Raw genomic sequence first — 55965 nt, forward strand, 5'->3', positions numbered from 1 at the left:
GCGGTCACCCGGACGCACCCGGCGCTGCTCGTGACGGAGCAGGTGACCCGCGCCCGCGCCGAACTGTCGACGGACTGCCGCACCGCGCACCCGCGAGATCGCCGAGCGGCTCTTCCTCAGCCCCCGCACGGTGGAGACCCACCTGTCCCGCGTCTACCGCAAACTCGACGTCCCGTCCCGGCTCGCGCTGTCCGACCTCCTGCGCCGGACCGGGTGACCGGTCGGCCGGTCGTTCGGCGGTCGTTCGGCGGTCGTTCGGTCGGCTAGCGCCTCGCGCGGCGGCGGGCCAGCAGTCCGCCGAGTGCGGCGCCGACCAGCAGGGTGACCAGGAGGACCAGCCACAGCGGGAGGGTGACGGTGGGAATCCACAGCCGGATGCGCACCGAGGCGGTGTTCACCGCGATGAACCAGATCGCCAGCACGCCGAGCACCAGGAAGGCGATCGTCCTGATGCGCACGTCGCGGCCGCCGACCGTCATCGAGGACGGCCGGCCCGCGCTGTTCCTGTTGTCAGCCATGCGGCCCATTATGTGAGCGATGTCGCGATTCGGCCCGTCGGCGGCAGGTGCCCGAGGCTCCGGCGCGCACCCGCCCCCGCCCGCGCCCGTCCGCCCCCGGCGCGCCGGTTCCGGCCGGTCCGGTGCGCTGCCTACGGTGGGGTGGTGACAGATCGTCGACGCAACGGGTACCTGGGGGCGGCGGGCACGTTCGCCGTCTGCATGGCCGGCACCACGCTGCCCACCCCGCTGTACGGGCTGTACCAGGAGCGGATCGGGTTCTCCGAGCTGATGGTGACGGTGGTGTTCGCCGTCTACGCGCTCGGGGTGATCGGCGTGCTGCTGCTGTTCGGCAACGTCTCGGACGCGGTGGGCCGCCGCCCGGTGCTGCTGTGCGGGCTGGCCTGCGCGGGTGCCAGCGCGGTGGCCTTCCTGGCCGAACAGGGCCTGGCCTGGCTGTTCGCGGGCCGCCTGCTGTCGGGCTTCGCGGCGGGCCTGTTCACCGGCACCGCCACCGCGTACGTCCTGGAGCTGGCCCCGCCCGAACGCCGGGCCAGGGCCGGTTTCGTGGCGACCGCCGCCAACATGGGCGGCCTGGGCTGCGGGCCGTTGCTGGCCGGGCTGCTCGCCCAGTACGCGCCGGGGCCGCTGGTCCTGCCGTTCGCCGTCCACCTGGCCCTGCTGGTGCTCTCCTGGGCGGTCGCCTGGGCGCTGCCGGAGACCGTCGACGGGGCCCGCCCGCTGCGCACCGCCCGGCCCCGCCGGCCCGCGCTGCCGGCCGAGGTGCGCGGGGTGTTCGTGCCCGCCGCGATCGCGGCGTTCGCCGGGTTCTCGCTGCTGGGCGTGTTCACCTCGGTCAGCCCGGCCTTCCTCGCCGAGGACCTGGGGGTGCGCAACCACGCCGCGGTCGGCCTGATCGTCGCCGCCGCGTTCTTCGCCTCCACCGTCGGCCAGCTGCTGGTGCCCCGGCTCGGTGCCCGGCGGGCGATCCCGCTGGGCTGCCTGGTGCTGATCGGCGGCCTCGGCCTGCTCGCCCTCTCGCTCGCCACCGCCACCCTCGCCCCGCTGGTGCTGGCCGCCCTGGTCGGCGGCGCCGGGCAGGGCATGGCGCTGCGCGGCGCGGTCGGCGAGGTCGCGGACGCCGCCCCCGCCCGGCACCGGGGCGGCGTGCTCTCCGCCCTGTTCGTGGTCGCCTACCTGGGCATCTCCATCCCGGTGATCGGCGTCGGCCTGCTGTCCGGCCCGCTCGGCCTGGCCGACGCCGGACTGGTCTTCACCGCCTGCATGGCCGCCCTCGCCGCCGCCTCCGGCGCCTTCCTGCTGCGCCGCGCCCGCTCCTCCCCCGCCGCCTGATCTGACGTCATGTCCCGCTGGCACCAACCCACTTGGCTCCCGGATGCGACGCTCCCGACCCGTTCGCACCCGTACGGCGACCCCGGCCGGAACGGACCGGCCCGGCCGGATCGGGGCGGCCGGACCGGGGGGCGGCGCTGCTTGCGACGGCGGCACCGGCACCGGCGGGCGCGCTGCCCGTCAGGCCGCCGTGACCGACTGCGGGAAGGCGAAGACCCCGTCGGGGTCGTAGCGGCGGGCGGCCCGCTGGAGCCGCGGCAGGTTCGGGCCGTAGTAGGCGCGGCCCCAGTCGGGCAGGGTGGCGTCGATGTAGTTGACGTACGCGCCGGGGGCACCGAGCCGGGCGAGGCCGTCGCGGATCTCGTCGACGGTGGCGCGGACCCGGTCCTCGGTGGCGGGGGTGGCGCCCGCGTAGACCTGGGCGCTGGCGAGCGAGCCGCGGTGCGGGAAGGCCGTCGCGTCGGGGGCGAGTTCGGCGACCGCGCCGCCGAGCGAGTCGAGCAGCAGGTCGACGCCGGTGCGGCCGGTCATCAGCTCGGTGAGCCGGGCCGGGTCCACCGGCCCGGGGCCGAGCATCCGGGAGACCGCGACGAAGCCGGTGCGGGTCAACCGTCCGCCCTCCCAGGTGGGGTGGCACTGGGCGACGGTGTCGTTGGCGCAGCCCGCCATGAACTTCATCGCGCCCAGGTAGTCCTTGGCGGCGACGGTGCGGCCGGTCGGCTGGGTGCCCGCCGCGCGCACCAGGCGGTCGATCTGCCGGTTCGCGCCGTCCGGGTCGCCGACCCAGCAGCCGACGACCTTGCAAGTGGGCGGGTTGCCGCCGGAGATCTGGCAGCTGGCCCAGAGTTCGGGCGGCGCATCGGCGACCCACTGCTGCCAGGCGCCGAGCACCTGCGGGACGGAGCCGGCCGGGAAGGGCAGGACGAAGACGGTCAGACCGGGCGCGGGCGGGGTGTCGAAGGTGAACCGGGTGACCACGCCGAAGTTCCCGCCCCCGCCGCCGCGCAGCGCCCAGTGCAGGTCGGGTTCGTGCTCGGCGTCGGCGGTCAGCACGCAGGAGTCGGCGGTGACGACCTCGGCGGCGGTGAGCCGGTCGCAGGTCAGGCCGTACTTGCGGGCCAGCACCCCGATGCCGCCGCCCAGGGTGAGGCCGCCGATGCCCACGGTGGGGCAGGACCCGCCGGGCAGCAGCCGGCCGGCGGCGGCCAGGCCCGCGTAGACCTCGATCAGCCGGGCGCCCGCGCCGACCTCGGCCCTGCCGTCGGGGTCGACCCGGACGGTGTTCAGCGCGCGCAGGTCGATCACCAGGCCCCGGTCCGGGATGCTGTAGCCGAGGTAGCCGTGGCCGCCGCTGCGGGCGGCGATCGGGAGGCCGTGGCCGCGCGCCACGTCCAGGCAGGCCCGGACGTCGTCGGCGGAGGCGCACTTGGCGACCGCGCCGGGGAGTTGGCCGTCGTTCAGTTCGTTGAAGCCGAGCCGCGCCGTCCCGTACCCGGGGTCGGCGGGCAGCACCAGCCGGTCGCCGAGCCGTTGCCGCAGCGCCTGCCAGTCCGGCGGCGCGGCCCGCCACCCGCGTTGGCGGGGCGGGAACGCCCGCACCGAGCCCGCGTCCGCGCCGGAGGCCGGACCCGAACCCGGGCCCGCACCCGCACCCCGGTCCTGCGCGCGGGCCGGGGAGACGCCCGCCGCGAGCCCCGCCCCCAGTGCTCCGCCCACGGTCAGAAAACGACGACGGTCCATTGTCACGACGCACCTTCCTCCCCCGCGCCGGGCGCACGGAGGCTCTGCGCCGATCGTCACGCCCCGCCCCGCCGCCGCCCGGCCGCGGCCCGCCGGAGTGCGTCCGATGGCCCAGCGCGCGTCCGCGCGCGCACGACGCCCCGCCGGGCTCCGCGCGCCGGGGGCTGCCGGCCGGAGCGCCGACCCGAGCCGGTGGACGCGCCGGGCAGCAGGCACAATCGCCGGTATGCGTACTCTTCTCGTCATCGGCATCGGCGCGGGCGACCCCGACCACCTCACCCTGGAGGCGGTCAAGGCGATCGGCCGCACCGACGTGTTCCTGCTGCTCGACAAGCCGGAGGAACGGCAGGACCTGATGCGGCTGCGGCGGGAGATGATCGCCGAGCACGGCCGGGCCGGGCACCGGGTGGTCGAGCTGGTGGACCCGGCGCGGGACCGGTCGGCGGCCGGGTACGCGGAGGCGGTCGAGGAGTGGCGGGAGCGGCGGGCCGACCTGGTGGAGCGGGCCGTGGCCGAGGAGCTCCCGGACGGCGGGACGGGCGCGCTGCTGGTGTGGGGCGACCCGTCGCTGTACGACAGCGTGACCGCCGTGCTGGACCGGGTCCTGGCGCGCGGGCGGACCGGGTTCGGGTACACGGTGGTGCCCGGCGTCAGCAGCGTCTCGGTGCTGGCGGCCCGCCACCGCACCACGCTGACCCGCACCGCGCGGCCGGTGCGGATCACCACCGGGCGGCGGCTGGCCGCCGAGGGCTTCGGGCCGGGCGCCGAGGACGCGGTGGTGATGCTGGACGGGCAGGCCGCGTTCACCGCCATCGACCCGGCGGGCGTGCACATCCACTACGGGGCGTACCTGGGCACCGAGGACGAGATCCTGGTCTCCGGCCCGCTGGCCGAACAGGCCGACCGGATCGCCGAGTTGCGGGCCGAGGCCCGGGCCCGCAAGGGCTGGATCATGGACAGCTACCTGCTGCGCCGCACCGACGGCTGAACACCGCCCGGGCACCGGCTGACCACCGTCCGCCCGTCCGCCGTCCGCCCGCGCGTCCCACGGACCGGACAGCTGCCGCACTTCGCACCGGAGAACGCCCGGTCCGTTCTACACTGGCCGCGCAACTGGTTCGCCCTGTCCGCCAGGCAGGGCGTCGCAAGAGGGAACCCGGTGGGAATCCGGGACTGCCCCGCAGCGGTGAGTGGGAACGACCGCCGTCATACGCACTGGGTCCGGACGGGCCTGGGAAGCGACGGCCAGTAGGTGCCCGGGAGCGTCGAGCCTCCCCGGGCGGGCCCGCGAGTCCGAAGACCTGCCCGTTGCCCGGGTGCGACCGTTCGCACCCGGTGACCGGTGACCTCGAGGGCGGGTCGGTACGGACACCAGGCGGGCAGGCGCGGTCGAGCGCGGCACCGCCCGGTCTCGGCACCCTTCCGCGCCTCCTGTGCACCGGACCCAGGATCAAGGCTCGCGAGGAGAGTCCCCTTGACTGCGAAGTCCGTAGCCGCGGCAACCGTCCACGGATACCCCCGCCAGGGCGGGAACCGGGAACTGAAGAAGGCCGTCGAGGGCTACTGGCGGGGCACCGTCACCGCCGACGCGCTGCACTCCACCGCCGCCGAACTGCGCTGCGCCAACTGGCGGCAGCTGGCCGGCGCCGGCATCACCGAAGTCCCCACCGGCGACTTCTCGCTGTACGACCACGTGCTGGACACCACGGTCGCCGTCGGCGCGGTCCCGCCCCGGCACCGGGCCGCGTACCAGGCCGACCCGCTGGACGGCTACTTCGCGATGGCGCGCGGCACCCAGCAGGTGGCGCCGCTGGAGATGACCAAGTGGTTCGACACCAACTACCACTACCTGGTGCCGGAGTTGGGCCCGGACACCGTCTTCGCCGCGCACTCCGCCAAGCAGGTCGGCGAACTGCGCGAGGCGCTCGGCCAGGGCTACCGGGCCCGCCCGGTGCTGCTCGGCCCGGTCACCTACCTGCTGCTCGCCAAGCCCGCGCCCGGCGTGGCCGCCGACTTCGAGCCGCTCACCCTGCTGGACCGGCTGCTGCCGGTGTACGCGGAGCTGCTGGCCGACCTGCGGGCGGCCGGCGCCGGGTGGGTGCAGCTCGACGAGCCCGCGCTGGTGCAGGACCGCACCCCGGCCGAGCTGAACGCCGCCGCCCGCGCCTACCGGGAGCTGGGCGCGCTCACCGACCGCCCCAGGCTGCTGGTCGCCTCGTACTTCGACCGGCTCGGCGAGGCGCTGATCACCCTGGCCAAGGCCCCCGTCGACGGCCTGGCGCTGGACTTCACCGGCCCGGCGGCGGGCAACCTGACCGACCTGGCGGCCGTCGGCGGCCTGCCCGGCAAGCGGCTGGTCGCGGGGGTGGTCGACGGCCGCAACGTGTGGATCAACGACCTGGAGAAGTCCCTCGCCACCCTGGCGACCCTGCTCGGCCTGGCCGACACGGTGGACGTCGCCCCCTCCTGCTCACTGCTGCACGTCCCGCTGGACACCGCCGCCGAGCGCGACCTCGACCCGCAGATCGGCCGCTGGCTGGCCTTCGCCCGGCAGAAGGCCGCCGAGACCGCCCTGCTGGCCCGCGCCCTGCGCGAGGGCACCGCCGCCGTCACCGCCCAACTCGCCGCCAACCGGGCCGACCTGGCCTCCCGCGCGGCCTCCCCGATCACCCGCGACCCGGCGGTCCGGGCCAGGGCCGCCGCCGTCACCGAGGCCGACATCCGCCGCGACGCCCCGTACGCCGTCCGCGCCGCGGCGCAGAAGGCCCGGCTCGGCCTGCCGCTGCTGCCCGCCACCACCATCGGCTCCTTCCCGCAGACCGCCGAACTGCGCTCCGCCCGCGCCGAGTTGAACGCCGGACGGATCGACGCGGCGGACTACCGCAAGCGGATGGAGGCCGAGGTCCGCGAGGTGGTCGCCTACCAGGAGCGGGCGGGCCTGGACGTGCTGGTGCACGGCGAGCCCGAACGCAACGACATGGTGCAGTACTTCGCCGAGCAGCTCACCGGCTACCTGGCCACCCGGCACGGCTGGGTGCAGTCCTACGGCACCCGGTACGTGCGTCCGCCGGTGCTGGCGGGCGACATCTCCCGCCCGCACCCGATGACAGTCGACTGGTATCGCTTCGCGCAGGGCCTCACCGACCGCCCGGTCAAGGGCATGCTGACCGGCCCGGTCACCATGCTGGCCTGGTCGTTCGTCCGCGACGACCAGCCGCTGGCCGACACCGCCCGGCAGGTCGCCCTCGCCCTGCGCGACGAGGTGGCGGACCTGGAGGCGGCGGGCGCCGCCGTGATCCAGGTCGACGAGCCCGCGCTGCGCGAGACGCTGCCGCTGCGGCGCTCCGGCTGGCCCGCGTACCTGGACTGGGCCACCGACGCGTTCCGGCTCACCACCTCCGGGGTCCGCGCCGACACCCAGGTCCACACCCACATGTGCTACGCCGAGTTCGGCGACATCCTGCGCGCCATCGAGGAGTTGGACGCGGACGTGATCTCGCTGGAGGCCGCCCGCTCGCACATGCAGGTGGCGCGCGAACTCGCCGAGGCGGGCTACCTCGCCGAGGTCGGCCCGGGCGTGTGGGACATCCACTCCCCGCGCGTCCCCTCCCCCGAGGAGGCGCTGGAACTGCTGCGGGCCGGGCTGGCCGCGATCCCCGCCGAGCGCCTCTGGGTCAACCCGGACTGCGGCCTGAAGACCCGCGGTTGGACCGAGACCCGGGCCTCGATCGACAGCCTGGTCGCCGCCGCCCGCACCCTGCGGGCAGAACTGACCGGCTGACGTCCCGCCCGCGACGGACGGGACCGGAACGCCGACGGGCCGGCACGCACCGCATGCGGTGCGTGCCGGCCCGTCGGGCGCGCCGCTAGCGGGCGGCGGGGGCCGCCGTGGCGGTCGGCCCGGCGGTGCGGGCCGGCTTGGGCAGCAGGAGCCGCTCGGCCAGGTGACCGAAGAGCAGGCCGAAGGACAGCCAGAGGGTGAGCTGGATGGCCAGGGCCGCGACCCGGAACTGCCAGAGCAGGGTGGCGGAGAAGTCCTCGGGGACTTCGTTGATCGCGGGCAGCAGGACGTACCCGAGACCGATCAGCACGGCGTAGCCGAGCCCGGCCACGACCGTGGCGTTCCAGTTGCCCAGCCGCGGGGCGAGCTGCTTGCCGGCCACCACGGCGGCGACGGCGAGCAGCACGCTCAGCAGCATCATCAGGAAGTACAGGGTGGTGCGCTTGCCGATGGTGTCCGGGTCGCCCACCGACGGCGGGTTGGCCGGGTACTTGAGGAACGGGACGAGGTAGACGGAGGCCAGCGCCGCGCCGGAGAGCAGCAGGGCGGCGGCCCGGGGGCCGAAGCGGCCGGTGCGGCCGAGGGCGAAGCAGTACGCGAGGGCGGCGATGCCGCCGAGCGCGATGCCGTAGACCAGGATGCCGGTGGCCAGGCCCGCGGTGGACTGGAGGGTGCGGCTGACCAGTTCCTCGCCGTGCTCGTGGCTGTGGGAGTCCTCGAAGGCGATCGCGGCGTCCACCCGGGGTTCGCCGAGCAGGTAGGCCACGATCAGGGCGAGGACGCCCGCGCCGAGCCCGGCGAGCATGCCGCGGACCAGCAGGTTTCTGACGATGTGGGAATTCATGTGCGCGGGTGCTCGCTTCTTCTGCCGGAGCGGATCAGTGGCAGGGGAAGCCGAGCAGGTGCCGGCCGTCGTGCACCCACTCGTGCACGCTCTCGCCGGAGAGCAGCGAGGTGGCGCCCTGTTCGGCGCCGACGAAGTAGAGCAGGGTGAGCAGCAGGATGCCGAAGAAGACCGCCCAGGGCGCGATCGCCTTGACGGAGAGGGGGGTGATGGCCGGCGTGGCGGCGGGCGCTATGGGGTGAGCCATGGCCGTGTGACCTCCTTGCGGGAACTCGCGTCCCGGTCGTGTGGAGCAGGGTCGACGGAGGCGGGTCTGACTTCCCGTCGGCCGCCTGGGCGGCTCCGGGTTCACAGTGGCGCGACCGTGCCGGGCTCTCACCGGACTTCCACGCACCGTCGTTGATGTGGACTTGTTCGCCGAGAAGGTACCGTTCCCGGGCGGGCCCCGCCAGGGGCGCGGCACGCCATGCTACCAATGCGTGCACGAATGGTCCCCGGGAGGGAGGCGCTGTGGAGCTCCGGGTGATGTTGGTCGCACCGGCACCCGCCGGGTCGACGGCGGGCCGCCCCCCGACGCCCGGACGGTGTGCGCACGGTCGGTGCACGTCCGACCGGTGCGCGTCCGACCGGTGCGCGTCCGACCGGCGCGCGTCCGGCCGGTGGGCGTCCGGCCGGTGGGCGGCATGACCCCGGGAGTCCGAACGGTCCGGGTGGCCCTGATCGCCCCGGCGCTCGGCGCGGAGCTGCGCGGGGCGCGGTTCGGGGACGACCACCCGCTGACGGAGGCCGAACTGGCCCCGGCCCGCGCCCTCGCCGCGCCCCGGGCCGACCGCGTCCTGTCTGCGCCCTCTCCGCGCTGTCGGCAGACCGCCGGGGCGCTGGGCCTGGTTCCGGACGCCGTCGAGCCCGCGCTGGCGGACCTGGACGCGGGCGCCTGGCGCGGCCGTCCGCTCGCCGAACTCGCCGCCGCCGAACCGCGGTCGCTCGCCGCCTGGCTGTCCGACCCGGACTTCGCCCCGCCCGGCGGCGAGTCCGTCACCGCCCTGCTGGCCCGGGTCGGCCGCTGGCTGGACGCCCTGCCCGCCGACACCGGCCACCTGCTGACCGTCGCCGAACCGGCCGCCGTCCGGGCCGCCGTGGTGCACGCCCTGGCCCTGCCGCCCGCCGCGTTCTGGCGCCTGGACGTCGCCCCCCTCACCGCCACCCACCTCAGCGGACGCGCCGCCCGCTGGAACCTGCGCTGCGGCGCCCCCCTGACCGCAGCCACCTGACGGGCCATCAACTCCCTTGTCCCCCAAGGGGAGTGACGACCTTCGTCCACCGCGCCGGGCATTCGGCCGGCCGCCCTCCCCGCCGACCCGCACGGTCCGACCGCCCACCCGGCGCGCCGCCACCCCCCGCGCCACCCGGCGCGGCAGGTCAGGCGGTGCGCCCGGCGGTCGACCCCGCGGGTGCACCGGATCGGCCGGATCGGGCCGGTGCGTCGCCTAACACCCCCGAACCGTGACCTGACCGCGCGTCAATTCCCGCTCCGGTGCCGTATTGTCGCCGTCCTCAGCCGTCCTCAGCCGGACGCGGCCGTATCCGCCGTTCCGGGCGGGGGGACGTCCGGCCGTACGGGTCGGCGGGAACGACGGGAGGGACACGGGTGCGGACGCGGACACGGTCGACGGCGGTGCTTCCGACGGGGTGCGGCTGGTGACGGCCGTGGACGGCCTCCCGCCGGCGGCTGCCGAACCGGGCGCGGAGCAGCGGGAGTTCGCCGAGGAGCTGCGGGCGCTCTGCCGCGGCCTGGACGCCCCGGAGGTGGACGGTGTGGCCGCCCGCTGCGGACTGGGCCCGGACGCGCTCGCCGACTTCCTCGCGGCCGTGCGGATTCCGCCGTGGGAGTTCGTCGAGGCGTTGCTCGACACCCGGGTCGCCGCCCGCGCCGACGTCCCCGCGCCGGAGTGCGCCCGGGCGCGGCTGCGCCGGTCGCGGATGGCCGCGCTGCGGGTCGCCCGGCCGATCGGCCGGGCCGTCTGCCAGCTCGAAGGTCAACTGCACGCCGCCGAACGGGAGATGCAGGAGGCGGACGAGGAGGCCGAGCAGGCCGAACGAGCGCTGTCCCGCGACCGTCGGGCCCTCGCCGGGTCACCGCCCGCGCACCCCGGACACTCGGACGACCCTGAACACTCCGAAGACCCCGAACAGCCCGAGGACCCCGGACGCGCCGCCCTCGCCGAACGCGTCGCGCTGCTCGCCGAGCGGTCCGATCGGGCCCGCGAACAGTCCGCCCGGGCCGCGGCCCGCCACGCCCTGCTGCGCCGCCAACTCGCCCTGGTGGAACGCCAGCAGGGCACCACGGCCGCCCCGCCCGGACCCACCGGCGGCTCCCCGACGGACGGCGACGGCCACAGCGACGGGGACGGGGACGGACCGCCGCCGAAGATCCTGCTGGTGGACGACCGCCGCGAGAACCTGGTCGTCCTGGAGGCCCTGCTCGGCCCGCACGGCCACCAGCTGGTCTCCGCGACCTCCGGCCCCGACGCGCTGCGCGCGCTGATGGAGCCGGACGGCTACGCCGCGATCCTGCTGGACGTGCAGATGCCCGGCATGGACGGCTACGAGACCGCCGCGCACATCCGGAGCCGGGCCCGCACCCGCGACATCCCGATCGTCTTCGTCACCGCCATCGGCAGTGGCCCCGACCACGCGATGCGCGCCTACGCCGCGGGCGGCGCCGACTTCATCCCCAAGCCGGTCGACCCCTGGGCGGTACGGGCGAAGGTCGCCTCCTTCGTCGAACTGCACCGCGCCCGCCCCACCGACAGCTGACCCCACCGGCCCCCTCCGGAAGGTTTCACCCGGTGCCGTTCCCCGCCCCGCGCCCCGCCCCGGGTTAGCGTGGCGCGGTGAACGACACCCAGACCGACCGCGGCGGCGCCCGGCCCGACGGCGACGGCGACGGCGACGGCCAGTACGACGGCCACTACGACGACGACGGCATGGTGCGGGTGCGCGGTGCCCGGGTGCACAACCTGCGGGACGTGTCGGTGGCCGTCCCGCGCGGCGCGGTGGTCGCGTTCACCGGCGTGTCCGGCTCGGGCAAGTCCTCGCTGGCCTTCGGCACGCTGTTCGCCCAGGCCCAGCACCGCTACCTGGAGTCCGTCTCGCCCTACGCCCGCCGCCTGCTGCGCCAGGTCGAGGCCCCGCAGGTGGACGCGGTGACGGGCATGCCCCCGGCCGTCGCCCTGGAGCAGCGCCGCTCCGTGCCGTCCTCCCGGTCCTCGGTCGGCACCATCAGCACCATGTCCAACCTGCTGCGGATGCTGCTCTCCCGCTGCGGCGACTACCCGCCGGGCGCGTCCCGGCTGGACTCCGACGCGTTCTCGGCGAACACCCCGGCGGGCGCCTGCCCGGAGTGCCACGGGCAGGGCGTGCTGCACCGGGTGACGGCGCGTTCGCTGGTGCCCGACGACTCGCTGTCGATCCGGCAGGGCGCCGTCGCGTCCTGGCCCGGCGCCTGGCAGGGCAAGAACCTGCGCGACATCCTGGGCGCGCTCGGCCACGACCTGGACCGGCCCTGGCGCGAACTGCCGGCCGCCGAACGGGAGTGGATCCTGTTCACCGACGAGCAGCCGGTGGTCACCGTCCACCCCGAGCGCGAGCCCGGCCGCGTCCAGCGCCCCTACCGGGGCAAGTACAGCAGCGCCCGCCGCCTGGTCCTGAAGTCCTTCGCCGAGTCCCGCAGCGAGGCCGCCCGCACCCGGGCCGCCGCCTTCCTGGAGCAGTCCACCTGCCCGAACTGCCACGGCCACCGGCTGCGCCCCGAGGCGCTGGCCGTCACCTTCGCGGGCCTGCCGATCACCGGCCTGGCCGCTCTCCCGGCCGCCCGCCTCGCCGACCTGCTGCGCCCGTACACCTCCGGGGACGGCCCCGCCGGGCTGATCACCGCCGACCTCACCGACCGCCTCACCGCCCTGTCCCGGCTCGGCCTCGGCTACCTCTCGCTCGACCGCGCCGCCCCCACCCTGTCCACCGGCGAGCTCCAACGCCTGCGCCTGGCCACCCAGTTGCGCTCCGGCCTGTTCGGCGTGGTGTACGTCCTGGACGAGCCCTCGGCGGGCCTGCACCCGGCCGACACCGAGGCGCTGCGGCGCGTCCTGGCCGAGCTGCGGGCCGCGGGCAACTCGGTGTTCGTGGTCGAGCACGACATGGCGGTGGTGCGCGGCGCGGACTGGCTGGTGGACGTCGGCCCGGCCGCGGGCTCCGGCGGCGGACGCGTCCTGTACAGCGGCCCGGTGGACGGCCTGCGCGCGGTGGACGACTCCGCCACCCGCCGCTTCCTGTTCGACCCGCCGCCCCCGCCGCCCTCCCGCAACCGCGCCCCCTCCGGGGTGCTGCGCCTGCGCGGCGTCACCCGGCACAACCTGCGCGGCGTCGACGTGGACGTGCCGCTGGGCGTGCTGACCGCCGTCACCGGCGTCTCGGGCGCGGGCAAGTCGACGCTGCTCGCCGCGGCGGCGGCCGAAGCCGCCGGCTCCTACCGCGTGGTGACCTTCGACCAGACCCCGCTGGGCCGCACCCCGCGCTCCAACCTGGCCACGTACACCGGCCTGCTGGACACCGTCCGCAAGCTGTTCGCCGCCACCGAGGAGGCGAGGGCGCGCGGCTACGGCGCGGGCCGGTTCTCCTTCAACGTGGCCGCCGGACGCTGCCCGACCTGCGAGGGCGCGGGCGCGATCGAGGTCGAGCTGCTGTTCCTGCCCACCGCGTGGAGCCCCTGCCCGGACTGCCACGGCAGCCGCTACAACCCGCGGACCCTGGAGATCAGCTACCGCGGCGCCACCATCGCCGACGTCCTCGCCCGCACCGTCGACGAGGCCGCCGCCTTCCTCGCCGACGTCCCGCCCGCGCACCGCGTCCTGACCACCCTCCAGCAGGTCGGCCTCGGCTACCTGCGGCTGGGCCAGCCCGCCCCCGAACTCTCCGGCGGCGAGGCGCAACGCGTGAAGCTCGCCGCCGAACTCCAGCACGCCCGGCGCACCCGCACCCTCTACCTGCTGGACGAACCCACCACCGGCCTGCACCCCGCCGACAGCGAGCGGCTCACCGCCCAGCTCCACCACCTGGTCGACGCGGGCGCCACCGTCCTGGTCGCCGAACACGACCTCGACCTGATCGCCGGCGCCGACCACGTCATCGACCTCGGCCCCGGCGGCGGCGACACCGGCGGCCGCGTCCTCGCCACCGGCACCCCCACCACCCTCGCCACCTCCCCCGGCAGCCGCACCGCCCCGTACCTGGCGGAGCGCCTCGGCCTGCCCTGACCTGCCGCTCCGACGGCCGACGGCCGACGGCAGGGGCCCGCGCGGTCGTCGCGCGGGCCCTTCGACTCCCTTTCCGGCAGGCTCAGTTGGCGAGGCTGAAGTCCCCGCCCACCGGGGCGGCGATCTTGTCGACGCCGGTCAGGGCGGTCAGCGTGGTGACGGGGGTGCTGCTCTCGGTGGTGGTGCCGTTGCCGAGTTGGCCGGAGCCGTTGGCGCCCCAGGAGTGGACGGTGTTGTCGCCGAGCAGCACGATGGTGTGCTCGCGGCCGCCCGCGACCAGTTGGACGCCCTTGATGCCGGGCACCGGGACGGGGGTGATGCGGTAGTCGGTGGTGCCGTCGCCGATCTGGCCGGAGGTGTTCTGGCCCCAGGACTTGAGCTTGTTGTCGCTGTCGGTGACGGCCAGGCTGTGGTTGCAGCCCGCGGCGATCTGCGAGACGCCGCCGAGCCAGATGCCCTGGGTGTCGACGGGCGTGTAGCGGTTGATGGTGCTGTTGTCGCCGAGCTGGCCGGTCGCGTTGTAGCCCCAGGCTTTGACGGCGTTGCCGCTGGTGGGCCTGGTGCCGCCGCTGGGCGGGCCGACCAGGGCCAGGTTGTGGTTGCAGCCGGCCGCGATCTTGGTGACGCCGGCGAGTCCGCCGACCGGGGAGGGTACGTTGCGGCTGGCGGAAGTGCCGTCGCCGAGTTGCCCGTTGATGTTGTAGCCCCAGGCCCAGACGGTGCCGTCCTCGCGCAGCGCGAGGCTGTGGTTGAGTCCGGCGGCGATCGCCACCACCTTGTTGAGTCCCTCGACCCGGACCGGGACGCTGCTGTCCGTGTTGGTGCCGTTGCCGAGCTGCCCGTAGTTGTTGCGGCCCCAGGCGACCACGGTCTGGTCGTCGAGCAGGGCGAGGCTGTGCCAGCCGCCGGCCGCGACGTCGCGGGCGCTGGAGAGGTTGACGACCTGTCCGGGCGCGTTGTGGCTGAACACGCTGCCGTCGCCGAGCTGCCCGGAGCCGTTGGCGCCCCAGGACTGCACGGTGCGGTCGGTGAGCAGCGCCAGCCCGTGCCCGGTGGCGGAGCCGCCGCCACCGGCGGCGATCTTGACGACCTCCGCGCTGGTCAGGCCGAGCACGGTGGTGGCGGTGGTGCGGAAGTCGGTCCAGGTGCCGTCGCCGAGCTGCCCGGACCGGTTGTTGCCCCAGGCCTTGAGCCGCTTCTCCTGCGCGTGCGCGGTCCCGGCGGGCACGGCGGTCAGGCTGAGCGCGGTGAGCGCGGCCAACCCGGCGGCGAGAGCGGGACGCAGGGCAGCAGGACGCAGGGCAGGACGCAGGGCGGGGCGCAGCCGGGCGCGGCGGGCGGCGGCGGACTGGGTGGACGTCATGGGGTGCCTTCCTCGGGTCCTCGATGGGGTGCGGTCAGCGCGCGAGGCTGAAGTTGCCGTTGCTCGGCGCGGAGATCAGGGAGACGCTGCCGGACTTGGCGAGCACCTGGACGGGGGTGTTGCGCTGGGTGGTGGTGCCGTCGCCGAGCTGGCCCTTGTCGTTCAGCCCCCAGGCCTGCACGGTGCCGTCGGCGAGCACGGCCAGGTTGTGCGCGGAGCCGGCGGCGATCGCCTCGACGCCGGAGACCCCGGGGACGGGCACGCTGGTGTTGCGCTGGGTGGTGGTGCCGTCGCCGATCTGCCCCTTGTCGTTGGCGCCCCAGGCGCGCAGCGTGTGGTCCTGGAGCAGGGCCAGGGTGTGGGCGGCCCCGGCGGACAGCTCGGTGACGTCGGTCAGCTCCTGCACGGGCACGGGGTAGGGCTTGTTGACGACGGTGTCGTCGCCGAGCTGGCCCTTGTCGTTGGCGCCCCAGGCGTAGACGTGGCCGTCGGCGAGCAGCGCGAGGGCGTGGCCGGCGCCCGCGGTGACGCCCTTGACGGTGGTCAGGCCGGGGATGGTCATCGCGGTGGTGCGGGTGGCGGGGGTGGGCGCGGGGACGGGCGCGGTGGAGCTGACGGGCACCGGGGTGACGCCGAGCTGGCCCTTGTCGTTGTTGCCCCAGGTCTTGACGGTGCCGTCCTTGAGCAGCGCCATGCTGAAGGTGTCCCCGGCGGCGATCGCCTTGACGTCGGAGAGCCCGGCGACGGTGACGGGCAGGTTGGTGTTGACGACGGTGCCGTCGCCGAGCTGGCCCTTGTCGTTGGCGCCCCACGCCTTGACGGTGCCGTCCTTGAGCAGCGCGAGGGCGTGCGAGCCGCCGGCCGCGACGGCCTCGACGCCGGTCAGTCCGGCGACCAGTCCGGGCACCGCCGCGTCCTCGGTGGCGCTGGTGGTGCCGTTGCCGAGCTGGCCCTTGTCGTTGCGGCCCCAGGCTTCGACGGTCCCGTTGCCGAGCAGCGCGAGCGCGAACCCGGTGACGGTGGTGCCGCTGGTGGTGCCGCCGGCGGCGATCCCGTTGAGCTCGGCCCCGGCCATGCCGACCACCGAGGCGGGGGTGAGCCGCTGGGTCTTGACGGTGCCGTCGCCGAGCTGCCCGTTGGCGTTGTTGCCCCAGGCGCGCAGCCGCAGGTCGTAGGCGGACGCGGTGCCGCCCGGCAGGGCGGTGGTGCACACCAGGGTCAGGCCCGCCACCAGCGCGGGCAGGGTGGCGGCGGGCAGCTGGCGCAGCTTGCGGTGCATCGGTGGTTCCTCCATGGACAGGGGCGTGCGGGGCGTACGGGAGGTGCGGGGCGTACGGGAGGTGCGGGACCTGCGGGATGCGGGCCGGCGGCGTCAGGGGGCGGGCTGGACGGGTGTGCCGGGGACGGCGCGCTCGACGGGACCGCCCTGGGCGAACCGTCCGGGCGGGGGCTGGACGGGGCGGTTCTCGTCGACCGGCCGGTGCGCGCCGTGCGGCGCGGGGCCGGCCGGCATCGCGGGGCCGGCGGACGCCGTGGGGCGGGCGTTCGGCGCGGTCTCCGACGCGGCGGCCGGGGGCGCGGCGAGCAGGGCGGCGAGCAGGCAGGGGGCGGTGGCCGCGAGCAGGGCGGCGGTTCGGGTCTGGGGTGTCATCGGGGCCTCGTGGTCACGGTCGGGGCGTGGCGCGGCGCGGCCCGGTGGGGCGTGCGGCGGCAACCCGACTCCGGTCGAAGTCGAAATGATGATCCGATCGCCGGGATACCTAACCCGGCACCACCGGGTTCGTGCGGACACGGACCGCTTTCCATGCCAACGGCCCATCCGCTCCTCCGACCGCCCCCCGTTCGGTCCGCCATCGGTTGCGGTGCGTAGTCGAGCCGCCCAGCATGGCCAGGGATCTTGATCGTCAGCTGCCTTGACCTGACGTCAACCAATCGGCTCTGTAGCAGAGTTCAGGGAGGAACCCGTTGCTCCGGACCTCATCGGCCAGACTCCTGGCCATCACCCTCAGTAGCTCCGCCGCCCTGGCCGCACCGGCCCCGGCGGGCGCGGAGGACACCGAGCCGGCCGTCGTGGTCAACGGCACCTTCGTCTCCCCGAAGGTGACGCCCGGGCAGAACTGGGAGCGCCTCACCATCGACGGGTGGGACGGCCCCGGCCTGCTCTCCGCCGGCCGCGCCAACCACCCGCGGGGCTACCAGGCCGCCTTCCTGGCCTCCCCCGACTCGGCCACCCCCCTCAGCACCCGGCTGCGCGCCGTCCGCGCGGGCGCCACGGTCACCCTCACCTGGGACGACAACCCCGACACCTGCGTGGGCAAGGGCGTCGCCCGGCGCAGCTACACGGTCTCGGTCGCGGGCGACGCCAACCAGCCGGGCGCGTTCGCCACCAACGAGCCCACGGGAAGGGCGAACTGGTTCATCGGCCGGTCCTACTCCTTCACCGCGGCCGAGGACTCGCCCAGGGTCACCTTCTCCTTCGACGCCTCCAACCCCACCCCGAGCTGCCAGCCGTCGATCACCGACGTGGCCGCCCGGCAGACCGCCCCGACGGCCCCGCCGAAGGGCGCCACCGACCCGTGCTCGGGCGGTACCGCGGGCGGCTCGCAGTGCGCGGACGTCGGCGGTGCCGAGGAGGAGATCGCCAAGTGCCCGGCCACCGACCGCGACTGCCTGGCCGCGGTGACGGGGGACGGACAGCAGACCGAGGACGGCATCGACCAGCAGACCACCGCCGTCCAGGACTTCGGCGACATCCCGCGCGAGGAGAGCCCGGACGCCGCCGCCCAGGGCCTCTGCCCGCTGTCCAACGCCCTGACCGACGGCCTCCCGCCCTCGTCCATGGTCATCCCACCGAGCCAATGGGGTCCGTGCTGATGCTCCGTCAATTCCCTTACACCACAGGTTCGGTGCTGCTCGCCGCCGCCCTCGCGCTGACCGCACCGGCACCCGTCGCGCACGCCGCCGACACGGTCGACGCCACCGTCCCGAACGGCACCTTCGCCGACCCCGTCGCGCCCGACAACGGCACCCAGGCCGGGCACGCCGGCTGGTCGCCCGACCGCACCGGCGTGGTGTTCGGCAAGGGGCTGGCCCAGCACCCGCAGGGCTACCAGGCGGCCTCGCTGAACTGGAACGGCGCGCCGCTGTCCCTGCGCACCCGGCTGTGGGGCGTCAGGAAGGGCTCCACCGTCACACTCACCTGGGACGACAGCCCGAGCACGTACCGCAGTTGCACGCCGGAGCAGGTCAAGGACGGCCAGACGTACAACGTCTCGCTGATCGTCGACGGTCCGGCGCCCGACCCGCAGGTCACCACCGCGGGCAGCGACAGCGTCGGCACCGCCAACTGGACGACGGGGCGGGCCTTCTCGTTCACCGCGACCGAGGACAACCCGATGGTGTCCTTCGACTCGGCGGAGCCCGCCGGGGCGATGTCCTGCGGCCCGCTGATCACCAACGTGGCCGCCAAGCAGACGCCCGCGCCCGTCGACCGGAAGGTCCGCAAGGAGCAGCTGCCGCCCCCGAAGGCGTACCGCGGCAACGACCCGCTGGAGCCGGGCGTGGCGGTGGACGACTGCGAGGGATCGCCGACCGCCTGCACCTTCACGGTCGACCGGCGCTACTCGTACCAGTACTACGGGCAGACCCGGATCGTCGGCGAGGTGTACCTGAACTGCACCCGCAACGCGGTCACCGACGACCGGAAACTGGAGGTCACCGAGCCGCCGTACGACAGCCTCACCCAGTACTACGCGCTGAAGGGCGCGCCGCTGCTGCCCAGCCGCTCCGACCTGTCGCAGAGCCGGCCGAACGTGGCGGCCCAGGTCGCGGCGGGCTTCGGCGTGGCGGGCGGGAACACCGCGGCGGTGTCCACCAGCAACCCGCTGACCTGGTCGCGGACCACCAGCAAGCCGCTGGACCCGGTGATCCAGCCCGGCGAGGTGAGCTGGATCGAGGTGCAGCCGGCCCGCGAACGGGTGGTCGGCTCGTTCACCAACTCCCGCAACGGCTACCGGCTGGACGCCACCTTCGACGTCCCGGCGACCGCGCTGCCGGACCGCTACTACCAGCGCACCGGCCCGCTCACCGAGGTCGAACTCCAGCGCTGCGGCGCCAGCCGGCCCACCGCCGACACCCCCGACAACGCGGCCGGCCCGGACAAGCGCCTGACCCCGCTGGACGCCCCACCGGCCGGCCTGGCCACCCGCGCCGTCCCGCTCACCCCCTGAACCGCTCCACCCGCCGGACCACTGAACTACCGCGCCACCGGATCGCTCCACCACCATCCGTCCTCCGCAAGCCGATCGGTCACCCGGTGCTCTCAACGCCGTTCAGTCGCCGCCCTGTTCACCGACCCCAGGAGCAACCCGTGCCGTCCACCCGCCTGTTGGCCCTCCCGCTCGGCGCCACCCTCGTCCTCACCGCCCCGTGGCCGGCCGGGGCGGCGAACACCGCCCCGGTGGCGGTGGAGAACGCGACGTTCTCCTCCCCCACCGTGCAGACCGGCACCTGGGCCACCGGCGTCGACGGCTGGACCGGCCCGACCGGCGTCGCCTCCACCACCCGCTCCGCCCACCCGCAGGGGCTCCAGGCCGCCACCCTGGGCTGGGGCGGCAGGGCGGTCTCGCTCAGCACCCGGCTGCGCGGCGTCCGGGCCGGCGCGAGCGTCACCCTCAGCTGGGACGACAACCCCGACACCTGCGCCGCCTCCGGCTCCGGCCCGCGCTCCTACACGGTGACCGTCGCGGGCGCGGCCAACACCCCCGGCAGCTTCGCCACCAAGGACCCCGCCGCGAGGGCCGACTGGTACACCGGCCGCACGTACACCTTCACCGCCGTCGAGGACTCCCCGCAGATCACCTTCACCAACACCGCCGCCACCAACCCCGGTTGCGGCCAGCTGATCACCAACGTCCAGGCCGCCCAGACCCCGCCGCCCGCCGCCGCCCCCACCCCCGCGACCTCCGACCCGTGCGCGGGCGACGGCGCGAGCACCCCGGCCTGCACCACCGGCGCGGCCAACAAGGAGAAGATCGAGGACTGCCCGGCCACCAGCCGCCAGTGCCTGGAGGGCGTCGCGGGCAAGGGCGAGAAGGAGCACGCCGGGATCGACCAGCAGACCCAGGCCCTCGACGACTTCACCCACACCCCGCGCGACCAGGACCCGAACACGGCCCTCGGGCCGCTCTGCCAGGTCGCCAACCTGCACACCGGCAACCTCGAACCGGGCGACACCGTCCTCGCCCCCGGCACCTGGTGGTACTGCTGAACGTCCCCCGCCCTCCCGCGCAACGGCGTCGGGCCCGGTGGGCCGCACGAGTGGTTCCCGTGCGGCCCACCGGGCCCGAAGCCGGTCCGGGGCCGGTCCGGGGCCGGTCAGTCGGTCCGGGCCCACTCCCGGCCGTCCGTCAGCCGGTACCGCGCCCGCGGGCGCTCACCGGCCGGGTGCGGGGCACCCTCGTACACGCCCTCCTCGGCACCGGGCAGGGCCCGTTTCGGGCGCAGGGTCAGGCAGTAGTCCTTGGCGTCGAAGGTCTGGGCGACCACGGTGCTGATGTTGCTGCTGGACGGGCTGGTCACCAGGATGTTCTTGACCGTCGTGCCGGTGTCGTCGACCGACAGCACGCCGACCGTCCGGGTCATCGCGCTGAGCATGCCGAACTGCAGCTCGTCGCCGATGCCGACGGTGAACTTCACCTGGGTGGTCTCGGTGTTGGTGCGCTTCCACTCGTGCGAGTAGGCGGCCTTGAAGGCGAGCTCGAAGGCCGCGGTGGCGCTCAGCTTGAGCTGGCCCGCGGCGGTGGCGCTGCCGCTGACGCTGGTCGAACTGCCGCTGCTGGTGTCGGTGTTGGGGCCGGTGTCCTTGGGCGCGGTCTGGTCGGTGTGCGAGGTCTCGGTCTTGCTGGAGCCCGCCGCCGTCCCGGACACGTCGGTGGTGTTGTCGATCGTTCCCTCGACGGTGGCCGAGCCGGAGATCTCGCCGGCCAGGTTGTCGGTGGTGCTCGACTCCAGCACCACCGTGCGGTAGACGTCGATCTTCTTGTTGGTGCAGTTGATGACGGTGTTGCCGACCGAGACCACGGCAGCGGTCCGCTCGGCCGCCAGTCCGGGGAGGAACCGGAAGCTGCACCCGTAGTCGCGCCCGCAGCCGTGCGCGACGGCGACGGCGTCCGGCAGCGGGGTGTCGCCGTCGAAGGCCTGCGCCACCAGCTCCTCGACGGCCGCCTGCGGGGCCTGCGGCGACACCGCCGCCCCGTCCGCGAAGGCCGCTCCGGAGGCCGGTCCGCCGACCGTCAGCAGTGCGGCGGCCAGTGCCGCGCCCCGCTTCACCGCTTGCTCCAAGTGCCCTCGGCGGTACGGGTGTACACCGCGTCCGGCACCCGCCCCGGCGGCTCCGGCGCCACCTCCAGCGGGCCCGGCCCCGCCACCGCCCGGCCCGGCGGGCGCAGCGACAGGCAGACGTCCGGGCGGGAGAAGGTCTGCGCGACGATGGAGCTGGCGGTGGCGACGGACGGGCTGTCCACCACCACGTTCTTGATGAACCGCCCGGTGTGGTTCACCGACAGGACGCCGACCACCCGGGTGACGGCGGTGAGCGCGCCGAACTGGATCTCGTCGTTGGCGGACACGGTGAACACCACCCGGGTGGACTCGCTGACGGAGGCTTGCCACTGCTTGGCGTAGGACGCCTGGAAGGCCAGCTCGAAGCCGGCCTTGGCACCCAGGTGGAGGGCGTTGGAGCCGGCCACGGTGCCGGTGGCCTCGGTGCTGTCCTGGAACTTGTCCTCGGTGGACGGCCCCTTGTCCTTGTTCGGCCCGTACTGGGTGGTGCCGTTGGTCGTGCCCGCCGTCAGGCTGCCCTGCGCGGAGGCGGTCACCGTGGTGTCGATGCTGCCGGTGACCGTGGCCTTGCCGGAGATCGAGCCGCTGATGTTGTCGGTGCTGCTGCTGGCCACCGTCAGGGTGCGGTCGATCTCCATGTCGTCGCCGGTGCAGTTGATCGCCGCGTTGCCGATCGAGGCGACCGCGCTGCCGAACAGCCCGACGACCCGGTCCGTCACCCGGAACGTGCAACTGCCGGGCCGGTCGCACTGCCCGGCGACCTCGGCGGGCGAGGCCAGCCGGGTCTCGCCGTCGTACGCCTCGGGCTCCGGCATCGGCGGCAGCGCCGTCCGCCCGAACGCCCCGGTCCCTCCGGCCCCTCCGGCCTCTCCCGGGGCCTCCGCCGCCCCGTCAGCCTCCGTGCTGGTGGCGGTGGCGGCGGCAGCGGCCGGTAGGGCGAACGGCGCCAGGACGAGCGGCCCGGCCAACCCGGCGGCCAGCCCGGCCAGTGCGGCCCCGGGCACCAGGGCGGCGTACCGGCCCGTCCTGCGGACCGGTCGCGGGCATGCGGAACCAACCACGGATGCGCTCCTCACTCGTCGACGACCCCCGTACCGAGCCGTCCGAACGGACCCCGGGCCCGCGGACGGCCCCCCTCCGCCCATCCTCCGCGAGCTTCGGATCGCGGGCGAACGGTCGTCGTCGCGGGTGCGCCATTCGATGGGCCGTCACCCGGTGGGACGTCGGCACCGGCTCGCGGCCACCGGAACGCCGGCCGGCTCCGGGTCGGCCCGCAACTCGGCGGCGGTGCGGACACGTTCCCCGTCGTCCCACGACACCGCGGACTCTCCGAACGGACGACGGACGACGGCAGACGGCAGACGGCAGACGGCAGACGGTTCGGCCCCGCCGTCCCAGCAAGCACCGCGTCACACCACCGGACCGCCCGCCCGCTCGGCGGCCTCCTGCGCGGCCATCACCTCGTCGCCGTGCTCGAAGGCCCACGCGCCGAAGGCGTCGATGGCGGGCAGCAGGCTGCGTCCCAGCGCGGTGAGTTCGTAGGCCACGCCGGGACGGTCGGGGCGCGGCGGGTGGCGGTCGACCAGGCCGTTGTACTGGAGGCGGCGCAGCGTCTCGGTGAGCACCTTGGAGCTGATCCCGCCGATCCGTTCGCGCAGCTCGACGGGCCGGTACGGGCCCTCGCGCAACGCCCAGAGCAGGACGGCGTTCCAGGTGTGGGAGAGCAGGTCGAAGGCGAGGCGGGCCCGGCAGTCGGCGAGCAGCGGATCGGTGGTCACGTACCGAATGGTGCCCGACCGCCTCCCTAGGCTCGCATCCGAGGCCGCCGCCTTCACGCGGCCGTCACCCACGGGATCACACGGAACGGACGGGAGTCAGTCGATGCGGATCGGCATTCTGGGCACGGGCGCCATGGCGGACGCGCTGGGCACCCACTGGGCACGGGCCGGGCACCGGCTCACCGTCGGCGGGCGCGACCTGGCCCGGGCCCGGCGCGCCGCCGACCGGATCGGGGCGGGGGCCCGCTCCGGCGACCTGCGCGCGGCGGTGGCGGACGCCGAAGTCGTGCTGGTCGCGCTGCCGTTCGGCGCGGGCACGGAGGTCGTCCGGGAGCTGGCCGAACCGCTCGCGGGGCGGACCCTGGTCGACTGCACCAACCCGGTCGGCCCCGGCTTCCGCCTGCTGACCGGCCACGGTCCTTCCGCCGCCGAGCAGTTGGCGTCCGCCGCGCCCCGCGCACAGGTGGTGAAGGCGTTCAACCTGTGCCACGAGGACGTCTGGCGGATGCGTCCGCCGGTCTTCGACGGCCGCCCGCTCACCGTCCCGCTGTGCGGCGACGACCCCGGGTCCCTGGCCCGGGTCTCCGCCCTGGTCGCGGACCTGGGCTGCACCCCGGCCCTCGCCGGCGGCCTCGACCGGGCCGGGCTGCTGGAGGCCACCGCCGCCCTCTTCATCGGCCTGTGGGTCGGCACGGGCGCGGACGTCCAGGCGATCGCGCCCCCACTCGCCTACGCCTCCGGGCCCGCCCGCGAGTCCGACTGACCGATCGGCACCCGGCGCCCGTCATCCGTCACCCGCCGCCCCGTCGCCCGTACTTGTCGCCGCCTCGGTCGCGGTCAGAGCAGCAGGACGGCCGCCACGACCAGCCCGGCCAGCACGATCGCGCCGAGCACCGATCCGGCCACGGTCAGGCCGATCCGGGTGGAGCGGTCCATCCGGCGGGTCCAGCCGGTGCCGTCCATCACTTCGGCGACCAGGTCGGTCAACTCGCCGGAGTCGAAGCGGTATTCGGCGGCGGTGACCCCGTCCGGGCCGACCGTGCGGAACCGCCGGACCTCCTTGTGGATGACGGTGCCCCGCACGCTGCTGCGCGAGGCCGACACCTCCGGCCCGCCGGGGCCGGGGCCCGCCCGCCAGCTCAGCTCGGTGAGCTGCTGCTCACGGGTGTAGGTGCGGGCCACCGGGTCGAAGCGCAGGGCGATCCGGTAGTCGGTGGAGATCCGGTGCTCGTACAGGAAGCCGCGCCAGTGCCGGTCCGCGAGGTCGAGTCGGAGCAGCAGCCCGTCCTCGCTGCGGGTCACGGTGTAGGGCGTGCCCCGGGTGCGGGCCGCGAACGCCTCGTAGAGGCCGTCCAGCTCCCGGTCCCGGTCACCGCCGCCCTTGGCGCCGGTCCCGGCACCGGACCCGGACCCGAATTCGGACACTCCGGTCATCTGTCACTCCTCTCCCGCCCCGCCGGCAGGGTGCCGCAATCTACCAGGGCACTCTTCGGAGCCCCGGCCCGCCTCCCGCCCCCGGCACTCTCACACGGCGCGCAGCAGGTGGTCCGCCGGGGCGTAGTCGATCTTCCAGTCGACGTAGACCCCGGCCGTACCGTCCCGTTGGCAGCGCAGCCCCACCGTCACCCAGCGGACCGCGCCGTCGGCCGTCAGCGCGAACGCCACCGCCGCCTCGAACTCGTCTCCCCCGCACGGGCATTCGGCCACCTCCGGGTCGGCCTCCTGCCACACCTCCGCGCTGTCCGCGAGGAGGACCTGCCCCCTGCAGCGCACGCACTCGCGCCCGGCGCAGCCCTCCAGGTCGTCCACCCGGACGGTGAACACCCGCCCGCCGCAGTCCTCGCACGCGCACCCGAGCAGCACCGTCGGACCGTCCCCGACGGCTCCGCGCAGGAACGTCCTCAGCTCCTCGGAGACGGCCCCGCCGTCACCCGTCCGCTGCTGTTGCCGCGCATCCGTGTCCACGGCCTCATCCTGGCAGGGCCCTCCGACACCCCGGAGGGCGCGACACAGCCGGCCCTCCCCGACGCTACGACCTGCGGCGGGCCACCAACTCGCGCGCGGCGTCGGCACAGTGCGGGAAGTCGAAGGCGAAGCCCGCCCCCAGCAGCCGTCCCGGCACCACCCGGCGGCTCTTCAGCAGCAGTTCGGTGTCGGTCCGCAGGGCGAACGCGCCGAGCTCGGCCATCCGGCGGGTGGCCGGCAGGCCCACCGGCATGCCGTTCGCGCGCCGCAGCTCCCGCATCAACTCCCGTTGCGGGAGCGGGTTCGGGGCGGCCAGGTTGACCGGGCCGGTCAGTTCCCCGTGCTCGACCAGGAACCGCACGGCCCGGACGAAGTCGTGCTCGTGGATCCAGGAGACGTACTGCCGCCCGCCCGCGACCGGTCCGCCCAGGCCGAGCCGGGCCAGCCGGGACAGCACGTCGAAGACACCGCCCCGGTCCGGGCTGAAGACCATGGCGCTGCGCAGCGCGACCTTCCGGGTGGCGGGCGTCGCGGCGGCGTCCTGCGCGGCCTCCCAGTTCCGGGCGATCCGGACGCTGTACTCCCAGTAGTGCGGGACGTCCGGCTCGGTGCCGCCGATGATGCCGGTCGCCTCGTCGTTCGGGGCGTCGAAGCGGTGCGCGTACACCGTCGCCGTGCTCATCTGGAGCCAGACCCGGGGCGGGCGGGCCGCGGCGGCGATCGCCTCGCCGACCACCCGCGTCGAGTCGACCCGGGAGTCCATCATCTGCCGGAGGTTCTCCGGCGTGTAGCGGCAGCTGACCGTCCGCCCGGCCAGGTTGACCACGACGTCGGCACCGTCCAGCTGCTCGGCCCAGGGGCCGAGGGTCCGGCCGTCCCAGGCCGTGTGGTGCGGGGCGGTGGGCGTCCGGGTGAGGAGCACCACCTGGTGGCCGCCGGCGCGCAGGGCGCGTTCCAGCAGTGTGCCGACCTGCCCGGTCCCGCCGGGTATCACGTACTTCACGGAGAAGAACGTACTCCGATTCTTGAACGCGTTCAATTCTGTTTCGCGGTTCCTCGACGGCTCCCTCCCGCAGCTCCCTCCCGCCCTGCTGCGAGCATGGTTCCCGTCGACCACGGGACCGGAGTGCCGGAACGCCGGAGTGCCGGATACCGGAATGTCGAGATAGCGAGATACCGAGATGTCGAGCCGTGAACCAGGGGGACCGCGTGGAGCTACGGCAGTTGCGCTGCTTCGTCGCCGTCGCGGAGGAGTTGCACTTCGGGCGGGCCGCCGAGCGGCTGCTGCTCGGCCAGCCCGCCGTGAGCCAGCAGGTGCGGAGGCTGGAGCGGGAGTTGAAGGTCGAGCTGTTCGACCGCTCGCCGCGCCACGTGCGCCTGACCCCGGCGGGCGAGCGCTTCCTGCCCGCGGCCCGGAACGTGCTGGCGGCCGAGGACGCGGCCCGGGCCCTCGCCGCCGACCTGGCCGCACCCACCGTGCTCCGGCTCGGCACCGTCACCGGACTCGGGGAGCGGCTCGACGACATCCTGGACGCCTACCGCCACCAGGCCCCGACCGTGCACGTCGAACTGCACTCCGCCCCCGTCCGGGAACGGCTGGCCCGCCTCGCGGACGGCCGGCTGGACGCCGCCTTCGTCCGCGGCGCCGTCCCGGAGCGGGACCCGGACCTGCGCTACCTCCCGCTCTGGCAGGACGAGTTGGTGATCGCCCTGCCCGCCGGGCACCCCCTCGCCGACCGGCCCGAGATCGACCTCGCCGACCTCGCCGACCTGCCCCTGCTGCTGACCGAGCGCCGCAACCACCCCACCCTGGTCGACCTGGTGACGGACGCCTGCGCCCGGGCCGGGTTCCGGCCGCTGCTCGGCCCGGCGCACAGCACCCTGCAGAACACCCTCGCCGCGATCGGCACCGGCGCCCCGCTGTGGACGGTGGTGTACGCCGCCAACGCCCTGATGACCAACACCCGTCGGATCGCCTTCCGCCCCTGCCGCACCCCGCTGGCCCTGCCGGTGTCCCTCGCCGTCCGGCGCTCCGCCCCGCCGCCCCGGCTGCTCCTGACCGCCTGCCGCCGACCGTCCGCACCTGCCACGTCCGCACCTGCCACGTCCGCACCCGCTCCCACCAGTGACGATCAGGGTTCGTGATCGCTGCGAGAGCGAACCGGGTCTGGGTGCGGACGGGCCGATCCGGTGGACTGGTGTCGGCCGGAAGGACCGGCCCGCAGGACGGACCACAGGAGCCGAAGATGCCGATCGTCACCATTCAGCAGGGCCCGCGCCAGGTCGAGCAGAAGCGCGAACTGGTCGAGCGGATCACCGCGGCCTTCGTGGAGACCCTGGAGTGCCAGGCCGAGAGCGTGCTGGTGTGGATCCAGGAGTACCCGGCCGAGAACTGGGGCAAGGCCGGCAAGCTCACCGCCGACCAGTAGCCCCCGCCCCGGGCGGGCGCCGGACCCCACCGCCCTCGCCCGCCCGGGATGCCCGGGACGCCCGGGACGCCCGCCCCAGGGGCGGCACCTGCCCGCCTCACTCCCCCGGCGGCCGCACCCAGGGTGCCCGCCGCCGGCCCGGCTCCTGGTGTGCGCGCCAGTACCGGAAGACCACCCCGGCGACGACCTCGCACCGCCGGGCGGCGACCGCCCGGGCCGCCCCGGCCGCCCCGGCCTCCCGCCGCGATGTACGTTTCATCGCGCCGGGGCGGACCGCCGCCCTCAAGTGGGAGCGCTCCCAAGACTCTTGACGATGCCCTGTCCGGTCTGGCTTCATATGGCAAGCCCGCGAGGGCGATAGGTGGGAGCGCTCCCGATCTTCCCCCACCACGAACGTCTCGGACCACCCCACCCCCACCGGACGTCCCCACCCGCGTCCAGAGAGGAACGAGACCCATGCGCCTCCAGCTGCACCGGCGCCTGTCGCGCCGCCTGGCGGGCTGCGCCGCAGCCCTGGCCGCCGCGCTCGTCGCCACGCTCTCCGCCCCGGCGGCCCCCACGGCCCACGCCGCCACGACCACCCCGACGACCACCGTCACGACCACCGCCGCAGCCGCCGCCGGGGCCGGCTACTGGCACACCAGCGGCCGGCAGATCCTGGACGAGGCCGGGAACCCGGTGCGGATCGCGGGCATCAACTGGTTCGGCTTCGAAACCGGCAACTACGTGGTCCACGGCCTGTGGAGCCGCGACTACAAGTCGATGATCGACCAGATGAAGTCGCTCGGCTACAACACCATCCGACTGCCGTACAGCGACGACATCTTCAAGGGCACCACCCCGGCCAGCATCAACACCGCGAGCGGGATGAACGCCGACCTGGTCGGCCTCAACTCGCTCGGCGTGATGGACAAGCTGGTCGCCTACGCGGGCAACGTCGGCATGAAGGTCATCCTGGACCGCCACCGCCCGGACTCCGGCGGCCAGTCGGCGCTCTGGTACACCTCCGCGGTGCCGGAGTCGACCTGGCTGGCGAACCTCAAGTCGATCGCCGCCCGGTACGCGAACAACTCCGCCGTGATCGGCATCGACCTGCACAACGAGCCGCACGACCCGGCCTGTTGGGGCTGCGGCGACCTCGCCACCGACTGGCGGCTGGCCGCCCAGCGCGGCGGCGAGGCGGTGCTGTCGGCCAACCCGAAGCTGCTGGTCTTCGTCGAGGGCGTGCAGAGCTTCAACGGCAGCTCGTACTGGTGGGGCGGCAACCTCCAGGGCGCGGGGCAGTACCCGGTCCAACTGAGCGTCCCCAACCGGGTGGTGTACTCAGCGCACGACTACGCGACCAGCGTGGCGCAGCAGACCTGGTTCTCCGACCCGAGCTTCCCGTCGAACATGCCGGGCGTCTGGGACAAGAACTGGGGCTACCTGTTCAACCAGAACATCGCCCCGGTGTGGGTCGGCGAGTTCGGCACCACGCTCCAGTCCACCGTCGACCAGGCGTGGTTGAAGGCGCTGGTGCAGTACCTGCGTCCGACCGCGACGTCCGGCGCGGACTCCTTCCAGTGGACGTTCTGGTCGTGGAACCCCAACTCCGGTGACACCGGCGGCATCCTGAACGACGACTGGACGACGGTCAACACGGTCAAGGACGGCTACCTGGCCTCGGTCAAGGCCCCGGGCTTCGGCTCCTCCACCGGCGGCAATCCGGGCGGCGACACCCAGGCCCCGTCCGTCCCGGGCGGGTTGACGGTCACCGGCACCACCGCGAGCAGCGTGTCGCTGTCCTGGACGGCGTCCACCGACAACACCGCGGTCACCGGCTACGACGTGTACCGCAACGGCGCGAAGGTCGCCTCGACGGCCTCGACCTCCTACACGGACAGCGGGTTGAGCGCGGCGACGGCGTACGGCTACACCGTTCGGGCGAAGGACGCGGCGGGCAACGTCTCGGCGGCCTCGGCCGCGGTGACGGCGACCACCGCGACCGGCGGCGGCGGGACGAACGCCGGGTGCGCGGCGGCGATCAGCCTGAACGACTGGGGCAGCGGCCTGACCGCGACGGTCACCGTCACCAACACCGGCAGCGTGTCCGTCAAGGGCTGGCAGGTCTCCTGGACGTGGCCCACCAGCCTCCAGATCAGCAGCAGTTGGAGCGCGAACGTGACCCGCAGCGGGCAGACCGTCACCGCGACGAACCTGTCCTACAACGGGGCGCTGGCCCCGGCGGCCTCCACCTCCTTCGGCGTCCAGGCGACCCGGACCGACGCGTCGGCCGCGGCGACCGCGACGGCGGTGTGCACCGCCACCTCCTGATCCGCCGACTTGCTCACCCGCTCCGCTCAACGCGCGTTCACCGTCGGCCGGTTCGTCCGGTCGGCGGTGAACGCGCCGGTGTGCGCCCGGGTCAGGGTCCGGGTCCGGGTCGGGGTCAGGGTCCGGGTCCGGGTCCGGGCAGCTGCCGAACGGGCCTACCCGGCAGGGTGGTTCAGCCCTCGCGCCAGGCCTCCAGGAACCCGGAGCCGTCGAAGCTCCCGGTGGACGGGAGTCCGCGTCCGAGCGCGGCGGCGAGATCGGCGATCGCGGTGTACTCGGTCCGCCAGCCGTGCGCGTCCAGCCAGTCGGCGGTACCGGCTCCGAGACCCCCGCGCCACAGGGCGGTCATCTCGCCGAGGGCGCCCTCGGCGGCGACCCGGGAGACGTCGCGGCCCTGCTCGGTCAGCAGCCGGCTGCCGGGGGCCGACAACTCGCCCACGGTGGTGAGGAGTCGGGCGGCCTGGTCGGCCTCCAGGTAGACCAGCAGCCCCTCGGCCAGCCAGCTGGTGGGCCGCCCGGGGTCGAACCCGGCCGCCAGCAGCCGGTTCGCCCAGGCGGGATCGGCCAGGTCGGCGGGCAGCGCGGTGCGGGCGCAGCTCGCCTCGGCCCCCTGCTCGTCGAGGACCTCCTGCTTGAAGTCGAGGACGGCCGGCAGGTCGATCTCGAACAGCCGGGTACCGGGCGGCCAGGCCAGCCGGTAGGCCCGGGTGTCGAGCCCGGCCGCCAGCACCACCACCTGACCGCCGTCGGCGGCAGCGGCGAGCAGCCGGTCGTCGTAGAAGCGGGTGCGCATGATCCCCCGGGCCACCAGCCACCGGGCGAGCGGCCCGGCCGGTGCGGCGGTGGGCATCGGGGTCCCGGAGGCCGCGATGAACGCCAGCGCGTACGGGTCGGTGAACAGCGGCTCCGGTCGGCTGCTCTCGTAGGCGCGGACCCGGGCCACCGCGAGCGCGGTGCGCGAGACGGGGCTCAACTGGGCGGCGCGGGACGTGCCTGGGTCGGAGCCCGCAGGCTCGTTCGTCGTCATGCCCGTAAACTACATCGCCGCAGATGCATCTGTGAAGATGGATCTCTCGGAACGCATCCGCCCAGACGCATCTTCGCGGACACATCCCTGCCGATACATCCCCGCCAATACATCCGGGCAGATGCATCGGCGGGGATGCAGTGGCGCGGTAGCCTGTCCGCCATGGACGGCGTACGGCTTCTGCGACTGGGCAAGCGGCTCACCGAACTGGGCCGGGCGATGGTCACCGACCACGCCTCGGCGACGCTCACCCCGGGCGAGATCGCAGTGATCTCCGACGTGTACCAGCACCCCGGCAGCTCGGTGCAGGACATCCGGGTCCGCACCGGCTTCGCCCAGAGCCACGTCTCCACCTCGGTCGCCCGCCTGCGCGAACGCGGCCTGCTGGACGCCGCCCCCGACCCCGCCGACGGACGCCGCACCCTGCTGTCCGTCTCCACCCTCGCCCGCGGCTACGTCCGCGCCCGGGCCACCCGCCCCGCCGAACCGCTCCTCGCCAAGGCACTCGCCGACCCCGCCCAGGCCCGGCGGGCCGCCGAACTGCTCGACGAACTCGCCGCCCTGCTGCTCCCCGGCCCGCCCGTACCCGCCCCGCCCGACGCGGCAGGGCCGCCGCCCGCCGATCAGGGCTAACGGCAGGCGTCCGGACGGGCGGCGCCCGCCCCCGTCGGTGAGCATGGAACGGACCGATGCCCATCGGGGTCCGAGCCCAGCCCACGGAGGCCGTGAATGATCCAGATCGCCGACATCCGGGAGTGGCGCAACCACGACGTGGTCGACCAGGACGGCAAGAAGATCGGCAGCCTGGAGAACGTCTACGTCGACACCGCCACCGACGCACCCTCCTTCGCCACCGTGACGGTCGGCCTCCCGGGCCGGCACCGGCTGGTGTTCGTCCCGATCACGGACGCGGTGGCGGGCCCCGACTACCTGCGGGTGCCGTTCGGCCGCGGCGACGTGAAGAACGCGCCGTCCATCGGCACGGACGACGTGCTCACCGCCGAACAGGAGCCCGAGGTCTTCGCGCACTACCACCTCGACTACGCCACCGGCGCGGGCGGCGAACGACGCCTCGCCCGCCGCTGAACCGCGAACCGCGGACCCCGGCGGGCGACAGCACGACGACAGGCTCGGCGTCAGGCCCGGCGTACCGGGCCGACGCGTCAGGCCGACAGCAGCCCGGCCAGCCCGCCGTCCCAGTCGATCCGCTCGGACTCCTTGCCCAGCGGCACCGACTCGGTGGTGGCGGTGAGGAACGCGGCCAGCTCGGCACGGTCGACGGTGAGCACCACCGAGTCGCCCGCACGACCGAGCACCAGGCGGAGCAGCCCGCCGTCGATCGGCGTGAAGCGGATGTCGCCCTCTCCGACCGGCCCGCACAGCGAGGCCAGCAGCATCTCCCGGGACAGCACCCAGCTGGCCCCGGCGGCCCGCTCCCCGAAGTCGAGACGCACCGCGTACGGGTCGTCGGGCCGGTAGCGCCAGTCGGTGTCGAGGGCGACGGTGGAGCCGTCGGGGATGAGCAGGTGCAGGGTGATCTGCTCGGTCACAGGACCCATGGCGGTGCTCCCTTCCGTTTCTCGCAGACGGGCGGACAGTCGAGCGGGGTGGGCGAGCGAGTGCGACGCCTCTCGCAGCCACAAGTGGGCATCACGGGCGCGAGTCCCTATCGCGCACGCACCGACCCATCGCAATCGTTAGTGCTTGTTGCAATCGCAACAGCCTCTCGCAGTGCCGATGCTTGAGCACGACAGTAAGAGGCTCTAACAGTCATGAGCGCCCATCGCGATCACGACTACCCATTGCGGCGCGAACTCCCGCCCCCAACAGAGCGGTACGCACCAGCCAGGCACCCGACAGGCGCCCGGCAGCCCGGCAGACACCGGGCACTCAGGCCGCCATGTGCTGCCGGTGGCCTTCGACATGGGCCTTGAAGGCGGCGAGTTCGTCTATGACCCGGCGGTCGGTGAAGCCGAGGCCCTCGACCAGGTGGTCCCACAGCCCGTGGGGTTCGGTGTCGAGCTGGAGCATCAGCCGGGTGGCCTGGTCGGCGGCGCGGTGGAAGGTGACCACGCCGGAGTGTCCGGGCAGGTCGGGGCCGCCGCTCCAGGCGATCCGGTCGGGCGGCAGCACCTCGGTCGCGGTGGCACCGCGCCCGGCCCCGCCGCGCATGCACTCCGGCAGCGGCGAGTAGTCGGTCCACTCGCGGTAGACGTCGCCGATCGGCGCGTCGATCTCGATGGATTCCTCGATCCGGCCCATGGATGTTCCCTCCTCCGCCGGGGTGCGGCCGCCGGGTGCGGTCCGCGTCCGAGGGCCGCTTGCCCCACCCGTCGCCACCTATGCGCGTTCGGTAGCCATTTCGGTGTGCAATGCTCTGAAGCCACCCCGGAATCACCCCCGGCGTACCCTTCACCGAACCTTCACACATGCGGTAGGCATGGTCGGCGATCGGCCGGGTACCCGGGGACGGACCGGCCGGAGACGAGGAAAGGACTGGCATCCCCGTGCCCACTGATGAACTTCTCCTGACTGCCCCTGTAGAGGCCCCCTCCGACCACCCCGGGACCGACGATCACCCCGGATCGTTCGCCCCGGCCTCCATGCCCACCCCCGTCCGTCTCTCCGGGCTCGACCCGGCGCTGCTCGCCGACCCGGCGAACACCAGCCCGGCCGACGCCCGCGAGCTGACCAGGGTGCTGCTGCGCCGGCTGGCCCGCCTGGAGGAGGGCACCCGGGAGTTCAGCTACGTCCGGAACACCCTGATCGAATTGAACCTGACCCTGGTCCGGTTCGCGATCCGGCGTTTCGGCCACAGCAAGGAGCCCTACGACGACCTGATGCAGGTCGGCTCGGTCGGCCTGATCAAGGCGATCGACCGGTTCGACCCCGAGCTGGGCGTCGAGTTCACCACGTACGCGGTCCCCACCATCGTCGGTGAGATACGCCGCCACTTCCGGGACACCACCTGGTCCGTGCACGTGCCGCGCCGGCTCCAGGAGCTGCGCCTGGACCTGGCGAAGGCGCAGGACGCGCTGGCCCAGACCCTGGACCGGGAACCGACCGTCGCCGACCTCGCCGAGTACCTCTCGATCTCCGAGGAAGAGGTCATCGAGGGCCTGGCCGCCGCGAACGCGCACACCGCCGGATCGCTCGACCTGACCTCCCCGGGCGAGGGCGACGGGCAGCAGCCCGCCGAGCGCCTCGGCCAGGTGGACGGCCGGTTCGCGCTGGTGGAGAACCTCGTCGCGCTGAAGCCGCTGATCGCCCAACTCCCCGAGCGGGACCGGCAGATCCTGGCCATGCGCTTCAGCGAGGACCTCACCCAGTCGCAGATCGGCGCCCGCCTCGGGCTGTCCCAGATGCACGTGTCCCGCCTGCTGTCCCGCACCCTGGCCCGGCTCCGCACCGGCCTGGACGCGACCAACTGACAGGCACGTCAACTCTCGTTGTTGCGGCGGCCCCCGCCGTCCGCACCGACCACACCGGGCACCCCGTCTCGACCGACACGCCCGACAGTGCGTAAGGTCGAGGCAGATCGGTCGAGAGGGAACAGGACGAGGATGCCAGCCGAGAACATGCCCGTGGCCCCCCTGGCGGTCGATGTGTGGCGTACGCCCTCCAGAGCAGCCGTGTGCGTGCTCTCAGGCGACCTGGACATCGAAACCCTGACCCCCGCTCGGGAGGCGCTCGACCTACTGGTCGCCGAGCGCCCCCCGGCGCTGGTCGTCGACCTGGGGCGGGTCGATTTCTGTGACTCGTCCGGATTGAACCTGCTGCTCCAGACCCGGATGGCGGCCGCCGACAGGGGGCTGTCCTTCCACCTGGCAGCACTCTCCGGATCGGTCCGACACCTGCTCGAACTAACCGGCGCGAAGGCGGTGTTCACTATCCATGAAAGCGTGGACGCCGCCCTCGCGGCAGACAGCTGACCGGCCCCTCCCGGGCCACCGGCCACCTGCTGTATCCGTACCGTCGGTCGCACCGGGCATAATCCGGGCGCGGCCGGGAAACCGACCCGTGAGAGCAAGCTGTGAGAGCGCCGTCGAGAACGAAGGGAACCCGCACGTGACACCGAGCCGGGGCACCCTGGACGGCGACCGTCCGGACGCGGGGGCGGCGCTGCCCCCCGGCGGGCAGCGCCGACGCCTGCGACTGGCGGGCGTTCCGCGCCCGGTGGCCCGGGCCCGGGGGTTCACCGCTGAGGCACTGGGCGACTGGTCGTGGTCCACGCCGCCCGACCCGGACCTCGCCGAGGACGTCGTCCTGCTGGTCGCCGAACTGGTCGGCAACGCGATGCTGCACGCCGGCGGCCCGCTGGAGCTGGTCCTCCACGCGACGCCCGACCGGCTGCGGATCGAGGTCAGCGACGCGTCCGAGGTCCTGCCCGAGCTGCGCACCCCGCACCGTCCCGGCCTGCCCGGCGGACACGGGCTGTACATCGTGCAGCGCACCGCCGACCGCTGGGGCGCGGACCGGCACGCCCAGGGCAAGTCCATCTGGGCGGAGATCGACGCCACCCGGCTGCTCGCTTAGCCCCACCCCGGGCCCACCCGCCCGGGTCCGCACCACCCGCACCTCGTGCAGCGCGCGTCCAGTCGTGACGCCGCGCAGAACGGAGGCGGTCCCCGTTCGTTCCGGGGACCGCCTCCGTTCTGCGTCTGTGCGTCTCCGCGCCGGTGCGCCGGCGCGTCTCTGGGTCCGAGCGTCCGGGCGGGGGGGGGGGGGCGCCCCCGGGGGGGGGGGGGGGGGGGGGGGGGGGGGGGGGGGGGGGGGTGTGGGGGGGGGGGGGGGGGGGGGGGGGGGGGGGGGGGGGGGGGGGGGGGGGGGGGCGGGGGGGGGGGGGGGGGGGGGGGGGGGGGGGGGGGGGCGGGGGGGGCACCGGGCGGGGGCCGGGGGGGGCGCGCGGGGGCGCCCCCGCCCGGGCCCCTGCCGTGCGATCGGGTCGGACCGGCGGTGGGCCGGACCGGCCTTACGGGGCGGTCGGGACCGTGGTCTGGCCGCTGGTGATCTGCTGGGTGGCGGCGTCGATCTTGGCCTTGATGTCGTCGATGTAGCCACCGGTGGTGGCCAGCGACACGCCGCCCGCCTTCAGGTCGAAGTTCTGCACGCCGCCCTGGGTGCTGTTGTCCTTCGCCGACTTGACGTAGGTGAAGACGGCCTTGTCCACGTTCTTCACCATCGAGGTGAGGATGTGGTCCTTGTACTTGTCCAGGGCGGGCTGCTTGGCCTGGTCGGAGTCGACGCCGATGGCCCACTTGCCGGCGGCGGAGACGGCCTCGATCGCGCCGGTGCCGGAGGAGCCGGCCGCCGAGTAGATGACGTCCGCGCCCTTGTCGAGCTGGCCCTGGGCGGCCTGCTTGCCCTTGCCCGGGTCGGCGAAGCCGGTGAAGTCCGGCGGGGTGGTCAGGTAGGTCACGTCGACCTGGATGTTCGGGTCGACGGACTTGGCGCCCGCGGTGTAGCCGGCCTCGAACTTCTTGATCAGCTCGGACTGCACGCCGCCGATGAAGCCGACGTGCTTGGCCTTCGACTTGTTGGCGGCGGCCACGCCCGCCAGGAAGGAGCCCTGCTCCTCGGAGAAGGTCAGCGAGGTGACGTTCTTCGGCTGGTCGGCCGAGGAGGAGTCGATGATCGCGAACTTCACGTTCGGGTTCTCGGCGGCGACCTTGTTCACCGCGTCCTGGTAGACGAAGCCCACCGCGATGATCGGGTTGAAGCCGCCGGTGACCAGGGACTTCAGGCGCTGCTCCTTGTCGCCCTCCGACTCGCCCGACTTGGCCTCGGCCTCGGTGATGGTGGCGCCCAGGTCGGTCTTGGCCTGGTCCAGGCCGCGCGCGGCGGAGTCGTTGAAGGACTGGTCGCCGCGGCCGCCGATGTCGTAGGCCATGCCGACCTTGAAGCTGGAGCTGCCCGCACCGGCCGAGGAGGAGGTGGAGTTGTTGTCGGTGCTCTTTGCGCCGCAGGCGGCGAGCGAGGCGATGCCCAGGGAACCCGAGAGCACTGCCGCGGCGAGCTTGAGTGAACGGCGCAAGGGAGTTTCTCCTTCTCACACACCCGGTTGGCGTGGTCGTGCGCCACCGTAACGCGCGTAGAACACGGTTGTGTTACGGCCTGCGGGGGCGTCCGGGTTGTTATCAAAATGTGGTCGTACGCCCAGGCAAATCCGGACATAGCCGCACACATGGCCAACCCTGCGTTCCTTACCGGCTGGTATCGGTCCACCACGCTACGCCCCCTGCCCGGGGGCCGAGAAGGCGCCTCGCCGCCACGCCCCCGCCCGGGAGCCGGGAAGGCGCCGCGCCGGAACCGCGGGGAGCCCGGGGCGGCGGCCCCGGGCTCCCCGCGCTCGCGCCCGGTCAGGTCCGGGCGTGCTCCAGCGCCAGCGCGGCGAACAGCTCGACGCCGATCCCGATCGCCCGCTCGTCCGCGTCGAAGTCGCCCTGGTGGAGGTCCCGGGCGCCCTTCTCGTGCGGGCCGCGGACGCCGAGCCGGGCCAGCGCGCCCGGGGCGTGCTCCAGGTACCAGGAGAAGTCCTCGCCGCCCAGGCTCTGCTCGGTGGGTTCGACCACCGGGCCGCGCCCCTCGGCGAACCGGGCGTTCATCGCCGCCTCCAGCTGGTCGATCGAGGCGGCCTCGTTGACCACCGGCGGCACGCCCCGGTGGTAGTCGAGGGACCACTTGGCGCGGTGGGTCTCGGCCAGGTGCGCGACCAGCTCCTCCAGCACCTCCGGCGCCTCCCGCCAGCCGGCCAGCTCCAGGCAGCGGACGGTGCCCTCCAGCTCGGCGTGCTGCGGGATCACGTTCGGCGCGGAGCCGGCCGCGATCCGCCCCCACACCAGCGAGACCCCCCAGCGCGGGTCCATCCGGCGGGAGAGCCCGGCGGGCAGCTCGGCGGCCAGCTTGGCCACCGCGGTGACCAGGTCGGTGGTCAGGTGCGGGCGGGCGGTGTGCCCGCCCGGGCCGTCCAGCGAGATCCGCACCTTGTCGCAGGCCGAGGTGATCGCCCCGGCCTTCAGCCCGATCCGGCCGACCGCCACCTTGGGGTCGCAGTGCACGGCGAAGATCCGGCCGACCCCCTCCATCCCGCCGGCCGCGATCACGTCCAGCGCGCCGCCGGGCATCATCTCCTCGGCGGGCTGGAAGATCAGCCGCACCGGGCGGGACAGCTCCCCCGCGGCCAGCGCCTGGGCCAGCACCAGGCCGGTGCCGAGCACCACCGCGGTGTGCACGTCGTGGCCGCAGGCGTGCGCCCGGCCGGGGAGCGTGGAGCGGTACGGCACGTCCTGCTTGGCGTCGTCGATCGGCAGCGCGTCGATGTCGGCCCGGAACGCGAGCAGCGGGGTGCCCGGCGCGGTGCCCGGCGGGACGAGGTCCACCAGCAGCCCGGTGCCGCCGGGCAGCACCCGCGGCTCCAGCCCGGCGGCGACCAGCCGCTCGCGCAGCAGCCGGGTGGTGCGGAACTCCTGGCGGCCGAGCTCGGGGTGCCGGTGGAGGTCACGGCGCAGCTCGATCAACTCGGCCCGGTACGACGCCACCCGGGCGCGCAGGTCGGCGGGCGGACGGGCGGCGGTGACGGTGGCGGCGGCTGCCGGCTGGGGAGCGTTCACCTTGTCAAGGGTAGGCCGGTCGTGCGGTTTTGGCCCGGGTTCCGGAGAACTGATCACCGGATGGGTGCATGGCGGCTGCCGGGATGGGTAAGACACTTCGTTTCGGCCCGCCCTTCGTTCCGGCCCCCCTGGCCCTGTGCAACGAACCGCACCGGTCATCGGACACGGCGGCTGCTCCGTGCGGGCCCCGGAGCGCGGCGGCCAAACGTTTCCCCCCGATCGGGTCATGCCGGGGTAAAGCTTTCGGACGTGCTCTTGAGTGGCGTACATCAGTCCGCATAGACAGCTTTCGCACAGTCAACTCCGGTGCCGCGGTGGGGGGTCTTCCGCTCGCGGCGCGCCCCGTCACGCCCTCACGAGGGGCAGCTGACGCTCCATCGAACCGAGAAGGGGGGACCCGACGTGCCCATCGCGCGCAACAAGCTCGCCCAGAGCATCGCTCCGGCCGCCGTCGCCGCCGCACTGATCCTCACCACCCTCGGCGCGGCCGTTCCGGCCTCCGCCGCCACCCCGGCCGGCGACAGCGCCCAGGCCCTGCCCGGCACCCACCCCGAGTGGGCCACCCCGCAGGCCGACGCCGGCGCCGCCGACGCGGCCGCCCCGGCCACCGCCCGGATCTACCTGGCCGGCCGGGACGCCAGCGGCCTGGCCGCGCTCGCCAAAGCGGTCTCCGACCCGAACTCCCCGGCCTACGGCCAGTACCTGTCCTCCGACCAGGTCCAGGCGAAGTTCGGCGCCACCCCGCAGCAGGTCAAGGCCGTCACCGACTGGGTGACCGGCGCGGGCCTGACCGTCTCCGCCAGCACGAACCACTACGTGCAGGTGGCCGGCTCCACCGCCGCGATGGCCAAGGCCTTCGGCACCGGTTTCCACAACTACCGCACCGCGGACGGCACCCACCGCGCGCCCGCCTCGGACGCCAAGGTCCCCGCCGCGGTGGCCGGCTCGGTGCTGGCCGTCTCCGGCCTGGCCGACGCGATCCACAAGAACAGCTCGAACGCCACCTCGGTGCGCGAGGCCGAGCAGCGCGCGAACGCCGCCTCCCGGCTCGCCGCCCCCGACAAGAAGGCCCCGGCCACCCTGCCGGACGTGCCGACCTGCTCCGAGGACGGCTACGGCTCCAAGACCGCCAAGGGCGCCCCGGACGGCTACGAGAAGAACGAGCCCTTCGCCCCCTGCTCGTACGTCCCGTCCCAGCTGCGCAAGGCGTACGGCGTCAGCGACGCCAAGGTCACCGGCAAGGGCGCCCGGGTCGCGATCATCGACGCCTACGGCCTGTCCACCATGGAGCAGGACGCGGACCACTTCTCCTCCCTGCACGGCGACCAGCCGTTCAAGCCGGGCCAGTACACCGAGTACGTCACCCCGGACAAGTGGACCCACGAGGACGAGTGCGGCGGCGCCGCCGGCTGGGCCGGCGAGGAGGCGCTCGACGTCGAGATGGTGCACGGCCTGGCGCCCGACGCGCAGGTCGTCTACGTCGGCGGCAACTCCTGCTACGACGAGGACCTGTACGACGCGATGGCCAAGGTCGTCGACGAGCACCTGGCCGACGTGGTCTCCAACTCCTGGGGCGAGATCATGCACGGCACCACCGGCGACATCGACCCGGCCGTGGTCGCCGCCGACAACCAGATATTCCAGCTCGGCGCGGTGACCGGCATCGGCTTCACCTTCTCCTCCGGCGACTGCGGCGACAGCTCCCCGGGCGCGGCCGCCACCGGCGCCAACTGCCAGACCGAGACCAACCAGGCCCAGGCCGACTGGCCGTCCGCCTCCCCGTGGGTCACCTCGGTCGGCGGCACCGCCCTCCAGCTCGACAACAAGGGCGGCAAGTACGGCGACGAGGTCTCGATGGGCGACCTGCGCTCGGTGCTCTCCGCCGACCAGAAGTCCTGGAGCCCGTTCCCCGGCACCTTCTACTTCGGCGGCGGCGGCGGTGTCTCCAAGGACTTCGCCCAGCCGTGGTACCAGCAGGGCGTCGTCCCGGACAAGGTCTCCAAGACCGCGGCCGACGGCACCAAGTCCAGGACGCCGCTGCGCGCCACCCCCGACATCGCGATGAGCGGTGACCTGGTGGCCGCCACCCTGGTCGGCTTCACCGACGGCGGCGCCTACAGCGAGGGCGGCTACGGCGGCACCTCGGTCTCCGCCCCGGAGACCGCCGCGATGTTCGCCAACGCGATCCAGGCCCGCGGCGGCCGCGCCCTCGGCTTCGCCAACCCGGCCCTCTACGACCGGGCCGGCACCAAGGCGTTCAACGACGTCAACGACGGCGCCGTCCACACCAAGCGCGGCAACGTCGTCGACCTCGGCGTGGTGAGCGGCTCGCTCCGGGTCCGCCTCTACAAGATCGGCGCGGACTACGGCCTGTCGGCCTCGAAGGGCTACGACACCGCCACCGGCCTGGGCTCCCCGGGCAAGGACTTCTTCAAGTCCTTCACCATCAAGAAGTAACCGCCGGCAACGCGGCGGAGGGGCGCCGGGAGTCTTCTCCCGGCGCCCCTCCGCGTTCCCGCGCCCCGCCGGGGGCGCCGCTCAGAAGCGGTCGACCGGCACGTACGTCCCCCACACCCCGCGCAGCGCGTCGCAGACCTCGCCCACGGTGGCCCGGGCCGCCAGCGCCTCCTTCATCGGGTACAGCACGTTGTCGGTGCCCTCCGCCGCCTTGCGCAGCTGCGACAGCGACCGGTCCACCGCCGAGGAGTCCCGGTCGGCGCGCAGGCGCCCGAGCCGCTCGGCCTGCTGCGCCTCGATCGCCGGGTCGACCCGCAGCGGCTCGTAGGGCTCCTCCTCGGCGAGCTGGAAGCGGTTGACGCCGACCACGGTCCGCTCGCCGGAGTCCTGCTCCTGCTGGATTCGGTACGCGGTGCGCTCGATCTCGCCCTTCTGGTAGCCCTGTTCGATCGCCGCGACGGCGCCGCCCATGTCCTCCACCTTGGCCATCAGCTCCAGGGCGGCGGCCTCCAGCTCGTCCGTCATCGCCTCGACCACGTAGGAGCCCGCGAACGGGTCGACGGTGGCGGTGACGTCGGTCTCGAAGGCGAGCACCTGCTGGGTGCGCAGCGCGAGCCGGGCGGACTTCTCGGTCGGCAGGGCGATCGCCTCGTCGAAGGAGTTGGTGTGCAGCGACTGGGTGCCGCCCAGGACGGCGGCCAGCGCCTGCACCGAGACGCGCACCAGGTTGACCTCGGGCTGCTGCGCGGTGAGCTGCACGCCGGCGGTCTGGGTGTGGAAGCGCAGCATCTGCGACTTGGGGTTCTTCGCGCCGAACTCCTCCTTCATGACGCGGGCCCAGATCCGGCGCGCGGCACGGAACTTGGCGACCTCCTCCAGCAGCGTGGTGCGGGAGACGAAGAAGAAGGAGAGCCGGGGCGCGAAGTCGTCGACGTCCATCCCGGCGGCGACCGCGGTGCGGACGTACTCGATGCCGTTGGCGAGCGTGAAGGCGATCTCCTGCGCGGGGTTCGCCCCGGCCTCGGCCATGTGGTAGCCGGAGATGGAGATGGTGTTCCACTTGGGGATCTCGGCCCGGCAGTACTGGAACACGTCCGCGATCAGCCGCAGGCTGGGCTTGGGCGGGAAGATGTACGTGCCGCGGGCGATGTACTCCTTGAGCACGTCGTTCTGGATGGTGCCGGTCAGCTTGCCCGAGGGCACGCCCTGGGCCTCGCCGACCAGCTGGTAGAGCAGCAGCAGGAGCGAGCCGGGCGCGTTGATGGTCATCGAGGTGGAGACCTCGCCGAGCGGGATGCCGCCGAACAGCACGTTCATGTCCTCGACGCTGTCGACCGCCACGCCGACCTTGCCGACCTCGCCGGAGGAGATCGCCGCGTCCGAGTCGTAGCCCATCTGGGTCGGCAGGTCGAAGGCCACCGACAGGCCCATGGTGCCGTTGGCGATCAGCTGCTTGTAGCGGGCGTTGGACTCGGCGGCGGTGCCGAAGCCGGCGTACTGGCGCATCGTCCACGGCTTGCCGGTGTACATGGTCGGGTACACGCCGCGGGTGAACGGGTACCGGCCGGGGGTGCCGAGCCGGCTCGCGGCGTCGAATCCGGCCAGTGTCTCGGGGCCGTACACCGGCTCGATCGGCAGTCCCGACTCGGTGCGGCGTGGCTCGGCTGCCATGGGGGTTCCTCCGCGGGGGGTGGTGAGGGTTAGCGCTGATTAACGGGTCAGCTGGATACGCAATGTAGTCGTGCCCCGTCGGCAGCAGACAGATGCCACGGCTGGGAGCTTGCTCACAACACCCGCGGCCCGTCCCTTGGGATGATCGGTCCACCGACCGGACGGACGAGGAGTGGACGACATGAGCGAGCAGAAGGTGGCCGTGGTCACCGGCGCCAGCAGCGGCATCGGGGCGGCGACCGCCCGCCGACTGGCCGCGGACGGCTTCGAGGTGGTGCTGACCGCCCGACGCACCGAGCGGATCGAGACGCTGGCGAAGGAGATCGGCGGACGCGCCCGCACCCTGGACGTCACCGACCGGGCGGCGGTGGACGCCTTCGCCGCCGAGGTCGGCCGGGTCGACGTCCTGGTGAACAACGCGGGCGGCGCGCTGGGCGCGGACAGCGTCGAGGCGGGCGACCCGGCGGACTGGCGCACCATGTACGAGGTCAACGTGCTCGGCGTGCTGCACCTGACCCAGGCCCTGCTGCCCGCGCTGCGCGCCACCGGCGAGGGCACCGTGCTGATCATGTCCTCGACCGCGGCGCTGGCCGCGTACGAGGGCGGCGGCGGGTACGTGGCCGCCAAGCACGCCGTCCACTCGCTGGCCCAGACCCTGCGCCTCGAACTGGTGGCCGAGCCGATCCGGGTGATCGAGATCGCGCCCGGCATGGTGAAGTCCGAGGGCTTCGCGCTGACCCGCTTCCGCGGCGACCGGGACAAGGCCGACGCGGTCTACGCGGGCGTCGCCGAGCCGCTGACCTCGGAGGACGTCGCCGACACCGTCTCCTGGGCGGTCACCCGGCCCGCCCACGTCAACATCGACCTGCTGGTGGTCCGGCCCCGCGCCCAGGCCGCCAACCACAAGGTGCACCGGGCCGGTTGATCCGTCCCGCGGGACCGAAAAGGGCGGCGGGTCACAACTTGATAGCTCGATCGAGTGAAATCGGCCCGCCGCCTCCCCAACTGATGAGCCCTCAACTACCGTGGAGGCGCTGCCCCGCCGAGCTGTGCCAGCCCCGAGCGGCGGCATCGCCGCACCCCGCGACACCCCTGTCCTCCCAGGTCCACCCCGTCTCTGGAGCATTCCGCCTTCCCGCCCTCACGAGGAGGATCCGCTGGCCAGCGACATCCCGCCGCAGCGTCTCGACGTGCGGACGGAGCCGTCCCTGCTGGGGCTCCACCGGTTCAACGAAGCCGACTCCGGCGCCGTGGAGGAAGCACTGCTCGCCTGCTGCGGCAGCCACCGCTGGGCCCTCCGCCTCACCGCCCACCGCCCCTACCCCGACATCGAGTCCCTGCTGGCCGCGGCCAGCGAGGCCAGCTACGACCTGCGTCCGGCCGACCTGGCGGAGGCCCTCGCCGACGAGAGCTGGATGCCCCAGCCCCTGCTCGGCATGCGCGCCCCCGGCAGCCAGGCCGCCCGCACCGCGCTGCGCGCCGCCCACGCCGCCTACGAGGCCCGCTTCGGGTACGTCTTCGTGGTCTGCCTGGAGGGCGTCGTCCCCGAGGAGATGCTGGACGCCGTCCTCACCTCCATCCGCACCCGCCTGGCCAACGACCCCGACGAGGAACGCCTGGTCTCCGCCGAGGAGTTGCGCCGCATCGCGCTCAGCCGCCTGGAGCACCTGGTCGCGGTGAAGAGCTGACCCGGGCGCCGGGAACGGCGCCGGACCGACCGATCCGCCCGCAGGGCCCCGCCGGGGGCCCTGCTCCGTTTCCCGGCGGTCCTCACCTCCCGGCGATCTTCGCCAGCTGCGCCCGCACCACCGCCGGGTCCGGCTCCGGGGCCGGTCGGCCGGTCGCGTCCAGGGTGGTGAAGACGGCGAGGACGTCCCCGGCCCGGGCGACCAGGGCGCGCTGGGCGATGACGGCCCCGCCGGTTTCATTCGTGAGGGTGAAGGCGCTGGCGGCGTCGGCTCCTTCGGGGGTGGGCGTGTCGAGCCGGGTGAGCAGGTGGCGGCCGGCGGTGGAGGTGAACGCCCGGCAGTGGTCGAGGACCTGGTCGAGCCCGGAGCGGACGGCGGCGGCCCGGCCGGGCCGGAAGGCCAGCACCGCGGTGTAGAGCGAGGCGGCGGCGTCGCCCGCGCGGGCGATGTCCAGGTCGGCCTCGGCCAGCGGCCCGGCCCCGCCCTTGGAGGGGGTCAGCGCGTCGAGGACGGGCTGGCAGGCCGGGACGTCGGCGGTCTGCGGGGGGCTGGAGATGTCGTTCTGGCCGGGCTGCATGAGGGTGACGTGCCAGCCGGGGCCGAGGTCGGCGTCGGTGACGGCGAGGGCGCGCACCGCGGCGGCGTCGTACTCGGGCCGCGCGGAGGACGGCGCGGCCGACGGCCGGGCGAAGGGCCCCGCGGCGGCCCCGGCGGCGGCGCCGTCGGCGGCGGGGGCGGACGGCGCGGCGGCGCAGCCGGCCGCGGCGGGGGCGAGCGCGGCGAGCGAGGCGAGGGCGGCGAGCGCGGGCAGGGGTCGCACGGCGGGTCTCTCTGCTGGGCGGCGGGAGGAGGCGTACCGTAGCGCAGTCGGCCTGTGACGCAGGGTCACGGTTCCCGGCGCGATTAGGCCGTGCGTGCCTGATTGATCACACCAGGGGCCCCCGGCGGCGGTTGCCGACGGCGCGTCGATAGGATGCTCGCGGCCGGTGGACCGTATCCGGCCGGGCTGACCGACACCGAAGCCGGCCGAGCCCCCGAACCGCTTCCGGAGGGTTTTCCGTGCCGGCTGGAACGCTGTACCGCGGCCGGGAAGGCATGTGGAGCTGGGTGGCTCACCGAGTCACCGGCGTCCTGATCTTCTTCTTCCTGTTCGCACATGTCCTTGACACCGCTCTGGTGCGGGTGTCGCCCGAGGCGTACGACTCGGTGATCGCCACGTACAAGTTCTGGCTGGTGAACCTGATGGAGTACGGCCTGGTGGCCGCCATCCTGTTCCACGCCCTGAACGGCCTGCGGGTCGTCGCGGTGGACTTCTGGGCCAAGGGCCCGAAGTACCAGAAGCAGATGCTCTGGACCGTCGTGGGCGTGTGGGTCGTCCTGATGGCCGGCTCCTTCTACCCCGTCCTCGAGCACACCCTTCGCACCTGGTTCGGGGGCTGATCCGCGTGTCCACTGAGACCAACGACCTGGTGGTGCCCTCGGTGCACGCCCACACCGGCAAGGGACTGGGCACCGGCAACCCGGCCGACGCCTTCGTGGTCGAGCCGGCCCGGGCGCGCAGCAAGCGGACCCCGCGCCGCACCCGCACCAACTTCGAGATGCTCGCCTGGCTGTTCATGCGCCTGTCGGGCGTCGTGCTGGTGGTGCTGGTCCTCGGCCACCTGCTGATCAACCTGATGCTGGACGGCGGCGTCTCCAAGGTCAGCTTCGCCTTCGTGGCGGGCAAGTGGGCCTCGCCGTTCTGGCAGGTCTGGGACCTGCTGATGCTGTGGCTGGCCATGCTGCACGGCTCGAACGGCATGCGCACCGTCATCAACGACTACGCGGAGAAGGACGCCACTCGTCTGTGGCTGAAGGGTCTCCTGGGCGTCGCGACCGTGTTCACGGTCGTCCTCGGCACCCTGGTGATCTTCACCTTCGACCCGAACATCTGACGAGCCACCAGAGGCGACTGACCCCCATGCAGATTCACCAGTACGACACCGTCATCGTCGGCGCCGGCGGCGCCGGCATGCGCGCGGCCATCGAGTCGACGCAGCGCAGCCGCACCGCCGTCCTGACCAAGCTCTACCCGACCCGGTCGCACACCGGCGCGGCGCAGGGCGGCATGTGCGCCGCGCTCGCCAACGTCGAGGAGGACAACTGGGAGTGGCACACCTTCGACACGGTCAAGGGCGGTGACTACCTGGTCGACCAGGACGCCGCCGAGATCATGTGCAAGGAGGCCATCGACGCGGTCCTCGACCTGGAGAAGATGGGCCTGCCCTTCTCCCGCACCGACCAGGGCCGGATCGACCAGCGCCGCTTCGGCGGCCACTCCCGCAACCACGGCGAGGCCCCGGTCCGCCGGTCCTGCTACGCCGCGGACCGCACCGGCCACATGATCCTGCAGACGCTGTTCCAGAACTGCGTCAAGCACGGCGTCGAGTTCTTCAACGAGTTCTACGTCCTCGACCTGCTGATCAACGAGGGCCGGACCGCCGGCGTGGTGGCCTACGAGCTGGCCACCGGCGAGATCCACGTCTTCCAGGCCAAGGCCGTGGTGTTCGCCTCGGGCGGCACCGGCAAGATGTTCAAGGTCACCTCGAACGCGCACACCCTGACCGGTGACGGCCAGGCCGTGGCGTACCGCCGGGGCCTGCCGCTGGAGGACATGGAGTTCTTCCAGTTCCACCCGACCGGCATCTGGCGGATGGGCATCCTGCTCACCGAGGGCGCCCGCGGCGAGGGCGGCATCCTGCGCAACAAGGACGGCGAGCGCTTCATGGAGCGCTACGCCCCCGTCATGAAGGACCTCGCGTCCCGTGACGTGTGCTCCCGCGCGATCTACTCGGAGATCCGGGCCGGCCGCGGCTGCGGCCCCGACGGCGACCACGTCTACCTGGACCTGACGCACCTGCCGCCGGAGCAGCTGGACGCCAAGCTGCCGGACATCACCGAGTTCGCGCGCACCTACCTCGGCATCGAGCCCTACACGGACCCGATCCCGATCCAGCCCACCGCGCACTACGCGATGGGCGGCATCCCGACCAACGTCGAGGGCGAGGTGCTGCGCAACAACACCGACGTCGTCCCGGGCCTGTACGCCGCGGGCGAGGTCGCGTGCGTGTCGGTGCACGGCGCCAACCGCCTGGGCACCAACTCGCTGCTGGACATCAACGTGTTCGGCCGCCGGGCGGGCATCGCCGCCGCCGAGTACGCCGAGAAGCACGACTTCGTGCCGCTGCCGGAGGACCCGGGCGCGCTGGTCGAGTCGCTGGTGGAGGGCCTGCGGGAGTCCACCGGCACCGAGTCGGTCGCGAAGATCCGCCTGGAGCTGCAGGAGTCGATGGACGCCAACGCGTCCGTCTACCGCACCGGCAAGACCCTGCAGCAGGCGGTCGAGGACGTGGCGGCGCTCAAGGAGCGCTTCAAGAACGTCTCGATCGCGGACAAGGGCTCGCGCTACAACACCGACCTGCTGGAGGCCGTCGAGCTGGGCAACCTGCTCGACCTGGCCGAGGTGCTGGTCGTGTCCGCGCTGGCGCGCGAGGAGTCCCGCGGCGGTCACTACCGCGAGGACTTCCCGACCCGCGACGACGTGAAGTTCATGCAGCACACCATGGCGTACCGCGAGGTGGCCGAGGACGGTTCCACCTCCATCCGCCTCGACTACAAGCCGGTCGTGCAGACCCGCTACCAGCCGATGGAGCGTAAGTACTGATGTCCACTTCGACCGTCGAGACGCACTCGGCCGCGCTGGACGCGGCCGAGTCGGGCAGCGTGCAGCTGATCAACGTCACCTTCCGGATCCGCCGGTTCAACCCGGAGGAGCACCCGGACCCGGTGTGGGTGGACTACCAGCTCCTGATGGACCCGAAGGAGCGCGTCCTGGACGCGCTCAACAAGATCAAGTGGGAGCAGGACGGCACGCTCACGTACCGCCGCTCCTGCGCGCACGGCATCTGCGGCTCGGACGCCATGCGGATCAACGGCCGCAACCGGCTGGCGTGCAAGACCCTGATCAAGGACGTCAACCCGGAGAAGCCGATCACGATCGAGGCCATCAAGGGCCTCGCGGTCCTCAAGGACCTGATCGTGGACATGGACCCGTTCTTCCAGGCGTACAAGGACGTCATGCCGTTCCTGATCACCAACGGGAACGAGCCGACCCGCGAGCGCCTGCAGTCGCAGGCCGACCGCGAGCGCTTCGACGACACCACCAAGTGCATCCTGTGCGCCGCGTGCACCTCCTCGTGCCCGGTGTTCTGGAACGACGGCCAGTACTTCGGCCCGGCGGCGATCGTCAACGCGCACCGCTTCATCTTCGACTCGCGCGACGAGGGTGCCGAGCAGCGGCTGGAGATCCTCAACGACCGCGAGGGCGTGTGGCGCTGCCGCACCACCTTCAACTGCTCGGAGGCCTGCCCGCGCGGCATCGAGGTCACCAAGGCGATCCAGGAGGTGAAGCGCGCGCTCGTCACGCGCCGCTTCTAGTCCGTCCGTTCGAGGGGCCCGTCCGGAGTGCGCTCCGGGCGGGCCCTTCGGCGTCCGGCGGGGCCCGAGCTCCCGTGCTCCTGTACTCCTGTGCTCCCGGCGGGCCGTCAGTCGGTGCGGCGGGTGCGGACGGTGGCCAGGGTGAGCAGCAGCGGGCCGAGGAACAGGGCGGCGCCCATCGTCCGGTAGTCCTGGTCGGCGGCGGCGGCGGTGAGCGCCAGCTGGGTGCCCAGGACGGCCGCGCCCGTCACCGGGACCAGGGCGCGGATCCGGTGCCGCCAGGCGTGCAGCGCGGCGGCGGCCAGGCCCAGGTAGGCCCAGAGCGCGCCGCGCCACAGCAGCCAGTCCAGCTGCGGGGCGCGCAGCAGGGTGCGGCTCCAGGTCGCGGCGGCGTGCAGCGGGTGCCACAGGCCGCGCGAGCCGGCCGCCGGGCCGGGTACTCCGGTGGCGGCGTGCGGGCCGCCGTCGCCCGCCCGGACGGCCCAGGCGATCCGGGCCCGGCAGAGCCGGGCGTCCAGCACCCGGTCCGGGTGGTCGCGCAGCAACTGCCGCCAGGTGGAGGCGAGTTCGTCTTCGGCCCGGCGGGCGGTGGCGGTGTTCCAGCGGTCGGTGAGGGCCGCGGTGGCGGAGCAGTCGGCACCCGCGGCGTCCCAGTCGGCGGGCGGGGCGACGGCGGTCAGGACGGGGCCGAGCGGGGCGGCGGCCCGGTGCTGGGCCAGCGCCAGGTCGGCGGCCCGCAGCGGGTGCAGGTCGCCGCCCGGGGACGCGGGGTGCCCGAGCAGCGCCAGCGCGACCGGCACGGCCAGCGCGGCCGCGGTCAGCAGCGCGATCCGGGCCCGGGCCCGGGGCAGGCAGAGCAGCAGCACCGCGGCGGCGGCCAGCGCGGTGCCGGCGCCCCGGGTGCCGGTCAGGGCGAACGCGCAGACGGCCGTGAACAGGACGGCCAGATCCAGCCGTTGGGCCGGGCCGCCCCGCTCCAGGGCGCCCTCGGCCCGCCGGGCGAGCAGCCGCAGCCCGGCCCCGGTGAGCAGCAGCGCGGCGAGGGTGGTGACCGCGGCCGGGGTGGCCGAGACCACCAGCGCGGCGGTCGGCGGCAGGGCGGCCAGCGCCACCGCGACCGGCCCGCTGTGCCGTCCCCGCACCCCGAACCGGGCCAGCGCGGCCGCCAGGTACCCCAGGGCGAAGGCCGCGGCCGCGGTCTGCGCCAGCACCGCCGGGCCGGTGTGCACGGCCCGCACCGCCGCCGCGTACAGCGGCGCGCCGGGCTCGGGGGCGTCCCCGGTGAACGCCGGGTACACCGCCGCCCACCACAGCAGCAGCACCGCCCAGCACGCCGCGGCCACCGCGAACGGCAGCCGCAGCCGCGACTTCGCCCGCCGGTGCCGCCGTTCCCGCTCCTGCCGCCGCGCCCACTCCGGGCGGGTCTCACCGAGGGTGGAACTGATGCTCACGCCGAGCCTCCCCGAAGTTCGTGCCGGGCAGGCTAGCAGCGGGATTCGGCCACTTGAAGGGGGCGGGCGCCGGGGGTCCGGGGCGCGGCCCGCGGATCGTCCGCCTTCGTCTGGCTTCGCCTGGCTTCGTCCGCCGGGGCGGCTCGGGAGGTCGCCCGGCGGGACTACTCGGCGGGGCGCTCGCCGGCCGGGGCGGCGGCGGTGGCCGCGGTGGCGGCGGTGGCCGCGCGCAGGCCGCGGACGCCGATCCAGCCGATGGCGAGGCCGAGCAGCAGGGAGGTGACGGCGAGCAGGAGGTGGACCCAGAAGAAGGCGGTGGGCTGCCCGTGGTCGCCGTTCACGAAGGCCTGGCCGCCGGAGTCCTTCCAGAGGTTCTTGACGAAGGTGGTCCAGATGAAGACCGACCAGACGCCGAAGGCGGTGAGGAACCAGGAGACCGGGCGGCTGAGCTTCATGGTGACGGGGTCCTTCGCGGCAGACGGGGTGCCCGTCCAGTATGCGGGGCCCGCCGATCGGAGCAGCGGGCGGTACTCGTTCGTGGCGTCGGACGACGGCGGGAGCGGGTCCGGGGCGGGTGCGGGTTATTTTTCCGGAATGCTGATAATCCGCCGGATTCTCCACGGTTCGTCCGCTGCCGCCCTGCTGCTGGTGCCCGCGCTGCCGGCCTCCGCCGCCGCGTCCGGGGACGCCCCGCCGCCCGGCGTGGTGGGCGGGGAGCGGCTGGGCGCGGCGGGGGTCCAGGTGGCGCCGGGGCCGGGGGCGCCGCCGCTGCCGAAGGACCTGACCGGGAAGTCCTGGCTGATCGCGGACGCGGGCACCGGGCAGGTGCTGGCGGCGTTCAACGCGCACGCGCAGCTGCCGCCGGCGTCGACCCTGAAGATGCTGTTCGCGGACACCGTGCTGCCGCGCTTCCCGGCCTCCGCGGTGCACAAGGTGGCCTGGGCGGAGCTGCAGGGGATGGGGGCGGGCAGCAGCCTGGTCGGCATCAAGGAGGACCTGGAGTACAAGGTCGAGGACCTGTGGCGCGGAGTGTTCCTCTCCTCCGGCAACGACGCGGTGCACGTGCTGGCGAACATGAACGGCGGGGTGGCGAAGACCGTCGCCGACATGCAGGCCCGGGCGGATCAGCTACAGGCCCGGGACACCCACGTGGTCAGCCCGGACGGCTACGACATGGACGGGCAGGTCACCTCGGCGTACGACCTGACCCTGTTCGCCCGGGCGGGCCTGCGCAATCCGGAGTTCCGGGGCTACTGCGCGACCCGCTGGGCGCAGTTCCCGGGCGCGGTGGACAAGAAGACCGGGCAGCGCGGGAGCTTCGGCATCGCCAACACCGACCGGCTGCTGGGCAGTTACCCGGGCCTGATCGGGGTGAAGAACGGCTACACCACCAACGCGGGCGCCACCTACACGGGCGCGGCCGAGCGCGACGGGCGGACGCTGCTGGTGACGGTGATGCACCCGGCGGACAGCCCGAAGGTCTACACCGAGGCGGCGGCGCTGCTGGACTGGGGCTTCGCCGCGGCCGGGAAGGTCACCCCGGTGGGGGCGCTGGCCGAGGACGGCGCCCCGGAGCAGGCCCCGTCGGCGGCGGCCCGGCCGGTGGCCGACGCCCCGGCCGGGTCGGCCGGTTCTACCGCGCCGGGCGCCCCGGCGGCCCCGCCCGCGCCGTCGGCCCCGGACCGCGGGCTGGCGGCGCACGCGGCGGCGGGCGGGCCGGGACCGGCGACCTGGTCGGCGGTCGGGCTGTGCGCGGCGGTCGCGGCGGCGGGGCTGCTGCGGCTGCGGACCCTGCGCCGCCGGGCCGCCCGCTCGGGGGACCGGCCGAGCTGACCGGGCGGCCGGACCGCCGAGGCGTCGGGCGGTCCGGCGGCGCAGCGGGCCGACCGGGCCCGGGCCGCGCGGGAGGCGGGCCGTGCGGACGGCCCCCGGGCCCCTCGCGCGGCTCGGGGCGTCAGGCGGTGCGGCGGGCAGCCCGCAGCGCGCGGCGCACCGAGCGGGTGGCGATGGGCGGCAGGACGTCGAGGGCGATCCGGCGGGGCAGCGAGCGCCGCGGCCGGGCGGGGGCGGGGGCCGGGGCCGGCTCGGGCGCCGGGGGCTCGTCCCAGGCGAGGCGGTGGCAGCGCTGCCCGGCCAGGTGCTCCTCGTCGAGCCGGAAGCCCTCGCCGCGCCAGTCCCGGTCGAGCAGGTCGGCGCGGACCGCCTCGGGGTCGCCCCAGGTGCCGTAGAACTTCTCGGGGGTGAGCAGCACCGGCCGCAGGCCGAGGGTGAAGACGGCCTCCCAGACGGCGGCGGCCACGCCGGGGGTGTGCGGGGCCCGGTAGTCGTCGAGGGCGACCACGCCGTCCTTGGCGAGGGCCTCCCGGGCGACCAGGATGTCGCCGGCCACGTGCTCGTACAGGTGGGAGGCGTCGATGTGGACGAAGCGGCAGCTGCCCGCGGGGATCCGGCCGTCGGCGAGGACCGAGGTGGGGGCCTGGACGATCGTCGGCAGTTCGGGGTGGAAGGCCAGGTAGTTGGCCTCGAAGGCGCGCCGGGTCAGGGTGTCGCGGTAGGACATGTCCATCTCGGCGGAGTTCTGGTCGTCCGGGGCCTCCAGGTCGAACAGGTCGCAGACCGTGAAGGTCTCCCCGGCGCGCAGGTGGTAGCCCAGCAGGATCGCCGAGCGGCCCAGGTAGGCGCCCATCTCCAGCAGGTCGCCGGTGGTCCCGGCCTCGCTCTGCCGGTCGAGCAGGTGGGCGAAGACCTCCTGGTCGGCCCGGAAGAACCAGCCCGGGACGTCGTCCGGGGCGGCCGGGACGGGGACGCCCTCGGGGGCGGCGGGAGCGGCGGCGGTGCCTGGTGCGGACACGCGGTCTCCTGGGGAGCTGGCCGGGGCCGGGGGCACGGCGGTGTGCGGTCGGCGGGAACCGGACTGGTGTGACCGGGATCATAGTCACTCGTCCGAACGCCGCACAGCGGGCGGGGCGGATGTTTCCCCGGCGGCCTCGAGCGCGGCCTCGGCCTGCCGGACGGCGCGCAGCCGGGCCCGTTCCGGGTCGGCGAGCGCGGTCCAGGCCGCGCAGTACATCAGCAGCCGGGTGACGAAGTCGATCCACAGCAGCAGGGCCACCGGCACGCCGAACGCCCCGTACAGGCTGCGGCCGGCCACCGAGCCCAGGTAGGAGGAGAGCAGCAGTTTCAGCAGTTCGAAGCCGACCGCGCCGATCAGCGCGCCCTCCAGCAGGGCGCGGCGGCGCTGGCCGGTGATCCGCGGGAACGGGCCGAGCAGGTAGGCGAAGAGCAGCAGGTCGGCGCAGACCGCGATCAGGAAGCCCAGTCCGGACAGCAGCCAGCGGGCGGCCCCGCCGTCCAGGCCCAGGGCGTCGGAGAGCCGGTGGACCAGGGTGGTGGCGAGCGCGGAGGCGGCCAGCGAGGCCAGGCAGACCAGGCCGAGGCCGAGCAGCACCACGCAGTCGCGGGCCTTGACCAGGACCGGGTTGCCGCCGTCGTCCGGCAGCCGCCACACGGTGCGCACCGCGCCGCGCATGGTGTCCACCCAGCCGAGGCCGGAGATCAGCAGCAGCAGGCCGGAGACCAGGCCGACGGTGCCGGCGTTGGCCACCATGGCGTTCAGGTCGAGCGAGTCGGCGAGGCCCGGCAGCTGCTCGGTGATCTTGTCCTGGAGCTGGTGCACCCGGGAGTCGGAGAGGGTGGCCAGGGCGATCGCCAGGGCCACCGTGAGCAGCGGGAACAACGCCAGGAAGCCGAAGAAGGTGACCGCCCCGGCCAGCCGGTTGCCCTGGACGTCGTCGAACAGCAGGTAGACCCGGTAGGGCCGGCTGCGCAGCAGTCGGGCGGCCAGTGGGCCGATCACGGGCAGCTTGGTGAGGAAGTCCACGCATGGCTGTATACCGGCGTCCGGGCCCCCGCTGCGGGAGCGGGGCCGGGCCCGGCGCGGCGCGGGCCCTCCGGGGCGCGTCACGGGCCGTCCCGGGGGCTCCGGGTGAGTCCCCGTCAGCCCGCCCCCGCCGCGCGGGGGTTCAGCGGCGGACGGCGCGGCGGGCCCGGGCCAGGGCCCGCAGGCCCTGGAAGCCGAGGTAGTTGCCGCGGCCGAGCAGTTCGCCGCGCAGCCCCTCGCGGCCGGGCGGCGGCCGGTAGCCGGCCGGGCGGTGCCGGGCGCAGTGCTCGGCGGCGCGGCGGAAGAACTCGCGGCGGTCGCCGGGCGGGACCCGGCCGGGCTTGGAGACCACGGTGGCGAGGTGGCCGAGCATCATCCGGTAGATGACCGGGCGCCAGCGGTCCAGGTCGGGGCGGGTGTCGAGGAAGGCGAACACCCGGTCGTACTGCGCGAAGACGTCGAAGTGCTTGCGGGAGGCGGTGGCCAGGATGTTGCCGCCCTCGCGGCGCTGCCGGTAGTGCACGCCGACCCGGTCGAGCAGGGTGATCCGCTCGGCGGCGAGCAGCGCCGGGTAGGTGAACGGGGTGTCCTCGTAGTAGCCGGGCGGGAAGGACAGGTCGTGCCGGAGCAGGAACTCGCGGCGGTACGCCTTGTTCCAGGCGACCTGGAGCAGGTCGAGCAGGTCCCGGCGCTCGTCCAGGGTGAACACCTCGGCGCCGGGGCGGGCGAAGACCGGGGCGGAGGCGGAGCGGGTGACCCGGCCGTCCCAGTAGCTGCGGGCGTAGTCGAACACCAGCAGGTCGGGGTCGCCGGTGGCGCGCAGCCGGGCGTCGGTGTCGGCGAGCAGGCCGGGGGTGAGGGTGTCGTCGCTGTCCAGGAAGACCAGGTAGTCGCCGGTGGCGAGGGCGGCGCCGGCGTTGCGGGCCGGGCCGAGGCCGACGTTCTCGGGCAGGTGCCGGACGGTCACCCGGGGGTCGCGGGCGGCCGCCGCGTCCAGGATCGCGCCGCAGCCGTCGGGCGAGCGGTCGTCCACCGCGATCAGCTCGAAGTCCGTGAAGGACTGCGCCAGGACCGACTCCAGGCATTCGGGCAGGTACTCCTCGACGGCGTGCACCGGCACGACGACACTGAACCGCGGCATCTCTTCACTCTCCTGACCTGGCCTGGCCTGGCGCAGACTAGCAAGCCCGGAGAGGTAGGATCGCGGCCGGTGCCGGTCCGCTTTCGCACGTTTCTCGGGCCCGCCGGCCGCACTCCCTGAGGAAAGGCTCTGCGCTACCGATGGCCCCCCGTCTGTCCGTCGTCGTCCCGATCTACAACGTCGAGCGCTACCTCGAGGAGTGCCTGGACTCCATCGCCGCGCAGACCTTCGCCGACTTCGAGTGCGTCATGGTCGACGACGGCTCCAAGGACTCCAGCGCCGCGATCGCCGAGGCGTACGCCGCGAAGGACTCCCGCTTCCGGCTGGTCAAGCAGGTGAACAAGGGCCTGGGCGCGGCGCGCAACACCGGCTACCGGCACATCTCCGAGGGCACCGAGTTCCTGGCGTTCGTCGACAGCGACGACACCATGCCGCCGTCCGCCTACGAGCTGATGATCGGCACGCTGGACGAGACCGGCTCGGACTTCTGCACCGGCAACGTGCTGCGCTTCCGGGCGGTGGGCCACTACCAGTCCGGCGGCCACCGCAAGCCGTTCGCCGAGACCCGGCTGCGCACCCACATCACCGAGATCCCGGCGCTGATCACCGACCGCACCGCCTGGAACAAGGTCTACCGCCGCGCCTTCTTCGACCAGGCGGGCGTGCTGTACCCCGAGGGCATCCTGTACGAGGACGCCCCGGTCAGCGTGCCGCACCACTTCCTGGCCCGCCGGGTCGACGTGCTCGCCGAGCCGATCTACCACTGGCGCGAGCGGGAGGTCGGCGAGATGTCGATCACCCAGATGAAGACCAACCCGAAGGGCGTCGTCGACCGGGTCAAGTCGAT

52 protein-coding genes, 1 pseudogene and 1 riboswitch (1 of these 54 only partly in view) are annotated in these 55965 nt (G+C 74.1%); of the genes and pseudogenes, 28 read left to right on the plus strand and 25 right to left on the minus strand.

Translation table 11 applies throughout. From position 1 onward, the window contains the following. Positions 1-97: 97 nt before the first annotated feature. A pseudogene (locus ACIQVD_RS31350) lies at positions 98-217 on the plus strand (LuxR C-terminal-related transcriptional regulator); the annotation flags it as partial. A gap of 46 nt (positions 218-263) precedes the next feature. Here ACIQVD_RS31350 and ACIQVD_RS31355 read toward each other — a convergent pair. After that, a complete protein-coding gene (locus tag ACIQVD_RS31355) occupies positions 264-518 on the minus strand; it encodes a lipopolysaccharide assembly protein LapA domain-containing protein (RefSeq protein ID WP_402292432.1) in 255 nt (84 codons plus the stop codon). 201 nt (positions 519-719) lie between these two features. Between ACIQVD_RS31355 and ACIQVD_RS31360 the strand changes: the two genes are divergently transcribed. Then, positions 720-1850: an MFS transporter gene (locus tag ACIQVD_RS31360; RefSeq protein WP_402292464.1), complete on the plus strand. Its 1131-nt coding sequence runs from the start codon at positions 720-722 to the stop codon at positions 1848-1850. A 180-nt stretch (positions 1851-2030) separates the two neighbouring features. On the opposite strand, the gene ACIQVD_RS31365 is transcribed toward ACIQVD_RS31360, so the two are convergent. Continuing rightward, positions 2031-3566 carry an FAD-binding oxidoreductase gene (locus tag ACIQVD_RS31365; RefSeq protein WP_402292433.1) on the minus strand — a complete coding sequence of 512 codons (1536 nt, stop codon included), beginning with the start codon at positions 3564-3566 and terminating at the stop codon, positions 2031-2033. A gap of 250 nt (positions 3567-3816) precedes the next feature. Between ACIQVD_RS31365 and cobF the strand changes: the two genes are divergently transcribed. Both cobF and metE read left to right on the plus strand, forming a co-directional pair. Continuing rightward, complete coding sequence (gene cobF / locus ACIQVD_RS31370; protein ID WP_402292434.1) at positions 3817-4578, plus strand: precorrin-6A synthase (deacetylating); 762 nt, start codon at positions 3817-3819, stop codon at positions 4576-4578. A gap of 109 nt (positions 4579-4687) precedes the next feature. After that, positions 4688-4914, plus strand: a riboswitch (cobalamin riboswitch). 150 nt (positions 4915-5064) lie between these two features. Then, complete coding sequence (gene metE, locus ACIQVD_RS31375) at positions 5065-7371, plus strand: 5-methyltetrahydropteroyltriglutamate--homocysteine S-methyltransferase (protein ID WP_402292435.1); 2307 nt, start codon at positions 5065-5067, stop codon at positions 7369-7371. 85 nt (positions 7372-7456) lie between these two features. Here metE and ACIQVD_RS31380 read toward each other — a convergent pair whose 3' ends face one another. Together ACIQVD_RS31380 and ACIQVD_RS31385 are read right to left on the minus strand one after the other, a co-directional pair. Next, positions 7457-8215 (minus strand): CbtA family protein, encoded by a 759-nt coding sequence (locus ACIQVD_RS31380; protein WP_402292436.1) that lies wholly within the window; start codon positions 8213-8215, stop codon positions 7457-7459. A 34-nt stretch (positions 8216-8249) separates the two neighbouring features. Continuing rightward, positions 8250-8462 carry a CbtB-domain containing protein gene (locus ACIQVD_RS31385; protein ID WP_100839145.1) on the minus strand — a complete coding sequence of 71 codons (213 nt, stop codon included), beginning with the start codon at positions 8460-8462 and terminating at the stop codon, positions 8250-8252. A 436-nt stretch (positions 8463-8898) separates the two neighbouring features. Here ACIQVD_RS31385 and ACIQVD_RS31390 point away from each other — a divergent pair, with 436 nt between their 5' ends. From ACIQVD_RS31390 to ACIQVD_RS31400, 3 genes are all read left to right on the plus strand, one after another. Beyond that, the gene (locus ACIQVD_RS31390; RefSeq protein WP_402292437.1) at positions 8899-9486 is read left to right on the plus strand and encodes a histidine phosphatase family protein; all 588 of its coding nucleotides are present in this window, start codon (positions 8899-8901) and stop codon (positions 9484-9486) included. 427 nt (positions 9487-9913) lie between these two features. Then, positions 9914-11032: a two-component system response regulator gene (locus ACIQVD_RS31395; protein ID WP_402292438.1), complete on the plus strand. Its 1119-nt coding sequence runs from the start codon at positions 9914-9916 to the stop codon at positions 11030-11032. A gap of 170 nt (positions 11033-11202) precedes the next feature. Next, on the plus strand, positions 11203-13527 hold the full coding sequence (locus ACIQVD_RS31400; protein ID WP_402292465.1) for an ATP-binding cassette domain-containing protein: 2325 nt from the start codon (positions 11203-11205) through the stop codon (positions 13525-13527). 82 nt (positions 13528-13609) lie between these two features. On the opposite strand, the gene ACIQVD_RS31405 is transcribed toward ACIQVD_RS31400, so the two are convergent. From ACIQVD_RS31405 to ACIQVD_RS31415, 3 genes are all read right to left on the minus strand, one after another. Beyond that, on the minus strand, positions 13610-14890 hold the full coding sequence (locus ACIQVD_RS31405) for an RCC1 domain-containing protein (protein WP_402292439.1): 1281 nt from the start codon (positions 14888-14890) through the stop codon (positions 13610-13612). 34 nt (positions 14891-14924) lie between these two features. Beyond that, complete coding sequence (locus ACIQVD_RS31410; protein WP_400684303.1) at positions 14925-16169, minus strand: RCC1 domain-containing protein; 1245 nt, start codon at positions 16167-16169, stop codon at positions 14925-14927. Positions 16170-16262: 93 nt separating this feature from the next. After that, positions 16263-16541 (minus strand): hypothetical protein, encoded by a 279-nt coding sequence (locus ACIQVD_RS31415; RefSeq protein ID WP_402292440.1) that lies wholly within the window; start codon positions 16539-16541, stop codon positions 16263-16265. A 314-nt stretch (positions 16542-16855) separates the two neighbouring features. Here ACIQVD_RS31415 and ACIQVD_RS31420 point away from each other — a divergent pair, with 314 nt between their 5' ends. The 3 genes from ACIQVD_RS31420 to ACIQVD_RS31430 all read left to right on the plus strand — a co-directional run bounded on the left by ACIQVD_RS31420 (position 16856) and on the right by ACIQVD_RS31430 (position 20159). Beyond that, positions 16856-17764 carry a hypothetical protein gene (locus tag ACIQVD_RS31420; RefSeq protein ID WP_402292441.1) on the plus strand — a complete coding sequence of 303 codons (909 nt, stop codon included), beginning with the start codon at positions 16856-16858 and terminating at the stop codon, positions 17762-17764. Next, positions 17764-19119, plus strand: a complete 1356-nt coding sequence (locus tag ACIQVD_RS31425; RefSeq protein WP_402292442.1) for a hypothetical protein — start codon at positions 17764-17766, stop codon at positions 19117-19119. The genes ACIQVD_RS31420 and ACIQVD_RS31425 overlap by 1 nt, the downstream gene beginning before the upstream one ends. Positions 19120-19259: 140 nt before the next feature. Beyond that, positions 19260-20159 carry a hypothetical protein gene (locus ACIQVD_RS31430; RefSeq protein WP_402292443.1) on the plus strand — a complete coding sequence of 300 codons (900 nt, stop codon included), beginning with the start codon at positions 19260-19262 and terminating at the stop codon, positions 20157-20159. 107 nt (positions 20160-20266) lie between these two features. Here ACIQVD_RS31430 and ACIQVD_RS31435 read toward each other — a convergent pair whose 3' ends face one another. The 3 genes from ACIQVD_RS31435 to ACIQVD_RS31445 form a co-directional block, all read right to left on the minus strand. Beyond that, complete coding sequence (locus tag ACIQVD_RS31435) at positions 20267-21220, minus strand: hypothetical protein (protein ID WP_400684291.1); 954 nt, start codon at positions 21218-21220, stop codon at positions 20267-20269. Further along, complete coding sequence (locus ACIQVD_RS31440) at positions 21217-22293, minus strand: hypothetical protein (RefSeq protein ID WP_402292444.1); 1077 nt, start codon at positions 22291-22293, stop codon at positions 21217-21219. The genes ACIQVD_RS31435 and ACIQVD_RS31440 overlap by 4 nt, the downstream gene beginning before the upstream one ends. 348 nt (positions 22294-22641) lie before the next feature. Further along, positions 22642-23010 (minus strand): winged helix-turn-helix transcriptional regulator, encoded by a 369-nt coding sequence (locus ACIQVD_RS31445; RefSeq protein ID WP_400684287.1) that lies wholly within the window; start codon positions 23008-23010, stop codon positions 22642-22644. Between the two features lie 103 nt (positions 23011-23113). On the opposite strand from ACIQVD_RS31445, the gene ACIQVD_RS31450 reads away from it, so the two are divergent. Beyond that, positions 23114-23773, plus strand: a complete 660-nt coding sequence (locus tag ACIQVD_RS31450) for an NADPH-dependent F420 reductase (RefSeq protein WP_400684285.1) — start codon at positions 23114-23116, stop codon at positions 23771-23773. A 74-nt stretch (positions 23774-23847) separates the two neighbouring features. Here ACIQVD_RS31450 and ACIQVD_RS31455 read toward each other — a convergent pair whose 3' ends face one another. From ACIQVD_RS31455 to ACIQVD_RS31465, 3 genes are all read right to left on the minus strand, one after another. After that, positions 23848-24444: a hypothetical protein gene (locus tag ACIQVD_RS31455; RefSeq protein ID WP_402292445.1), complete on the minus strand. Its 597-nt coding sequence runs from the start codon at positions 24442-24444 to the stop codon at positions 23848-23850. Between the two features lie 90 nt (positions 24445-24534). Beyond that, positions 24535-24975 (minus strand): hypothetical protein, encoded by a 441-nt coding sequence (locus ACIQVD_RS31460; protein ID WP_400684280.1) that lies wholly within the window; start codon positions 24973-24975, stop codon positions 24535-24537. Between the two features lie 64 nt (positions 24976-25039). Then, positions 25040-25978 (minus strand): TIGR01777 family oxidoreductase, encoded by a 939-nt coding sequence (locus ACIQVD_RS31465; protein WP_400684278.1) that lies wholly within the window; start codon positions 25976-25978, stop codon positions 25040-25042. Positions 25979-26184: 206 nt separating this feature from the next. Between ACIQVD_RS31465 and ACIQVD_RS31470 the strand changes: the two genes are divergently transcribed. The 3 genes from ACIQVD_RS31470 to ACIQVD_RS31480 all read left to right on the plus strand — a co-directional run bounded on the left by ACIQVD_RS31470 (position 26185) and on the right by ACIQVD_RS31480 (position 29717). Then, the gene (locus ACIQVD_RS31470) at positions 26185-27120 is read left to right on the plus strand and encodes a LysR substrate-binding domain-containing protein (protein ID WP_402292446.1); all 936 of its coding nucleotides are present in this window, start codon (positions 26185-26187) and stop codon (positions 27118-27120) included. A gap of 101 nt (positions 27121-27221) precedes the next feature. After that, on the plus strand, positions 27222-27404 hold the full coding sequence (gene dmpI, locus ACIQVD_RS31475; RefSeq protein ID WP_402292447.1) for a 4-oxalocrotonate tautomerase DmpI: 183 nt from the start codon (positions 27222-27224) through the stop codon (positions 27402-27404). Between the two features lie 456 nt (positions 27405-27860). Continuing rightward, positions 27861-29717, plus strand: coding sequence for a cellulase family glycosylhydrolase (locus tag ACIQVD_RS31480; RefSeq protein ID WP_402292448.1), 1857 nt, complete (start codon positions 27861-27863; stop codon positions 29715-29717). A gap of 172 nt (positions 29718-29889) precedes the next feature. Here ACIQVD_RS31480 and ACIQVD_RS31485 read toward each other — a convergent pair whose 3' ends face one another. Continuing rightward, on the minus strand, positions 29890-30744 hold the full coding sequence (locus ACIQVD_RS31485) for an SAM-dependent methyltransferase (RefSeq protein ID WP_402292449.1): 855 nt from the start codon (positions 30742-30744) through the stop codon (positions 29890-29892). A 162-nt stretch (positions 30745-30906) separates the two neighbouring features. On the opposite strand from ACIQVD_RS31485, the gene ACIQVD_RS31490 reads away from it, so the two are divergent. Then, positions 30907-31377 (plus strand): MarR family transcriptional regulator, encoded by a 471-nt coding sequence (locus ACIQVD_RS31490; RefSeq protein WP_402292450.1) that lies wholly within the window; start codon positions 30907-30909, stop codon positions 31375-31377. 96 nt (positions 31378-31473) lie between these two features. Next, a complete protein-coding gene (locus ACIQVD_RS31495; RefSeq protein WP_400684264.1) occupies positions 31474-31830 on the plus strand; it encodes a PRC-barrel domain-containing protein in 357 nt (118 codons plus the stop codon). 77 nt (positions 31831-31907) lie between these two features. Here the strand turns inward: ACIQVD_RS31495 and ACIQVD_RS31500 are convergent, their stop codons facing one another. Continuing rightward, positions 31908-32303 carry an SsgA family sporulation/cell division regulator gene (locus ACIQVD_RS31500; RefSeq protein WP_159073251.1) on the minus strand — a complete coding sequence of 132 codons (396 nt, stop codon included), beginning with the start codon at positions 32301-32303 and terminating at the stop codon, positions 31908-31910. A 331-nt stretch (positions 32304-32634) separates the two neighbouring features. Further along, on the minus strand, positions 32635-33006 hold the full coding sequence (locus tag ACIQVD_RS31505) for a hypothetical protein (protein ID WP_100839158.1): 372 nt from the start codon (positions 33004-33006) through the stop codon (positions 32635-32637). A 341-nt stretch (positions 33007-33347) separates the two neighbouring features. Between ACIQVD_RS31505 and ACIQVD_RS31510 the strand changes: the two genes are divergently transcribed. The 3 genes from ACIQVD_RS31510 (at position 33348) to ACIQVD_RS31520 (ending at position 35280) form a co-directional block, all read left to right on the plus strand. Then, on the plus strand, positions 33348-34175 hold the full coding sequence (locus ACIQVD_RS31510) for an RNA polymerase sigma factor SigF (protein ID WP_400684260.1): 828 nt from the start codon (positions 33348-33350) through the stop codon (positions 34173-34175). A gap of 132 nt (positions 34176-34307) precedes the next feature. Then, positions 34308-34676, plus strand: a complete 369-nt coding sequence (locus tag ACIQVD_RS31515) for an STAS domain-containing protein (RefSeq protein ID WP_100839160.1) — start codon at positions 34308-34310, stop codon at positions 34674-34676. A 136-nt stretch (positions 34677-34812) separates the two neighbouring features. Next, the gene (locus ACIQVD_RS31520) at positions 34813-35280 is read left to right on the plus strand and encodes an ATP-binding protein (protein ID WP_400684256.1); all 468 of its coding nucleotides are present in this window, start codon (positions 34813-34815) and stop codon (positions 35278-35280) included. A gap of 436 nt (positions 35281-35716) precedes the next feature. Here the strand turns inward: ACIQVD_RS31520 and ACIQVD_RS31525 are convergent, their stop codons facing one another. Then, entirely contained in the window at positions 35717-36778 is a 1062-nt protein-coding gene (locus ACIQVD_RS31525; RefSeq protein ID WP_100837928.1) for a BMP family ABC transporter substrate-binding protein, read from the minus strand. 325 nt (positions 36779-37103) lie between these two features. Next, positions 37104-38354 (minus strand): amidohydrolase, encoded by a 1251-nt coding sequence (locus ACIQVD_RS31530; protein ID WP_402292451.1) that lies wholly within the window; start codon positions 38352-38354, stop codon positions 37104-37106. A gap of 402 nt (positions 38355-38756) precedes the next feature. Here ACIQVD_RS31530 and ACIQVD_RS31535 point away from each other — a divergent pair, with 402 nt between their 5' ends. Next, entirely contained in the window at positions 38757-40811 is a 2055-nt protein-coding gene (locus ACIQVD_RS31535) for a protease pro-enzyme activation domain-containing protein (RefSeq protein ID WP_402292452.1), read from the plus strand. A gap of 81 nt (positions 40812-40892) precedes the next feature. On the opposite strand, the gene ACIQVD_RS31540 is transcribed toward ACIQVD_RS31535, so the two are convergent. Further along, positions 40893-42482, minus strand: coding sequence for a methylmalonyl-CoA mutase (locus ACIQVD_RS31540; protein WP_400687120.1), 1590 nt, complete (start codon positions 42480-42482; stop codon positions 40893-40895). A 181-nt stretch (positions 42483-42663) separates the two neighbouring features. On the opposite strand from ACIQVD_RS31540, the gene ACIQVD_RS31545 reads away from it, so the two are divergent. Then, positions 42664-43407 (plus strand): SDR family oxidoreductase, encoded by a 744-nt coding sequence (locus ACIQVD_RS31545; protein WP_402292453.1) that lies wholly within the window; start codon positions 42664-42666, stop codon positions 43405-43407. Between the two features lie 265 nt (positions 43408-43672). Next, entirely contained in the window at positions 43673-44170 is a 498-nt protein-coding gene (locus ACIQVD_RS31550; protein WP_400687123.1) for a 2-oxo-4-hydroxy-4-carboxy-5-ureidoimidazoline decarboxylase, read from the plus strand. A gap of 82 nt (positions 44171-44252) precedes the next feature. Here the strand turns inward: ACIQVD_RS31550 and ACIQVD_RS31555 are convergent, their stop codons facing one another. Next, entirely contained in the window at positions 44253-44990 is a 738-nt protein-coding gene (locus ACIQVD_RS31555; RefSeq protein ID WP_402292454.1) for a hypothetical protein, read from the minus strand. Positions 44991-45229: 239 nt separating this feature from the next. Here ACIQVD_RS31555 and sdhC point away from each other — a divergent pair, with 239 nt between their 5' ends. The 4 genes from sdhC to ACIQVD_RS31575 all read left to right on the plus strand — a co-directional run bounded on the left by sdhC (position 45230) and on the right by ACIQVD_RS31575 (position 48646). Further along, entirely contained in the window at positions 45230-45610 is a 381-nt protein-coding gene (gene sdhC, locus ACIQVD_RS31560) for a succinate dehydrogenase, cytochrome b556 subunit (RefSeq protein WP_100837923.1), read from the plus strand. Positions 45611-45675: 65 nt separating this feature from the next. Next, positions 45676-46104, plus strand: coding sequence for a succinate dehydrogenase, hydrophobic membrane anchor protein (sdhD, locus tag ACIQVD_RS31565; protein ID WP_282206516.1), 429 nt, complete (start codon positions 45676-45678; stop codon positions 46102-46104). Positions 46105-46130: 26 nt separating this feature from the next. Then, positions 46131-47873 carry a succinate dehydrogenase flavoprotein subunit gene (sdhA, locus tag ACIQVD_RS31570; protein WP_400687126.1) on the plus strand — a complete coding sequence of 581 codons (1743 nt, stop codon included), beginning with the start codon at positions 46131-46133 and terminating at the stop codon, positions 47871-47873. Continuing rightward, positions 47873-48646: a succinate dehydrogenase iron-sulfur subunit gene (locus ACIQVD_RS31575; protein WP_100837921.1), complete on the plus strand. Its 774-nt coding sequence runs from the start codon at positions 47873-47875 to the stop codon at positions 48644-48646. Before sdhA ends, ACIQVD_RS31575 begins: the two co-directional genes overlap by 1 nt. A 107-nt stretch (positions 48647-48753) precedes the next feature. Here the strand turns inward: ACIQVD_RS31575 and ACIQVD_RS31580 are convergent, their stop codons facing one another. Together ACIQVD_RS31580 and ACIQVD_RS31585 are read right to left on the minus strand one after the other, a co-directional pair. Then, complete coding sequence (locus ACIQVD_RS31580; protein ID WP_402292455.1) at positions 48754-50097, minus strand: hypothetical protein; 1344 nt, start codon at positions 50095-50097, stop codon at positions 48754-48756. A gap of 164 nt (positions 50098-50261) precedes the next feature. Continuing rightward, positions 50262-50552 (minus strand): SCO4848 family membrane protein, encoded by a 291-nt coding sequence (locus ACIQVD_RS31585; protein ID WP_402292456.1) that lies wholly within the window; start codon positions 50550-50552, stop codon positions 50262-50264. A gap of 139 nt (positions 50553-50691) precedes the next feature. Between ACIQVD_RS31585 and ACIQVD_RS31590 the strand changes: the two genes are divergently transcribed. Beyond that, positions 50692-51930 carry a D-alanyl-D-alanine carboxypeptidase family protein gene (locus ACIQVD_RS31590; RefSeq protein WP_400687132.1) on the plus strand — a complete coding sequence of 413 codons (1239 nt, stop codon included), beginning with the start codon at positions 50692-50694 and terminating at the stop codon, positions 51928-51930. A gap of 121 nt (positions 51931-52051) precedes the next feature. On the opposite strand, the gene ACIQVD_RS31595 is transcribed toward ACIQVD_RS31590, so the two are convergent. The 3 genes from ACIQVD_RS31595 to ACIQVD_RS31605 all read right to left on the minus strand — a co-directional run bounded on the left by ACIQVD_RS31595 (position 52052) and on the right by ACIQVD_RS31605 (position 55118). Continuing rightward, positions 52052-52948 carry a class I SAM-dependent methyltransferase gene (locus tag ACIQVD_RS31595; RefSeq protein WP_400687134.1) on the minus strand — a complete coding sequence of 299 codons (897 nt, stop codon included), beginning with the start codon at positions 52946-52948 and terminating at the stop codon, positions 52052-52054. A gap of 84 nt (positions 52949-53032) precedes the next feature. After that, positions 53033-53977 carry a YihY/virulence factor BrkB family protein gene (locus ACIQVD_RS31600; protein ID WP_400687136.1) on the minus strand — a complete coding sequence of 315 codons (945 nt, stop codon included), beginning with the start codon at positions 53975-53977 and terminating at the stop codon, positions 53033-53035. A 142-nt stretch (positions 53978-54119) separates the two neighbouring features. Continuing rightward, the gene (locus ACIQVD_RS31605; protein ID WP_400687138.1) at positions 54120-55118 is read right to left on the minus strand and encodes a glycosyltransferase family 2 protein; all 999 of its coding nucleotides are present in this window, start codon (positions 55116-55118) and stop codon (positions 54120-54122) included. Between the two features lie 140 nt (positions 55119-55258). Between ACIQVD_RS31605 and ACIQVD_RS31610 the strand changes: the two genes are divergently transcribed. Next, positions 55259-55965, plus strand: partial view of a CDP-glycerol glycerophosphotransferase family protein gene (locus ACIQVD_RS31610; RefSeq protein ID WP_400687140.1) — the 5' portion only. The gene runs 2908 nt beyond the window's last position; 707 of the gene's 3615 nt are visible here — the first part of the coding sequence; its start codon is at positions 55259-55261; its stop codon lies beyond the right edge, outside the window.

The organism is Kitasatospora sp. NPDC090308, from assembly GCF_044769485.1.
In the GTDB taxonomy this organism is placed as follows: Bacteria; Actinomycetota; Actinomycetes; order Streptomycetales; family Streptomycetaceae; genus Kitasatospora; species Kitasatospora fiedleri.

What these genes read in the sequence shown, in the direction of transcription:
- ACIQVD_RS31355 (WP_402292432.1), bottom strand. Translation starts at nt 518, where the DNA reads ATGGCTGACAACAGGAACAGCGCGGGCCGGCCGTCCTCGATGACGGTC.
- ACIQVD_RS31360 (WP_402292464.1), top strand. Translation starts at nt 720, where the DNA reads ATGGCCGGCACCACGCTGCCCACCCCGCTGTACGGGCTGTACCAGGAG.
- cobF (WP_402292434.1), top strand. Translation starts at nt 3,817, where the DNA reads ATGCGTACTCTTCTCGTCATCGGCATCGGCGCGGGCGACCCCGACCAC.
- ACIQVD_RS31380 (WP_402292436.1), bottom strand. Translation starts at nt 8,215, where the DNA reads ATGAATTCCCACATCGTCAGAAACCTGCTGGTCCGCGGCATGCTCGCC.
- ACIQVD_RS31385 (WP_100839145.1), bottom strand. Translation starts at nt 8,462, where the DNA reads ATGGCTCACCCCATAGCGCCCGCCGCCACGCCGGCCATCACCCCCCTC.
- ACIQVD_RS31390 (WP_402292437.1), top strand. Translation starts at nt 8,899, where the DNA reads ATGACCCCGGGAGTCCGAACGGTCCGGGTGGCCCTGATCGCCCCGGCG.
- ACIQVD_RS31400 (WP_402292465.1), top strand. Translation starts at nt 11,203, where the DNA reads ATGGTGCGGGTGCGCGGTGCCCGGGTGCACAACCTGCGGGACGTGTCG.
- ACIQVD_RS31405 (WP_402292439.1), bottom strand. Translation starts at nt 14,890, where the DNA reads ATGACGTCCACCCAGTCCGCCGCCGCCCGCCGCGCCCGGCTGCGCCCC.
- ACIQVD_RS31410 (WP_400684303.1), bottom strand. Translation starts at nt 16,169, where the DNA reads ATGCACCGCAAGCTGCGCCAGCTGCCCGCCGCCACCCTGCCCGCGCTG.
- ACIQVD_RS31415 (WP_402292440.1), bottom strand. Translation starts at nt 16,541, where the DNA reads ATGACACCCCAGACCCGAACCGCCGCCCTGCTCGCGGCCACCGCCCCC.
- ACIQVD_RS31425 (WP_402292442.1), top strand. Translation starts at nt 17,764, where the DNA reads ATGCTCCGTCAATTCCCTTACACCACAGGTTCGGTGCTGCTCGCCGCC.
- ACIQVD_RS31450 (WP_400684285.1), top strand. Translation starts at nt 23,114, where the DNA reads ATGCGGATCGGCATTCTGGGCACGGGCGCCATGGCGGACGCGCTGGGC.
- ACIQVD_RS31455 (WP_402292445.1), bottom strand. Translation starts at nt 24,444, where the DNA reads ATGACCGGAGTGTCCGAATTCGGGTCCGGGTCCGGTGCCGGGACCGGC.
- dmpI (WP_402292447.1), top strand. Translation starts at nt 27,222, where the DNA reads ATGCCGATCGTCACCATTCAGCAGGGCCCGCGCCAGGTCGAGCAGAAG.
- ACIQVD_RS31480 (WP_402292448.1), top strand. Translation starts at nt 27,861, where the DNA reads ATGCGCCTCCAGCTGCACCGGCGCCTGTCGCGCCGCCTGGCGGGCTGC.
- ACIQVD_RS31485 (WP_402292449.1), bottom strand. Translation starts at nt 30,744, where the DNA reads ATGACGACGAACGAGCCTGCGGGCTCCGACCCAGGCACGTCCCGCGCC.
- ACIQVD_RS31490 (WP_402292450.1), top strand. Translation starts at nt 30,907, where the DNA reads ATGGACGGCGTACGGCTTCTGCGACTGGGCAAGCGGCTCACCGAACTG.
- ACIQVD_RS31495 (WP_400684264.1), top strand. Translation starts at nt 31,474, where the DNA reads ATGATCCAGATCGCCGACATCCGGGAGTGGCGCAACCACGACGTGGTC.
- ACIQVD_RS31500 (WP_159073251.1), bottom strand. Translation starts at nt 32,303, where the DNA reads ATGGGTCCTGTGACCGAGCAGATCACCCTGCACCTGCTCATCCCCGAC.
- ACIQVD_RS31505 (WP_100839158.1), bottom strand. Translation starts at nt 33,006, where the DNA reads ATGGGCCGGATCGAGGAATCCATCGAGATCGACGCGCCGATCGGCGAC.
- ACIQVD_RS31510 (WP_400684260.1), top strand. Translation starts at nt 33,348, where the DNA reads ATGCCCACCCCCGTCCGTCTCTCCGGGCTCGACCCGGCGCTGCTCGCC.
- ACIQVD_RS31515 (WP_100839160.1), top strand. Translation starts at nt 34,308, where the DNA reads ATGCCAGCCGAGAACATGCCCGTGGCCCCCCTGGCGGTCGATGTGTGG.
- ACIQVD_RS31540 (WP_400687120.1), bottom strand. Translation starts at nt 42,482, where the DNA reads ATGGCAGCCGAGCCACGCCGCACCGAGTCGGGACTGCCGATCGAGCCG.
- ACIQVD_RS31545 (WP_402292453.1), top strand. Translation starts at nt 42,664, where the DNA reads ATGAGCGAGCAGAAGGTGGCCGTGGTCACCGGCGCCAGCAGCGGCATC.
- sdhA (WP_400687126.1), top strand. Translation starts at nt 46,131, where the DNA reads ATGCAGATTCACCAGTACGACACCGTCATCGTCGGCGCCGGCGGCGCC.
- ACIQVD_RS31575 (WP_100837921.1), top strand. Translation starts at nt 47,873, where the DNA reads ATGTCCACTTCGACCGTCGAGACGCACTCGGCCGCGCTGGACGCGGCC.
- ACIQVD_RS31585 (WP_402292456.1), bottom strand. Translation starts at nt 50,552, where the DNA reads ATGAAGCTCAGCCGCCCGGTCTCCTGGTTCCTCACCGCCTTCGGCGTC.
- ACIQVD_RS31590 (WP_400687132.1), top strand. Translation starts at nt 50,692, where the DNA reads ATGCTGATAATCCGCCGGATTCTCCACGGTTCGTCCGCTGCCGCCCTG.
- ACIQVD_RS31605 (WP_400687138.1), bottom strand. Translation starts at nt 55,118, where the DNA reads ATGCCGCGGTTCAGTGTCGTCGTGCCGGTGCACGCCGTCGAGGAGTAC.